Origin of the sequence: Citrobacter sp. CK195, assembly GCF_030333365.1 — a bacterium.
Classification (GTDB): domain Bacteria; phylum Pseudomonadota; class Gammaproteobacteria; order Enterobacterales; family Enterobacteriaceae; genus Citrobacter_B; species Citrobacter_B koseri.
Window position 1 is genome coordinate 56437 of sequence record NZ_JAOWGB010000017.1, and the last position, 57671, is coordinate 114107.

Here is a 57671-nt window from a genome sequence, read left to right on the forward strand (position 1 = left end):
TTTTGCTTTAGCGCCTCAATGGCGGCCAGCAGCTGCGCTTTGTCGCCATATTTTGTGGCGACAGATCCTTTCTGATCAAACTCACCCAGATCAAACAGGTCATACGAGTCATAACCTACGGAATACCCGCCGGACGCGCCTTTATAGGCGGGCGGTAACCAGACCATATTAATGCCGATATCATTGAGGCCGCCAGCGCGCTCAGCCAGTTCTGGCCAGAGCTTGCCGCCGTCAGGGTAATACCAGTGGAAGTACTGCAATAGCGTGGGGTTTTTCATCTTCCGTGCTCCAGAAGCCGTCAGGCTAACTTCTGGAGTATGGATGAGAATTGCAGATTGGGAAAAATTATTGATTCAGGTTACTGGGGAACAGAATATTTCCCGCCAGGTTCCCGTATGTCGTGGAGACGGACTGCTGTTTTCCAGTCTGGTCTATAAGCTGACGTAGTTCTTCCATACGGTGCTGCAACAGCGTTTTTAACTCAGCTTCGTTACGGAGTACGGCACTCAGGATCTCTTTTGCCTGGTTTATCAGAAACGTATCGTCGGGAGTGATGGGGTTACCAGCGATACTCTCCACCAGTTGCACATAATTCATCTCCTGCTCAATCAGTTCATCCCATTTTCCTGAATGAGCAAGATTCAGCATTGTGATACTAAGGGCATGCAAGGCATGCCAGTTGGTAAGCGACGAGATGCAGTTAGTCATCAAAGGGTATCCTGAACGGGTGAAACCGATGAACCGATCTGTTTCCAGGCATCAGCGATATTGGTTAGCAATCCCTCTACTTCAATGATAGCTTCAACGTCGTTATGTAAGTTGGCCAGTAACAAACGGCGTACCATGTAATCGTAAAGTGATGCCAGATTGCGGGAAAGCTCTCCTTCAACGTCCATGTTGAGTCCCGCCTTGAGGCCGTTATCAATAATATTGATCGCTTTTGACAGCGCCTCACCTTTTGATAACAGTTCTCCCTGCTCCAGGAATAGTCGTGCCCTGACGAGAGCACTCAGTGCCCCGTCAAAAAGCATAACAACCAGTTGGTGTGGGTCGGCACTCATCACCGCACTTTCCACCCCGACTTTCTGGTAGGAAAGAACACCACTTTTACTATACATATCAATTCCTTAACTGCTTGATGAGCTAAACTGCTGAGTCAGGTAGTTTGCAGTATTGTTCATCTGACTGATCAACTTATCCAGCGAGGTGAACTGTGCTTTGTAGCGCGCCATAGTTGCTTCTATGGAGGCTTCCATCGCGTCATAGCGCTGTTCTAATGTCTTGAGCGTTTTGTTAATGCCATCCTGCGCATTTTTAATTACCCCAGTGCTACCAGAAGTGGTATCCAGCATTTTGGTCAGGGTATTGTTCATCTGAGTGGCGAAACCGGTCGTTTTGCCATCACCGATAAAGTATTCCTGCACAGCTTGAGGATTATCTGTCAAGGCTTTGGTTAATTTAGTTGTATCAATCTTCAGGTTTCCGGTGGAGCCGTCAGAGCCGACAGTTGGATCCTGAGTAATACCTAACTGCGCCATAATGGCGTAAGTTCCACCTTGTACATCCGTAAGCAGGCTACGCAACTGGGACTGAATAGAGCGAACATTAGTATCGCCTAAAAGCGCGCCATTGTTGCTGGACTGACTAGAGGAACCTGTGTCTGTTTTGACGTATTTTGTCACGCTAGCGATAGTAGACTGTAATGCATTATAAGCCGTCACCCAGTCGCTGATAGCCTTATTGTTCTCCTCCGTAGCGCGGGTAATCTCTAGCGTCTCATCGGCTGTGCTTTTTGCTTTCAGTGTCAGTGTGAGCCCTGTCACTGCATCTGAAATGGTATTACTGGAGCGAACGATTTTTACGCCATTAACCGTTACTTCGGCATTTTGCGAAGCTGTCTGTACGTTCAAACCCGATGATGTCGCATCGTGTCCGATTTTTTGCTGTAGCGTGTCATCCCCGGTAACGGTAACAGTCATATCATAATCTGTACCCGTTGATTTCGAGGTAAGCATCAAACGGTAATCTCCGTCTTCTGCCTTAATCACTGTCGCGGTGACATTACCGTTTGCTTTATTGATCGCGCTGGCAATGCCATTCAAACTGGTATCAGAATCTGACAGTGTGATTTCCAGCGGATCTTCGGTTCCCGGCTGGGTAATCGTAATGGTGCGTGTTCCGTCAGTCGTTGTCCCTCCCAGCTTTTCAGTGCCGCTGGTAAAGCTATCGGACATTAATACCTGTGCTTTTGCTACCTGGCCGACATTAATACTATAACTGCCTACGGCTGCATCACTGGTAGTTGTGGCGCTGAACGATGTATTAGTGCTACCAACCGTCGTTGAGTTCCAGGTCGCTGTTTTGCCAAGTGCTGCTGTTGCAGTTTGTAGATTAGTTAACGCACTTTGTAGTTTTCCGTATGCGCTTAACTGGGCGTTGTAGGTGGTCTGCTGAGTTGTAATTGCTGTAAGCTTCGTTCTTTCAGCTGTCTCCAACTGGTTATACAACGTCGTTAAATCCAGATTAGAGCCAACCCCCAGGTTACTAATAGTAGCCATGTTTATTTTCCTTGAGTCTTGGGTATGTCTGGATTTGTTATCGGACAGAATGCAAAAAAGTTTACACATCAGGATTAAAAATAATCGCCAGAAAAGGGGGGGCTGTTACTTTCATATAGAGGGATTGTTTGAAAGAAAACTTATTGTTCAGAGGGTAAATATCAGAGGTTTAGCTATGGTTAACGAGATTATTTCCTTTAAAAATAATAAGTTGAAAGTTTTTATTGTTTATTTCTAAAGTCCTTTGAAGAAGCGCCGATACCCTTGTTGACGGTGAGAGACGCTGTGAGTGTTAGGCACCGGACCTAAAATCCAATTTTTGAAGGAAAGAAAATTATGGCAGTTATCAATACTAACCTGATGTCCCTGACTACTCAGAACAACCTGAACAAATCTCAGTCTGCACTGGGTACGGCTATTGAGCGTCTGTCCTCTGGTCTGCGTATCAACAGCGCGAAAGATGATGCGGCTGGTCAGGCAATTGCAAACCGTATGACCTCTCAGATCAAAGGTATGAACCAGGCCGCCCGTAACGCGAACGATGGCATCTCCATGGCGCAGACTGCTGAAGGTTCTCTGAACGAAATCAACAACAACTTGCAGCGTATCCGTGAACTGGCTGTTCAGGCAAGCAACGGTACTAACAGCGAGAGCGATCTGCAGTCCCTGCAGGATGAAGTTACTGCTCGCCTGGCTGAAATCGACCGTGTTGCAGGTAAAACCGACTTCAACGGCATCAAACTGCTGGATGGTAGTGCGGGTGCTGCTGGGGTTGTTAAAATTCAGGTTGGTGTGAACGACGGCGATACCATCGATCTGGATCTGAGTGGAGCTAAAGCGGATAGTGCTACTCTGAAAGTAGATGCGATTGATCTTAAAACTCTGCAAGCAACTGATCTGAAAACTATCGATGATGCTATTGCTACCGTTGATAGCGCACGTAGCGGCCTGGGTGCGGTGCAGAACCGTTTCGAGTCTGCTATTAATAACCTGAACAACACTTCTACCAACCTGTCTGCGGCACAGTCTCGTATTCAGGATGCTGACTACGCAACTGAAGTTTCCAACATGAGCCGTGCGCAGATCCTGCAGCAGGCTGGCACTTCTGTACTGTCTCAGGCGAACCAGGTTCCGCAGACTGTTCTGTCTCTGCTGCGTTAATCCTCTCGTTTATAACCCCGCTACGGCGGGGTTTTTTTATCTCTTACTTTTGAGAATCAGCTTATGAAACAGATCATTGTCACCCAACCGAAACTGGTCGCAGACTTTTCCTGCGTGGGCGGGGAATGTCGTGAGCATTGTTGTCAGGGCTGGACAATTGTATTTGATAAGTCTTCTGTTAATCGCTATGTGAACAGCAGAGATAGTTCTATCCGCCGTATTGCGAAAACAGGGATTAAAATTACAAAAAAACACTATCAACACTGGGGGGAAGTTATCTTTCAGACGGAAAGCAAAGGTTGTCCGTTTATGGATGCTGAAAGGCTTTGCTCTATTCATAGCACAATGGGGGCCCAGGCATTAAGTCCTACCTGCTCGACATTCCCTCGTACGAGCAGAATCTATAAAAATGAAGTTGAAAAATCACTCAACCTTTCATGTCCCGAAGTCACGAGGCTTCTTCTGAGCGATAAAGATTCGATGTCTATGATGGAATCAACAGGCGTTCAGCAGGATTATAATAACGCGCCATTACTTGACATGAAGATTAAGGTTATCAATCTCTTTTGCCAGAATATATTCAATGTGACAGATGTCAGTGTTGAAGAACAAATTTACACTATGGTGAAATTTCTCATGGTGGCTGAGAAAGTTGACAGCATTGAAGAAAGCATTAGCGACCTGGAGAATGTCTATCGTGCTCTGGTTAATGAACTGGTTAGCGGTAAGGTACTGACCGAGTTACAGAATTTCAATCAAAACTATAGTCTTAAGTTTGCACTGATCTCACTAATGCAAGGTTACTTCACGAAGAAAATGTCGAGTCGTGGTGGTCGGGTGTTGAACCATTATTTCACGCAATTATACGGGCACTTTGACGCGACGGGTGATACGGTTTCCGCTGAGTCAACAATGAGAAAAATTGAAGCTGAATGGTGTGATGTGGCGGAAAATTATCTTAAAGATAATGAGCACCTGTTTAAGAATTTCTTCAAATACAAGCTGTGGCAGCAGGGGTTTCCGCAAAATAATGGCCGTAGCATGCTGAATAATCTTTATTTAATCGTTGCTGAATTCTATTTCATCAAAACGTTACTTGCGGGCCATGTAATGGCGACGGGGAAAATTGAACAAGATAATATTGTTGATGTTATTTACAGTTTTCACTCTCTTAGCCAGCATAATCAGGATGTTCAACAGTTGTTTCATCAGCAAATAGAGAGTGTAAGATTGGGAGATGATCTCTCATTGTTACAATTGTTAATTTAGCGAAAAAACAGTCCTTGTAATAGGCAAGCCCAGAATAACCTCATTTTATTCCCCTTTTTCATCCAATTGAACGCCCTCCAGAATCGGATAATCATGCCGATAACTCAACTAACGCAGGGCTGTTTATCGTGAATTCACTGTATACCGCTGAAGGTGTAATGGATAAACACTCGCTGTGGCAGCGTTATGTACCGCTGGTGCGTCACGAAGCATTGCGCCTGCAGGTGCGTTTGCCGGCGAGCGTGGAACTGGACGATCTGCTACAAGCGGGCGGTATCGGGTTATTGAATGCAGTTGACCGATATGACGCTCTGCAAGGAACGGCATTTACCACTTACGCAGTGCAGCGTATTCGTGGAGCGATGCTGGATGAACTACGCAGCCGTGACTGGGTGCCGCGTAGCGTCCGGCGCAATGCTCGCGAAGTGGCGCAGGCGATGGGGCAACTGGAGCAGGAATTAGGGCGCAACGCGACGGAAACTGAGGTGGCGGAGCGGCTGGCTATTCCTGTGGAAGAGTATCGTCAGATGTTGCTTGATACCAATAACAGCCAACTCTTCTCTTATGACGAGTGGCGGGAAGAGCATGGCGATAGCATTGAGCTGGTGACGGAAGAACACCAGCAGGAAAACCCGTTACAACAGCTCCTTGAGAGCAATTTACGCCAGCGTGTGATGGATGCGATTGAATCGTTGCCAGAACGCGAACAGCTGGTGTTGACGCTGTATTACCAGGAAGAGCTCAATCTGAAGGAGATTGGCGCGGTGCTGGAAGTCGGCGAGTCACGGGTAAGCCAGTTGCACAGCCAGGCCATCAAACGTCTACGCACCAAGCTGGGTAAGTTATAAAGGGCGATCGTCGTCGCCCCTTAATAGTGCCGCACAACGTATTGACTACCAGGAGTTCTCATGACGGTGCAGCAATCTAAAAGACGGCCACTAAGCCGCTACCTCAAAGACTTTAAACACAGCCAGACGCATTGCGCTCATTGCCATAAATTGCTCGACAGGATCACGTTGGTTCGCCGGGGGCAGATTGTCAATAAAATCGCGATTTCCCGCCTGGATACGCTGATGGACGACGCACAATGGCAGGAGGAGCAGAAGGAGTGGTCGGCGCTGTGCCGTTTCTGCGGCGATCTGCACTGCAAAGAGCAGAGTGACTTCTTTGACATCATCGGTTTTAAACAATTTTTGTTTGAGCAAACCGAAATGAGCCACGGCACCGTGCGTGAATATGTCGTACGCCTGCGTCGCCTGGGCAACCATCTCACCGAACAGAACATCTCTCACGACCTGCTACAGGAAGGTTTTCTTGATGAAAACCTGGCCCCGTGGTTACCCGAAACCAGCACCAATAACTATCGGATCGCGCTGCGTAAGTACGAACAGTATAAAACGCATACGCATGCCGGACAGATGCAGAAATCATCCCGGATGGCTACTTCTGATATATATTAAAAATGAATAAGATGTAGCGGAGTCGTGTTTGTGATTAGCAGCAAACCCTCTACACTACGGTCATTAATGACAACATTCGGGGTAACTATGAAATTAGCACTTCTGGGACGTCAGGCTCTGATGGGTGTGATGGCAGTTGCACTTGTCGCCGGGATGAGCGTGAAGAGTTATGCAGATGAAGGTCTGTTAAACAAAGTAAAAGAGCGCGGCACGCTGCTGGTAGGCCTGGAAGGGACTTACCCGCCGTTCAGTTTTCAGGGTGATGACGGCAAACTGACCGGGTTTGAAGTGGAGTTCGCAGAAGAACTGGCGAAACACCTCGGCGTAAAAGCCTCGCTGAAACCGACCAAATGGGACGGTATGCTGGCGTCGCTGGATTCCAAACGTATTGATGTGGTTATCAACCAGGTCACCATCTCCGACGAACGTAAGAAAAAATACGACTTCTCAACACCTTATACTATTTCTGGTATTCAGGCGCTGGTGAAAAAAGGCAATGAAGGCAGCATCAACACGGCGGCTGACCTGAAAGGTAAGAAGGTCGGCGTTGGTCTGGGAACAAACTACGAAGAGTGGTTGCGCCAGAACGTACAGGGTGTAGACATTCGCACCTATGATGACGATCCGACGAAATACCAGGATCTGCGCGTAGGCCGTATTGACGCTATTCTGGTGGATCGCCTGGCCGCATTGGATCTGGTGAAGAAAACCAAAGACACGCTGGCCGTTACCGGCGAAGCGTTCTCCCGTCAGGAAGCCGGTGTGGCGCTGCGTAAAGGCAATGAAGATCTGCTGAAAGCGGTAGATGGCGCCATTGCCGATATGCAGAAAGACGGCACGCTGAAAGCGCTGTCTGAGAAATGGTTTGGCGCAGATGTGACTAAATAATCGTCATAATTGCAAAAAAAGGCGCTTTAATACGGCGCCTTTTTTATTTCATCCGTTTGAACGTGCATAATAAAAAGAACATCACAACAATGAATACCGGAGGCTTTATGCCACTGCATAATTTAACGCGGTTCCCACGCCTGGAATTTATTGGCGCGCCAACGCCACTCGAATACCTGCCGCGTTTATCTGATTATCTGGGTCGCGACATTTTCATTAAACGCGATGACGTAACGCCGATGGCAATGGGCGGGAATAAACTGCGTAAGCTTGAATTTCTGGCTGCCGATGCGCTGCGTGAAGGCGCGGATACGCTGATTACGGCGGGCGCCATCCAGTCGAACCACGTTCGCCAGACGGCGGCGGTAGCGGCAAAACTGGGATTACACTGCGTTGCGTTACTGGAAAATCCCATCGGTACGACGGCGGAAAACTACCTGACCAACGGCAATCGTCTGCTGCTGGACCTTTTTAATACGCAAATTGAGATGTGCGACGCGCTGACCGATCCTGACGCCCAGCTACAGGAACTGGCGACCCGTATTGAGGCGCAGGGTTTCAGGCCGTATGTGATTCCGGTCGGCGGCTCCAGCCCATTAGGCGCAATGGGATACGTGGAAAGCGCGCTGGAAATCGCCCAGCAGTGCGAGGGCGCGGTACAGCTGTCCTCCGTGGTGGTGGCGTCGGGAAGCGCCGGTACGCACGCCGGGCTGGCGGTAGGTCTGGAACAATTGATGCCAGATGTTGAGTTGATCGGCGTGACCGTGTCGCGCAAGGTTATCGATCAGAAGCCTAAAGTGGTTACGCTGCAACAAGCGATTGCTAAAGAGCTGGAACTGACCGCCGCGGCGGACATCCTGCTGTGGGACGACTATTTCGCGCCGGGATACGGAACGCCGAATGAAGAGGGGATGGAGGCCGTGAAGCTGCTGGCGCGCCTGGAAGGCATTCTGCTTGACCCTGTCTATACGGGGAAAGCGATGGCGGGCCTGATCGATGGCATCAGCCAGAAGCGCTTCAAAGATGAAGGCCCGATTCTCTTTATTCATACCGGTGGGGCGCCAGCGCTGTTTGCCTACCATCCTCACGTGTAACTTCCGGGTAGAAAAACACTCATGCAAGAAAGTATCCAACTGGTGATTGATTCGCTGCCGTATCTGCTTAAAGGTGCGGTGTTTACGCTACAACTGAGTATTGGCGGGATGTTTTTCGGCCTGCTGCTGGGCTTCATTCTCGCGCTGATGCGCATGTCGCCCCTGCTGCCTGTCCGCTGGCTGGCGCGTTTTTATATCTCCATTTTTCGCGGTACGCCGCTGATTGCCCAGCTTTTTATGATCTACTACGGCCTGCCGCAGTTTGGCATTGAGCTGGACCCGATCCCGGCGGCGATGATTGGCCTGTCGCTGAATACCGCAGCCTACACTTCGGAAACGCTGCGTGCGGCGATCTCTTCTATCGACAAAGGTCAGTGGGAAGCCGCGGCAAGTATCGGTATGACGCCGTGGCAAACGCTGCGTCGCGCGATTTTGCCGCAGGCCGCCCGCGTGGCGTTGCCGCCGCTGAGCAACAGTTTCATCAGCCTGGTGAAAGATACCTCCCTGGCCGCCACGATTCAGGTGCCGGAACTGTTCCGTCAGGCGCAGCTGATTACCTCGCGTACGCTGGAAGTCTTTACCATGTATCTGGCGGCATCGCTGATCTACTGGGTGATGGCGACGGTACTTTCCGCGCTGCAAAACTATTTTGAAGAGCAGCTTAACCGCCAGGAGAGAGAGCCAAAATGAGTGCGATTGAAGTTAAAAACCTGGTGAAAAAGTTCCACGGTCAGACGGTGTTGCACGGCATCGACCTGGAGGTGAAACCTGGTGAGGTGGTGGCGATTATCGGCCCCAGCGGTTCCGGTAAAACAACGCTGTTGCGCAGCATTAATTTGCTGGAGCAGCCTGAGGCGGGCACCATCAAAGTGGGCGACATTACCATTGATACCGCAAGCTCGTTAAACAAGCAAAAAGGGCTAATTCGCCAGTTGCGTCAGCATGTGGGGTTCGTATTCCAGAACTTTAATCTGTTTCCGCACCGTACCGTACTGGAGAACATCATTGAAGGGCCGGTGATTGTGAAAGGCGAGCCCAAAGCCGAAGCAACGGCATTAGCGCGGGAACTGCTGGCGAAGGTAGGACTGGCCGGGAAAGAGACCAGCTATCCGCGTCGTCTGTCCGGTGGGCAGCAGCAGCGTGTGGCGATTGCCCGCGCGCTGGCGATGCGCCCGGAGGTGATTTTGTTTGATGAACCGACTTCCGCGCTCGACCCTGAGCTGGTGGGGGAGGTGCTCAGTACGATACGCCAGCTGGCGCAGGAAAAGCGCACGATGGTCATCGTGACGCATGAAATGAGCTTTGCGCGCGACGTGGCTGACCGGGTGATATTTATGGATCAGGGGCGCATTGTGGAGCAGGGCGCGGCCAAACCGTTATTTGCCAATCCTCAGCAACCACGCACGCGTCAGTTTCTTGAGAAGTTCCTGATGCAATAAGTGTTTTCGCGCACTCGCCTGAAATAATCCCGTTTTGGGCGAGTGTATTTAAATAAATATCAATAATACCCGCCTGATTATAGCCGTAATCCCTTTGTGTTCTCCCGCCGGGTGAAACACACCTCAAGTAATTCGCCATCTGACCGATATTTTCTACATATAAACTTCATTTATGTGTTAGCTTGTTTTAAACATTATAATGATTATCAATCTCAGGGGTGTTACCGTTTAGTATGCAGGAAAATGATTTCTTCACCTGGCGACGGAGTATGCTGGTACGCTTTCAGGAAATGGCGACGGCAGAAGATGTCTACACTGAATTACAACATCAGACACAGCAGCTTGAATATGATTATTATGCGCTGTGTGTTCGCCATCCCGTCCCGTTTACGCGGCCAAAAATCTCCGTTCACACCACGTACCCGCAAGCGTGGGTGGCGCATTATCAGTCTGAAAACTATTTCTCTATTGATCCGGTATTAAAGCCGGAAAATTTCCGCCAGGGGCATCTGGCATGGAATGATGCCTTATTTAGCGAAGCGCAGTCGCTATGGGACGCGGCGCGCGCGCACGGTCTACGCCGGGGGGCGACGCAATGCCTGATGCTGCCGAATCGGGCGCTGGGCTTCCTCTCTGTCTCCCGGGCGAGCGCCCGCCATGCGCCGTTTGCACATGATGAAATTGAACTCCGGTTGCAACTGCTGGTGCGTGAGAGCCTGTCGGCGCTGACGCGGCTGGAGGATGAAATGGTGATGACGCCAGAAATGCGCTTCAGTAAGCGAGAGAAAGAGATCCTGAAGTGGACGGCGGAAGGAAAGACGTCATCAGAGATCGCGATGATTCTGTCCATCTCAGAGAACACCGTTAACTTTCATCAGAAAAACATGCAGAAAAAGTTTAACGCGCCGAATAAAACGCAGATTGCCTGCTATGCGGCCGCGACGGGCCTGATCTGAAAAAACGAATGTTCTGCGTGCCAGACGCAAAACCGGCTGAAAGTTTCACTCTCAGCCGGTTTCCTGTTACTGGCGGTAAGCTTGTTTAATTTGCTTAACAGTGCTGGAAAATACCGCGGCCTGCGTTTCATCTTCAATCTGCGCGATCTGTTTTTCCATCTTAAGAATCACGCGCCCTGCGTCGGCTTGCCCCATTGCCTGTAGCATCAGGGTCAACATGGCTTTCAGGCAGGTGACTTCATTGGCCAGTTCTTGATTATTCTCGGCAGTGGAAAAATCAGGCGTACTCATTTATTTTCCTCGTTATGTTTCAGTGAAAAAGTGCGATGGCAAATGTTAAGGCGGCGGAGTATACCATAAGCTGCGCCAAAAATAGCAGTGGTTGTTTTTTGATCGCAAATCAAACCAGCGCCATTAAAATAAACAACGCCTTGCGAGGCATATATTTTCCTCATTTTTTTGTTTACCTCGCGTATTTCGCGCGTTAATTATTGTTACAAACTTGCTTGCCTATTTAGCATTTCGACGGAAGTGAGTGAATTTTTTGTCACTATTCTGAAACTATTATGCAGAAATAGAGGGTAAAAAAAGGCCGTTAGCTGTGGGAGTTTCCACGAAGCGTACAATCTAATTTCCAAAAACGAGAGCAAAATCGAATGCCCCACGTTTTTTACGTTTCAAAGTTGAGATAAAACCCGCTAATATAGGGTCGATTAACTATCAGTAGCGTTATCCCTATTCTGGAGATATTCCTTTGATCAACGTTCTTCTTGTTGATGACCACGAACTGGTGCGCGCAGGGATACGACGCATTCTGGAAGATATAAAGGGCATAAAGGTTGTCGGTGAAGCCTGTTGTGGCGAGGACGCCGTAAAGTGGTGCCGCGCGAACGCCGTCGACGTTGTGCTGATGGACATGAACATGCCCGGAATCGGCGGTCTTGAGGCGACGCGCAAAATTGCCCGCTCAAGCGCTGATATTAAAGTGATCATGCTGACGATCCATACGGAAAACCCGCTACCGGCGAAAGTCATGCAGGCCGGAGCCGCAGGGTATCTGAGTAAAGGCGCTGCGCCTCAGGAAGTGGTCAGCGCGATTCGTTCGGTTTTTTCCGGGCAGCGTTATATTGCTTCAGATATCGCTCAACAGATGGCGCTGAGCCAGATTGAGCCTGAGAAAACAGAAACGCCTTTTGCCAGTTTGTCTGAACGCGAGTTGCAGATTATGCTGATGATCACCAGGGGCCAGAAGGTTAATGAGATCTCAGAACAACTGAATCTCAGTCCTAAAACGGTGAACAGCTATCGCTACAGAATGTTCAGTAAACTAAACATTCATGGTGATGTTGAGTTGACTCACCTGGCAATTCGCCACGGCCTGTGTAATGCGGAGACGTTAACAAGCTAGTGAGTGTTCTGTTTGATGCGAAAGCATTTTTAAAAACCGTGACCAGCCAACCCGGCGTTTATCGTATGTATGATGCCGGTGGTACGGTTATTTATGTCGGTAAAGCGAAAGACCTGAAAAAACGGCTTTCCAGCTATTTCCGCAGCAACCTTGCTTCGCGAAAAACCGAAGCATTGGTTGCGCAAATTCAGCAAATTGATGTCACGGTGACGCATACCGAGACCGAAGCGCTATTGCTCGAACACAACTACATCAAATTGTATCAACCGCGCTATAACGTGTTATTGCGCGATGATAAATCCTATCCTTTCATCTTTCTTAGCGGTGACACCCATCCACGCCTGGCAATGCATCGCGGGGCGAAACATGCCAAAGGTGAATACTTTGGCCCGTTCCCGAACGGGTATGCCGTGCGTGAAACCCTGGCCCTGCTGCAAAAAGTCTTTCCCATTCGTCAGTGCGAAAACAGCGTCTACCGCAACCGCTCGCGTCCTTGTCTGCAATATCAGATTGGCCGCTGCCTCGGGCCGTGCGTAGAAGGACTGGTGAGTGAAGATGAGTATGCGCAGCAGGTGGAGTACGTTCGGCTGTTTTTATCCGGGAAAGACGATCAGGTTCTGACCCAATTGATCGCCCGAATGGAAAAAGCCAGCCAGAATCTGGAATTTGAAGAGGCCGCGCGCATACGCGACCAAATTCAGGCTGTGCGCCGCGTTACTGAGAAACAGTTTGTCTCCAATACTGGCGACGATCTGGACGTTATCGGCGTGGCGTTCGATGCGGGTATGGCCTGTGTGCATGTGCTTTTTATCCGCCAGGGCAAGGTGCTGGGCAGCCGTAGCTATTTCCCGAAAGTGCCGAACGGGACGGAACTGGGCGAAGTGGTGGAAACGTTCGTCGGCCAGTTCTATCTGCAAGGCAGCCAGATGCGCACGCTGCCAGGAGAGATCCTGCTGGATTTCAACCTGAGCGATAAAACGCTGCTGGCGGATTCTTTGTCCGAACTGGCCGGGCGGCGCATTAATGTGCAGACCAAACCGCGCGGCGATCGCGCTCGTTACCTGAAGCTGGCGCGAACCAATGCCGCGACGGCGCTGATCAGCAAACTGTCGCAGCAATCGACGATCACACAGCGTCTGACCGCGCTGGCAAGCGTGCTGAAGCTGCCTGCGGTGAAGCGGATGGAGTGTTTTGACATCAGCCACACGATGGGAGAACAGACGGTGGCCTCCTGCGTGGTTTTTGACGCTAACGGGCCGCTGCGTGCGGAGTATCGTCGCTACAACATTACCGGAATTACGCCGGGCGATGATTATGCGGCGATGAATCAGGTTCTGCGCCGACGCTATGGCAAGGCGATTGAAGAAAGTAAGATTCCTGACGTTATTCTGATTGATGGCGGTAAAGGCCAGCTTGGTCAGGCGAAGACCGTTTTTGCTGAACTGGATGTGCCGTGGGATAAAAATCATCCTTTATTGCTGGGCGTTGCTAAAGGCGCCGATCGTAAAGCCGGTCTGGAGACGTTGTTCTTTGAACCCGAAGGGGAGGGCTTTAGCCTGCCGCCGGATTCGCCTGCGCTGCACGTTATTCAGCATATCCGCGATGAATCGCACGATCACGCCATCAGCGGGCACCGCAAAAAACGGGCGAAGGTGAAAAACACCAGCACGCTGGAAACTATCGAAGGCGTCGGGCCAAAACGTCGACAAATGCTGTTGAAATATATGGGCGGTTTGCAAGGACTACGTAACGCGAGTGTTGAGGAAATTGCAAAAGTGCCGGGTATTTCGCAAGGTCTGGCAGAAAAGATCTTCTACTCGTTGAAACATTGAGGTCTCTGTAGCAACATAGGGGTAATTTCTCTGACAACAGATAGTTACCCGTCACTATGCAATTTAATATCCCTACATTGCTCACGCTGTTTCGCGTCATTCTGATCCCATTCTTTGTATTGGTGTTTTATCTGCCATTTACATGGGCTCCCTTCGTTACTGCGCTAATCTTCTGTATCGCCGCCGTGACCGACTGGTTCGACGGTTTCCTGGCGCGTCGCTGGAACCAGAGTACGCGTTTTGGCGCGTTCCTTGACCCGGTGGCGGATAAGGTGCTGGTGGCGATCGCCATGGTGCTGGTGACGGAGCATTATCACAGCTGGTGGGTGACGCTGCCTGCCGCGACCATGATTGCGCGTGAAATTATTATTTCCGCGCTGCGTGAATGGATGGCCGAGCTGGGCAAACGCAGCAGCGTGGCGGTCTCCTGGATCGGCAAAGTGAAAACCACCTCGCAAATGGCGGCGCTGGCGTGGCTGCTGTGGCGTCCAAACATTTGGGTGGAATATGCCGGGATCGCGCTTTTCTTCGTTGCTGCCGTGCTGACGCTGTGGTCTATGTTCCAGTATTTGAGCGCTGCACGCGGGGATTTGCTTGATCAGTGATCGTTTCGCCGCAAATTTCAGCAAACGATCGTGGGTGGCGAAAAATATCGTTGACTCGTTGCGTCAGGTAAGTAGAATGCAACGCATCGAACGGCGGCGCAGGTTGCCAGACGATAACAAAATCAAGTGATTAACAAAGTTACTTGATGATGCGGGAATAGCTCAGTTGGTAGAGCACGACCTTGCCAAGGTCGGGGTCGCGAGTTCGAGTCTCGTTTCCCGCTCCAGTTTAAAGACATCGGCAATAGCGGGTGTCCGGCTGAAAAGCCTGAAGAATATGGCGCGTTAGCAAAGCGGTTATGTAGCGGATTGCAAATCCGTCTAGTCCGGTTCGACTCCGGAACGCGCCTCCACTTTCTTCCCGAGCCCGGATGGTGGAATCGGTAGACACAAGGGATTTAAAATCCCTCGGCGTTCGCGCTGTGTGGGTTCAAGTCCCACTCCGGGTACCATGGGAAAGACAAGAATAATCAAAGCAATAAGCAGTGTCGTAAAACCACCTCCGGGTGGTTTTTTTGTGTCTGTTATCTGTTCGCTGATGATCTTGTCTGCCATTCCTTCCCCAATAAGTATCCCTTACTTCGCCAGCCATGTAAGATAATTGCGGGCGAGAGTATTTCACTGAGGAAAAGCGTTATGAAAACAGGACCGTTAAACGAAAGCGAGCTGGAATGGCTGGACGATGTACTGACAAAGTACAATACCGATCACGCGATTCTGGATGTGTCAGAGTTGGATGGTTTACTGACGGCTGTACTCAGTTCGCCGTATGAGATTGAACCAGAGCAATGGCTGGTCGCGGTATGGGGTGGGGCGCAGTATGTTCCGCGCTGGTCCTCTGAAAAGGAGATGACGCGTTTTATGGAACTGGCGTTTCAGCATATGGCGGATACGGCAGACAGGCTTAATGAGTTCCCGGAACAGTTTGAACCGCTGTTCGGTCTGCGTGAAGTCGAAGGTCATGAGCTGACCATCGTGGAAGAGTGGTGCTTTGGCTATATGCGCGGGGTCGCGCTCTCTGACTGGTCCACCTTACCGGATACGCTACAACCCGCGCTGAAAGCCATTGCGCTGCACGGTACGGAAGAGAACTTCGCCGTGGTTGAAAAAATGTCACCAGAGGCGTTTGAGGAGAGCGTTAACGCGATTCGTCTGGCTGCCCTGGATTTACACGCGTACTGGATGGCGCACCCGCAGGAAGCGCCGGTGCAGGTGCCGGTAAGAGCGGAAGTAAAGGTAGGGCGCAACGATCCTTGCCCCTGCGGCAGCGGTAAAAAATATAAACAGTGCTGTCTGCACTAAACACAAAAAAGGGGCTTAGCGCCCCTTTTGTTTTATCCCACTTCAGGCAGTAGCCCGGCGGCGATACAGAACTGTACGCCGATCACCACTATCCCACAGGTAAAGACGAGGGCTAATGCCGGAACGCCGCCCGCTACGCGATACGTTGCCTGCGGATTATGCTTCCTGCTTTGCCACGCGAGCAGGGAAGGGATCAGCAACGCCAGTACCGCCAGCGCGACGCCAGCATATCCCAGCGCCATCACAAAGCCGCGCGGGTAAAAGAGTGCGAACGCCAGTGGCGGCAGGAAGGTAATCGCGCCGGTTTGCAGACGCCCGGCAACGGTGTTACGTCGCTGGAACAGGTCTGCCAGATAATCAAACAATCCCAGCGCCACACCCAAAAACGATGTCGCCAGCGCCAGGTCGGCAAACAGATGCACCGCCAGTTCAACGTGCGGCGAGGCAACCACCTCACGCAAGGCCTGCAACAGGCCATTTAACCCGGCATGATCGGCCAGCAAGCCCATAAAGGTAGAGGAGTTGATACTGCCGAGCGTGGCAAGCTGCCAGAAAATGTATGCCACCAGCGGGATTGCGCTACCGGTGATAAACACCCATCGCAGTTTGCGAATATTACCGTTCATATAGCTGACGATGCTGGGTACGCTGCCGTGAAAACCGAACGACGTAAAAATGACCGGAATTGCTGATAACGCCAGACCCTGTTGCAGCGGCAGCGTAAGCAGATTCACTTTATGAATATGCGGCATCAGCAGCGCCAGCATGGCGATCAGGAAGATAATTTTGGCGCTGAAGAGAAAGCGGTTGAACAGATCGACCAGCGAGGTTCCGACGCACACGACGCCGCCGGCAACCACGGTGAACAGCAAAACGCCCATCGCCGGAGACATATCGGCGCCCGTCCAGTCGCTGATGCTTGAGGCCAGCAGTTCGCCGGCCCCGCTGATATAGGCCGCTGTGAGCGCATACATCAGAAACATCATGCTAAAGCCGGTGATCCATTGCCCATAACGTCCGAGGTAGCGTTTTGCCAACGTTCCTAACCCGGTATCTGCCGGAACGTGCTGATATACTTCCAGGAGCAACAGCGCGGTGTAGCACATCAATGCCCATAACCCAATCAATAACGCCAGTGTGACGCTGAAACCAACGCCAGCGGCGGCCAACGGCATCGCCAGCATACCGGCGCCGATAGTGGTGCCCGCCACGATAAAAACACTACCCAGAGTTCTATTTTTCACGCTTTCCTCTGTCCCAGAGATAATCAACGGTTATATCTGCGGCGCAGGGTAAGGCATAACATTATTTTCGTCAAATTACCGTTACAACATGTGTATACTATTGTTTACGAAAATTGGCATGAAGGCGTGCGCCACCACGATTGCATCGGCTGTGCATGTAAACCTGCGTTAGCGCAAAGCGCTATTCACCGGCTCCCGGTAGGCTACAGGCTTTATTGAGGAGGATGTATGGATTCTATTCACGGCCACGAAGTGCTGAATATGATGATTGAGTCAGGCGAGCAGTATTCGAATGCCAGCCTGGAAGCGGCGATTACGGCGCGTTTTGGTGAACAGGCGCGTTTTCATACCTGTTCGGCTGCTGATATGACGGCGGCGGAGCTGGTGGCGTTTCTGGCGGCGAAGGGGAAGTTTATTGCGAAGGATGACGGCTTCTCTACGCACGAAAGCAAGATCTGCCGTCATTGAGCGTAAACGGTGAGGGAGCCTCACCGTTTAATTTTAGTTTTGGGTATCAAGCGTAGACAGTTCTTTATCGATGAAGTACAGACCTTCACCGCTTTTCCCTGCCAGCGTTAATTTATCAATAATAGATTTAAATAACTTCTCTTCTTCATGCTGTTCAGCGACATACCATTGCAGGAAGTTGAATGTCGGATAATCCTGGTTGGTCATCGCGGCATGCGCCAGTTCATTAATTTTCTGCGTAATTAATTGTTCGTGTTCGTAGGTGGCGCGGAACAGTTCATCCAGTGAAGCATATTCGGCAGCAGGCGAAGAGATCGTATTGATGCACGGTAAGCTACCGGTATCGGTCAGATAATCGAACAGGCGCTGCATATGCGTCATCTCTTCCTGCGCGTGACGACGCAGGAACGCTGCCGCCCCTTCAAAGCTATGGTAGCTGCACCATGCGCTCATCTGTTGGTAGAGCAGAGAAGAATATAATTCAAGGTTCATTTGCTCATTCAGTTTGTCGATCATTTCTGTTTTCAGCATGGTTCCGCTCCACAAAGAATCATTATACGTTGATGTGGCGTCACTATAATTTGTTATTTAATTATTTGCAAAAGGTAAAATAATAAATTTAATTATTAAAAATGCGAATGGGAATAAAACGCATTAACGCTATTAAATATAAAAATATGCAATGAGAATAATTAAAGCCAGCAGCGTCATGCTGGCTAAAGATATTAATACCCGCCAACGGATATTGGCTGGATGGCTACGCCCTGACACTGATAAGACAGCGTGATTCTGGTGTTCATGCACAGCGAACCGGCATAAACGCTACAGGTTGACACTGGCTGACCGAATGCGATGGCGTTGGCGTATCCCATCTGCTGACATTCGCGTGTCGCCGTACCGTGCGCAACATAGTCATCCGCGCGCGCCGTTTGCATCATCGCCTGGTTATAACTGAGGCGGACAATCCCGCTTGTCGGGTTGGTTTCACTGACCTGCGCTTGCTTGGTGAGGGTACATCCCGTCAGGGCTATGAGTGAGAGGCCAAGGATAAAGGTTTTCATAATATCGCTCTGAGAATCCGGTGACAGCACATCCTATCTTGAACAGTAGACATTCAATGGCCTGAATAGCTTAAGAATTGCCCATGATTAATCCCAACGACACCGGCTCTTTGTGCGATACGGGAAAAGTGTGAGCACATCTTAATTTTTTAAAACCATTTTTCACTAAATTTGAAAGTATGTTTGCGAGATAGTAATGTGACGTATACGTCAACGACTCACGGCGGGATTTCCCGCGACGCATTCAGGAGAAGACAGAATGAAAATTGCACTGATGATGGAAAACAGCCAGGCAGCTAAAAATGCCATCATTCATCGCGAGCTTAAAGCGGTAGCGGATGAAAAGGGATTCCCTGTTTTCAACGTCGGGATGAGCGATGAAAACGACCATCATCTGACTTATATCCACCTTGGTATTATGGCCAGCATTCTGCTTAACGCCAAAGCGGTGGATTTTGTTGTGACGGGTTGCGGCACCGGGCAGGGCGCGCTGATGTCGCTGAATATTCATCCGGGCGTGGTGTGCGGCTACTGCATCGACCCGGCGGATGCGTTCCTGTTTGCACAGATTAACAACGGTAATGCGCTTTCTCTGCCATTCGCAAAAGGCTTTGGCTGGGGTGCGGAGTTGAATGTGCGTTTCATCTTTGAAAAAGCATTCACCGGCCGTAACGGGGAAGGGTATCCACCAGAACGTAAAGAACCGCAGGTACGTAACGCGGGCATTCTGAACCAGGTGAAAGCGGCGGTGGTGAAAGAAAACTATCTGGATACGCTGCGCGCCATCGATCCTGAACTGGTGAAAACGGCGGTCTCCGGCCCACGTTTCCAGCAGTGTTTCTTTGACAATTGCCAGGATAAAGAGATCGAAGCGTTCGTTCGCGACATTCTCGGTTAATGTGTCATGCCAGCCGGATAACGCGGCGTTTATCCGGCTTACCGCGTTTGCTTTGCTACCGTTTCTTCTCCTGAATGGGTACTATGGCGGCCTTTCTATAAGGAGCTTACTATGTCCCAACCACTGAACGCCGATCAGGAACTGGTCTCTGACGTTGTTGCCTGCCAGTTAGTTATCAAACAGATTCTGGATGTTATTGACGTTATTGCCCCGGTTGAAGTTCGGGAGAAGATGTCCAGCCAGTTGAAAAACATCGATTTTACCAGCCACCCTGCCGCTGCGGACCCGGTTACTATGCGGGCCATTCAAAAGGCGATTGCGTTGATTGAGCTGAAATTCACGCCGCAGGACGAAGCGCACTAAAGTAAAGCGACTGCGTAACAGCCTCCCGGTACGGGAGGCGTAACGTCGTGGCAATATGGCGGTTAGTGGTGTTGATAGTTGACGACGTTGAGTAAGTGTTTGTCCGTTTGCACCATACACAATCCCGCGCGTTTTGCGCTGCGAACTTCATCGAGAATCGTCTGTAACAGAACGCCATCCTGCTGCTGATCTTTTTCCAGGTCGTGGAGAAAGTTGAGCGTTGGCGCGTCATTCATTGCTTTGGCTTCGTCGGTTAAGCGTGAGAGCGTACTGGCGCGTTGCTGATACTCATCCAGCGTTTTTTGAAATAACTCTTCAAGGCAGGTTAACTCTTCGCCGGGAACATCAATGGCTCTCACGATGGGGTTGGCGCCTGCGTTCTTCATAAAATTGAACATGCGCATCATCTGGGTCACGTTTCCCTGCGCCTGGGTACGAAGAAAGGTCGCCGTGCCGGTCAGACTGTGGTCAAAACACCAGTCGCTCAGGTGGAGGTAGAGGTTAGATGCGTAAAACTCAAGGTTCATTTGGGTGTTGAGCTTATGAACCATTCCAGCTGTCGCCATATCAATATCCTTATTTCCAGAAAGGGTGATGCGCGTTACTCATGTATGCGCAATGAATACTGTTAGCAGAATAAATCCGTTCTGCCGGTCCTTTATGTGATCAAAAAGCTGATTCCGTTGCCGATCGAAAATAAGCATAGCGCCAGTACGGCTATAAGAAAATCCTTAAATCCCAATGTTTATATTTTTTTACAGTTTGCTGAAGGTATATCGCTGACGGCGAATGTAGGAATATAACGGATATTGATATACATGATTGATTTTACGTGACTTTAAGTTGATATTTATTTTTGAAATGATGTTTCATATCACAAAAGAAAATACACTGGCGTGTTAGGATCGAATAATTAGCGGGCGAAACAGTTCTGGCCGAAATTATCGACAACGTTTTTTGCGCCAGATCATTTTTGCCCATTTTTTAAATATAACCGAATGAACAATTCGTCATTTCGGTGTGATTAACACGAGTAAAGCGAGGAGCCGTAAATGAAAAAGGTCGCTGTCCTGCTGGCGCCAGGATTCGAAGAAGCAGAAGCCGTGGTCACTATTGATATTCTGCGTCGCCTGAATATTGATGTTGAAACGCTGGCCTGCGCGGAATCTCGCGCGGTAGTGAGTTATCACGACATTCCAATGGTTGCGGACAACACCCTCGCCGGGCGTCTGGACACGTTGTATGACGCCATCGTTTTGCCCGGCGGCCCGCAGGGGAGCGCTAATCTGGCCGCCAGCGCGCAGGTGATCGACTTCGTTTCCCGCCATGACGCTGCGGGTAAATTGATCTGTCCGGTCTGCTCCGCCGCAGCGCGGGTGCTGGGGGGCAATGGTCTGCTGAAAGGGCGCCGTTACGTTTGCTCTGGCGACCTATGGGAAAATGTGACTGACGGTGAATATGTTGATGCGCCGGTCGTGGAAGATGGCAATCTCTTGAGCGGCAAAGGGTTAGGGCATATTTTTGATTTTGCGCTGATGCTGGCTGCTCGTCTGTCAGGGGATGACGCTTCTGTTCGCGATCATGCCGATCATATTTACTATGCCTGGTAAAGCATATTTCCCCGGATGCGCCTGCATTCGGGGACAAGGATTTGCTGGCTGATGTTATGGACTAATCTGCTACCCCTTTTTTATTTGTCTGACAAAACCTTCTTTTTTTATGTCATTTTCCGCTGAATTTATGTACGCAATTACTGTAATTCTGCGGTGTGATGCCGCTCTCCTATGGAGAATCAATTTCCCGCTACAACTAACACCAGCACGGGTATCAATCCTTGGCTTTTAAGGTAATACCTTGTTTTACGGCTAAATTACAAAAAATCGTTCGATTTTACCCTACATAAAAGAACGCTAAAGCTGGAGTTAACCATGCACAAATTTACTAAAGCGCTGGCAGCCATCGGTCTGGCTGCCGTTATGTCACAATCCGCTATCGCGGAAACCATGAAGCTCGGTTTTCTGGTGAAACAACCGGAGGAACCCTGGTTCCAGACAGAATGGAAATTTGCCGATAAAGCCGGGAAAGATCTGGGTTTTGAGGTCATTAAAATTGCGGTGCCGGACGGTGAGAAAACCCTGAACGCCATCGACAGCCTGGCGGCGAGTGGGGCAAAAGGCTTCGTTATTTGTACCCCGGACCCGAAACTGGGTTCAGCAATCGTTGCAAAAGCGCGTGGGTATGACATGAAGGTAATCGCCGTGGACGATCAGTTCGTCAACGCGAAAGGTAAGCCAATGGACACCGTACCGCTGGTGATGATGGCGGCCACGAAAATTGGCGAGCGCCAGGGGCAGGAGCTGTATAAGGAGATGCAAAACCGCGGCTGGGATGTGAAGGAAACGGCGGTGATGGCGATTACCGCTAATGAACTGGATACCGCGCGTCGCCGCACATCCGGCTCGATGGAAGCGCTGAAAGCTGCGGGCTTCCCGGAAAAACAGATCTATCAGGTTCCAACGAAATCCAATGATATTCCCGGCGCATTCGATGCCGCTAACTCTATGCTGGTTCAACACCCTGAAGTGAAACACTGGCTGATTGTCGGCATGAATGACAACACCGTGCTGGGCGGCGTGCGCGCCACCGAAGGTCAGGGCTTTAAGGCGGCGGACGTTATCGGCATCGGCATTAACGGTGTGGATGCGATCAGCGAACTGTCAAAAGCGCAGGCGACAGGATTCTACGGCTCGTTGCTGCCCAGCCCGGACGTACACGGCTATAAATCCAGTGAAATGCTCTACAACTGGGTAACCAAGGATGCGGAACCGCCAAAATTCACTGAAGTGACCGACGTGGTGCTGATCACCCGTGACAACTTCAAAGAAGAACTGGCGAAAAAAGGTTTAGGCGGCAAGTAACACAAATGCCGGATGGCGACGCGAAAACGGCTTATCCGGCCTGCGAATTGCGTATTCAGTAGGCCGGATAAGGCAACGCCGTCATCCGGCAAAATCCTGACTCACGGAGACGTTATGCAACAGCCCACCCCATATCTCTCATTTCGCGGCATCGGGAAAACGTTCCCTGGCGTTAAGGCGCTGACGGATATCAGTTTTGACTGTTATGCCGGTCAGGTGCATGCGCTGATGGGCGAAAATGGCGCCGGGAAGTCCACACTCTTAAAAATTCTCAGCGGCAACTATGCGCCAACCACGGGATCGCTGGCGATCCGTGGGCAAGAGATGACCTTTGCCGACACCACGGCTGCACTGAATGCCGGTGTCGCCATTATTTACCAGGAACTGCACCTCGTGCCGGAAATGACCGTTGCGGAGAATATCTATCTCGGCCAGCTCCCGCATAAGGGGGGGATTGTTAACCGGACGCTGCTCAACTACGAAGCCGGTCTTCAGTTACAACATCTGGGGATGGATATCTCCCCGGATACCCCGCTGAAATACCTCTCGATTGGCCAGTGGCAAATGGTGGAGATTGCGAAAGCGTTAGCGCGTAACGCCAAAATTATCGCTTTCGATGAACCGACCAGCTCGCTCTCCGCCAGGGAGATCGAGAACCTGTTCCGGGTAATTCGCGAACTGCGCAAAGAAGGGCGCGTCATTCTGTATGTGTCGCACCGTATGGAAGAGATCTTTGCACTGAGCGATGCCATTACCGTGTTTAAAGATGGCCGCTACGTTAAAACATTTACCGATATGCAGCAGGTTAACCATGACGCGCTGGTTCAGGCGATGGTTGGGCGCGATCTCGGCGATATCTACGGCTGGCAGCCTCGCGCCTGTGGCGCAGAGCGGCTGCGGCTGCAAGAGGTGAAAGCGCCGGGCGTTCGCGCGCCTGTCAGCTTATCCGTACGCAGCGGCGAAATTGTCGGCCTGTTTGGTCTGGTTGGCGCCGGGCGCAGTGAATTAATGAAAGGGCTGTTCGGCGGAACGCGTATCACCGGAGGGCAGGTGTTCATTGATGAGCAGCCCATTGATATCCGCAAACCGGCGCACGCGATTGCGGCAGGCATGATGCTGTGCCCGGAAGATCGCAAAGCGGAGGGGATCATTCCTGTGCATTCGGTTCGCGACAATATCAACATCAGCGCCCGACGTAAGCATGTGCTGGGCGGGTGCCTGATCAATAACGGTTGGGAAGAGAGCAATGCCGAACACCATATTCGCTCCCTCAATATAAAAACGCCAGGTGCTGAGCAACTCATTATGAATCTCTCCGGGGGGAATCAACAGAAGGCGATTCTGGGACGCTGGTTATCGGAAGAGATGAAGGTCATTTTGCTTGATGAGCCGACGCGCGGTATCGATGTCGGCGCAAAACACGAGATCTACAACGTTATTTACGCGCTGGCGGCGCGCGGTGTGGCCGTGCTGTTTGCCTCCAGCGATCTGCCGGAAGTTCTTGGTGTTGCCGACCGTATTGTGGTGATGCGTGAAGGTGAGATCGCCGGTGAATTACTTCACGAACAGGCGGATGAACGGCAGGCCCTGAGCCTTGCTATGCCTAAAGTCAGCCAGGCTGTCGCCTGAGTAAAGGAGAGTAAGATGTCTTCTGTAACTACATCCGGTTCTGGCGCACCTAAGTCGCCGTTTAGCTTCGGGCGTATCTGGGATCAATACGGCATGCTGGTGGTGTTCGCCGTCCTGTTCCTGGCGTGTGCGATCTTTGTGCCTAACTTTGCCACATTCATCAACATGAAGGGGCTCGGGCTGGCGATTTCGATGTCGGGTATGGTGGCGTGCGGGATGCTGTTTTGTCTGGCGTCCGGCGATTTTGACCTCTCCGTCGCCTCGGTAATTGCCTGTGCCGGCGTCACCACCGCCGTGGTCATCAATATGACCGAAAGCCTGTGGATTGGCGTGGCGGCCGGGCTGCTGCTGGGCATACTCTGTGGACTGGTGAACGGTTTTGTTATCGCGCGTTTAAAGATCAACGCCCTGATTACCACGCTCGCCACGATGCAGATTGTTCGTGGTCTGGCCTATATCATCTCTGACGGTAAAGCGGTAGGGATTGAAGATGAGCGCTTCTTCACCCTCGGGTACGCCAACTGGTTTGGGCTACCTGCGCCGATCTGGTTAACGGTAGGGTGCCTGGTTATCTTTGGTTTATTGCTGAATAAAACCACGTTTGGCCGCAATACGCTGGCGATTGGCGGGAATGAAGAAGCGGCGCGTCTGGCCGGGGTGCCGGTAGTACGCACGAAGATCATTATCTTCGTTCTCTCCGGGCTGGTGTCGGCGGCGGCGGGGATTATCCTGGCATCGCGCATGACCAGCGGCCAGCCAATGACCTCCATTGGTTATGAACTGATTGTGATTTCAGCCTGCGTATTAGGCGGTGTCTCCCTCAAGGGCGGCATCGGAAAAATCTCATATGTGGTCGCGGGGGTGTTGATCCTGGGGACGGTGGAAAACGCCATGAACCTGCTGAACATTTCCCCCTTTGCACAGTACGTCGTGCGCGGCTTAATCCTGCTGGCAGCGGTAATCTTCGACCGTTACAAACAAAAGGCGAAGCGCACCGTTTAATGAAATAAACCGTAACTATTCAGTTTAGCTCCTCCCGATAGCCAGCCGCTACCCCGGCTGGCTATTGTCTTTCTAAATGGCGAGCAGCGTCACACTGTCTATACTTACATGGCTAATGGGGCCGATCCGCGCGCCTCAAAAACGATGATTAAGGAGGAGAACAGGGTGGCAGAACCGTTAACCGTATCCCCCGAACTGTCCGCAAACTATGCTTATTTTTTCGATCTTGATGGGACGCTGGCGGAGATTAAACCACACCCGGATCAGGTGGTGGTGCCGCACAATATTCTCCAGCTGTTACACCGCCTCTCGACGCATAACGCAGGGGCGCTGGCATTGATTTCAGGGCGCTCAATGGCTGAACTTGATGCGCTCTCAGCCCCCTTTTGCTTTCCCCTCGCCGGGGTGCATGGGGCGGAACGCCGTGACATCAATGGTAATACCCATATCGTGCGCCTTCCGCAGGCGATAGCACGCGATGTCAGCGCGCAGCTGCACGCCGCGCTGGGAAATCTTCCAGGGGCGGAACTGGAAGCGAAGGGCATGGCCTTTGCGCTGCATTACCGGCAGGCGCCGCAGCATGAGGCGACGTTGCTGGCGCTGGCGCAGCACATTACGCAGAAATGGCCGCAGCTTGCGCTTCAGCCGGGTAAATGCGTGGTGGAGATTAAACCGAAAGGCGCGAACAAAGGGGAGGCCATTGCCGCGTTTATGCAAGAAGCGCCATTTGCAGGGCGTATCCCTGTCTTTGTGGGCGATGACTTGACGGATGAGGCGGGCTTTGACGTCGTCAATAATTTGGGAGGGATTTCAGTCAAAGTGGGTGCCGGGGCGACCCGGGCAACAGGACGTCTGGCAGGCGTTCCTGAGGTCTGGCGCTGGCTGGAAGAAATTAACAATCCACAACAAGAAAAAAAATTAATGAATGACAGGAGAGATGGCTATGGGTCGTTTAGTCGTAGTATCTAATCGAATTGCTCCCCCGGATAATAAAGGCGGCGCGGGTGGCCTGGCAGTTGGCGTACTGGGCGCATTGAAAGCGGCGGGCGGATTGTGGTTCGGCTGGAGTGGCGAGACGGGCAACGAGGATAAGCCGTTAAAAAAGGTCACACGAGGCAATATGACCTGGGCGTCTTTTAATCTGAGCGAGCAGGACTACGAGGAATATTATTGCCAGTTTTCGAATGCGGTCTTATGGCCTGCCTTCCATTATCGACTCGATCTAGTGCAGTTCCAGCGCCCCGCGTGGGAAGGGTATTCACGGGTGAATGCGCTGCTGGCGGATAAGCTGCTGCCCTTACTGAAAGATGACGATATTATCTGGGTTCATGACTATCATTTATTGCCGTTTGCCAGTGAATTGCGCAAGCGGGGCGTGAATAATCGCATCGGCTTTTTCTTGCATATCCCTTTCCCGACGCCGGAAATTTTCAATGCTTTGCCGCCGCATGATACGCTGCTGGAACAACTGTGTGATTTTGACTTACTGGGATTCCAGACGGAAAACGACCGCCTGGCGTTTCTGGACAGTCTGTCAAGTCAGACCAGAGTAACCACGCGCGGCAGTAAGAGCCATTCGGCATGGGGGAAATCCTTCCGCACTGAGGTCTATCCTATTGGCATTGAACCTGACGAGATCGCACAACAGGCTTCCGGGCCGTTACCGCCGAAACTGGCGCAGCTAAAAGCGGAGCTGAAAAATGTGCAAAACATTTTTTCCGTTGAGCGTCTGGATTACTCCAAAGGATTACCGGAGCGTTTCCAGGCGTATGAAGCGCTGCTGGAGAAATACCCCCAGCACCACGGGAAAATTCGCTACACGCAGATAGCGCCGACCTCGCGCGGTGAAGTGCAGGCTTATCAGGATATCCGCCACCAACTGGAGACGGAAGCAGGGCGTATCAACGGTAAATATGGACAGCTTGGCTGGACGCCGCTCTACTATCTTAACCAGCACTTTGATCGCAAGCTGCTGATGAAGGTGTTCCGCTACTCGGATGTCGGGTTAGTGACCCCGCTGCGGGATGGCATGAATCTGGTCGCGAAAGAGTTTGTCGCCGCGCAGGACCCGGCAAATCCCGGCGTTCTCGTTTTGTCGCAGTTTGCCGGTGCGGCGAATGAGTTGACGTCCGCGCTCATTGTTAACCCTTATGATCGGGATGATGTGGCCGTGGCGCTCCACCGCGCGTTGACCATGCCGCTTGCCGAACGCATTTCACGTCACGCGGAAATGCTTGAGACGATTATTAAAAATGATATTAATCACTGGCAGCAACGGTTTATTCGCGACCTAAAGGATGTCGCGCCACGTAGCGCTGAAACGCTGCATCGCAATAAGGTCGCCACCTTCCCAAAGCTTGCCTGACGCCCGCTAATCACCGACAAGCGGGACCAGCAATACATCAACTTCACTGGCGCTAACGACACTTTTCGCTGAGCAGGACGCTCGCGAAAAGAAGCTGTGATTATGATTGCCGCAAATGACCAAATCCACCTGCTGCTTACGACACACATCCAGAATATGCGCGCTTAACTCCCCGTAAGTAATGAACGTTTGTTCAATCGGGTAGTCTGCCTTCGCACTCAGTTTGTCGAGAAAATCCTGCGTCTCTTCATGCATCACCTCCCGCAAATCTTCCAGCATGGGGGCGGCGAATTGATTATACAGCTCGGGATCAGAGGCGAGGGTAATCAGGCTAATGCGGGCATTGACGGGACGAGCAATGGAGACAGCTTTCGCTAACAGCTGCTGACTTTCGGGGGTAACGGCGACGGCGACAAGAATATGCGTATAGCTCATAACTCGCTCCTTATTGCAAGAATATGAGGTTTCTTCTTCAGCTTTACTCTGTTTAGTCGAATTCTGCAATGTTTTCCTGTGACGATAGTGTGAAGGTTATCATAATAATTCATTAATTATTCTTATAAATGGAATAGTGGCATAACGCACATTGTAAACGTTATTACGCGCTTTAACTTAAATCGACCAATTATGAAAACAAAATGTTAATTACGATGTAACAAAAATTAACTTGTTATGCATCATAGATACCGTCTATTGGTTAACCCTGCTTAATATTTAAGTGGTTGTTTAGAAACGATTAAATTATTTTATGTCCCCGACAGGAATATTCAGAAAGGGGGATATTTTCAGATGTTATTTTAACGGTGCTAAACATACCGCATGAGTGATTATTTACGCACATATTCGTGTATCTGGAATAGAAAAACTGAACGAAAGGCTAAAAAATAATCAAAATAAAAGTTCAACTGATGGATTTATGTTAAGTATTTGGATGATTTATGTGATCTGGATCACATATTTCTCAAATTCGCAGCCCGGCTCCGTTGTATGTGTTCGTGCTGACGAGTAGAGTTGCGTCGAATTAGGAAAAATCTTAGGCATTTTGTAATAAATCATGTAAACGTGTAAAAACCTGACACCCCATTAAGGGGGGTTTTACTGTATGCATCGGTGCCTGGGCGTGGCTATGCATTTGACCTTTTTGCTTTTTTTACCGGGGATTCCCGGCGACATCACGGGGTGCGGTTTCACCGCATAAAAATAAAGTTGGTTATTCTGGATGGGAACAATGCATACATCCGAGTTGCTGAAACACATTTATGACATCAATCTGTCATATTTACTCCTTGCACAGCGTCTGATCGTTCAGGACAAAGCATCCGCGATGTTCCGCCTTGGTATCAGTGAAGAGATGGCGAACACGTTGGGTACTCTGACTCTTCCACAAATGGTTAAACTGGCCGAAACAAACCAGCTGGTATGTCATTTCCGTTTTGACAACCACCAGACAGTTACCCAGCTGACCCAGGATTCTCGCGTTGACGATCTTCAGCAAATTCATACCGGTATCATGCTTTCAACACGCCTGTTACACGATGTGAATCAGGCCGACGATGCGGCGCGTAAGAAAAGGGCTTGATGATGAGTGAAAAAAGCATTGTTCAGGAAGCTCGCGATATCCAGTTAGCGATGGAATTGATCTCTTTGGGCGCCCGTTTGCAAATGCTGGAAAGCGAAACGCAGTTAAGTCGTGGTCGCCTCATCAAATTATACAAAGAGTTACGCGGCAGTCCTCCGCCAAAAGGTATGCTTCCTTTTTCAACGGACTGGTTTATGACATGGGAGCAAAATATTCATGCCTCCATGTTTTGCAACGCCTGGCAGTTCTTACTCAAAACCGGTCTGTGCAGCGGCGTGGATGCGGTCATTAAAGCGTACCGTCTGTATCTGGAACAGTGCCCGCAGGCGGAAGACGGGCCATTGTTGGCGTTAACACGCGCATGGACGCTGGTGCGTTTCGTGGAAAGCGGGCTGCTTGAATTATCGACCTGTAATTGCTGTGGCGGGAATTTTATTACCCATGCGCATCAGCCTGCGGGGAGTTTTGCCTGTAGTTTGTGCCAGCCGCCGTCCCGCGCAGTAAAAAGACGTAAACTTTCCCAAAATGCTGCCGATATTATTCCACAACTGCTGGATGAACAGATCGAACAGGCTGTTTAACCGATACGGTGTGGACAAACACTCCAGCAGCGGTAAGTGATTACCGCTGCTTTTTTTTGCCTTGCCGACGTGTTATTCGCCCGACTGTACATCCTGTTTTAGTCAACAGCGGAAGGATGATGTCGTGCTTATCTTATTAGGTTACCTGGTAGTTCTCGGTACAGTTTTCGGTGGTTACATGATGACCGGCGGACACCTTGGAGCACTCTATCAACCGGCTGAATTCGTCATCATCGGTGGTGCGGGGATCGGGGCATTCATTGTCGGTAACAACGGCAAAGCGATCAAAGGGACGTTAAAGGCGCTCCCGTTACTGTTTCGTCGTTCGAAATACACAAAAGCGATGTACATGGATTTGCTGGCGTTGCTCTATCGCCTGATGGCCAAATCGCGCCAGCAGGGGATGTTCTCGCTGGAACGTGACATTGAAAACCCGAAAGAGAGTGAAATTTTTGCCAGCTATCCGCGTATTCTGGCCGACGCGGTCATGCTTGATTTTATCGTCGATTATCTGCGCCTGATCATCAGCGGCAACATGAATACCTTTGAAATTGAGGCGCTGATGGATGAGGAAATTGAAACCCACGAAAGCGAGGCGGAAGTTCCTGCCAACAGCCTGGCGCTGATGGGCGATTCATTACCGGCATTTGGTATCGTTGCGGCGGTCATGGGGGTTGTCCATGCGCTGGCTTCCGCCGATCGTCCGGCGGCTGAACTGGGGGCGCTGATCGCCCATGCGATGGTGGGGACATTCCTCGGGATTTTATTGGCCTATGGGTTTATCTCGCCACTCGCCAGCGTGCTGCGTCAAAAGAGCGCTGAAACCACCAAAATGATGCAGTGCGTAAAAATCACACTGCTTTCTAACCTGAACGGTTATGCGCCGCCGATCGCCGTCGAATTTGGTCGTAAAACATTGTATTCCAGCGAACGTCCTTCGTTCATTGAACTGGAAGAGCACGTACGCGCAGTGAGAAACCCGAACCAGCAGCAGACGACGACCGAGGAAGCATGAAGAATCAGCCCCATCCAATTATCGTCGTAAAACGGCGGAAACATAAGGGTCACGGCGGGGCGCATGGCTCCTGGAAAATTGCTTACGCCGACTTTATGACGGCGATGATGGCTTTTTTCCTCGTCATGTGGCTGATTTCTATCTCCAGTCCTAAAGAATTGATTCAAATTGCCGAATATTTCCGTACGCCGCTGGCAACAGCGATAACGGGCGGACATCGCATCGCGAACAGTGAAAGTCCGATCCCCGGCGGCGGCGAGGACTACACCCAGCAGCAGGGTGAAGTGAACAAGCAACCCAATATTGATGAACTGAAAAGGCGTATGGAGCAGAGCCGTCTGAGCAAATTGCGCGGCGACCTGGATCAGCTGATTGAGTCCGATCCCAAACTGCGCGCATTGCGGCCGCACCTGAAGATTGACCTGGTTCAGGAAGGGCTGCGCATTCAGATTATCGACAGCCAGAATCGCCCGATGTTTAAGACGGGCAGCGCGGAGGTTGAACCTTACATGCGTGACATTCTGCGTGGTATTGCGCCGGTGTTGAACGGTATTCCTAACCGCATCAGCCTTTCCGGTCATACGGATGATTTCCCGTACGCCAGCGGCGAACGGGGATACAGCAACTGGGAATTGTCGGCCGACCGCGCCAATGCTTCGCGTCGCGAACTGGTGGTTGGCGGTCTGGATGATGGAAAAGTATTACGGGTGGTAGGCATGGCCGCCACGATGCGTCTGAGCGATCGCGGTCCTGATGACGCCATCAACCGCCGTATAAGTCTGCTGGTGTTGAACAAGCAGGCAGAAGAGGCCATTTTGCATGAAAACGCTGAAAGCCAGAATGAGCCGGTAAGTGTCTTACAACAGCCAGCGGCACTCCCGCCGGTAAGCGTTCCCACATCGCCACCAGCCAATCCGAGGTGATAGCGTGAGCATGGATATTAGCGATTTTTATCAGACATTTTTTGATGAAGCTGACGAGCTGTTGGCTGACATGGAGCAGCACCTGCTTGATTTGGCGCCTGAAGCCCCGGACTCTGAGCAACTGAATGCCATTTTTCGTGCGGCGCACTCCATTAAAGGCGGCGCAGGTACTTTCGGCTTTACCGTTTTGCAGGAAACAACCCACTTGATGGAAAACCTGCTGGATGAAGCCCGGCGCGGTGAGATGCAGCTCAATACCGACATTATCAACCTGTTTTTGGAAACGAAAGATATTATGCAGGAACAGCTCGACGCCTATAAAAGCTCGGAAGAGCCGGATGCCGCAAGCTTCGAATATATCTGCAACGCGTTACGTCAGTTAGCGCTTGAGGCGAAAGGGGAAACCGCTCCGGCGGTGGTTAACGCTGCCAAATTGAGCGTCGTCGACGGTACGGCGATACAGGAAGAGGCGGTCGCACAGGAAAACAGCGCGGAAGAGAGCAAACTGCGCGTGGTTCTTTCGCGCCTGAAAGCCAATGAAGTCGATCTGCTTGAAGAAGAGTTGGGCAACCTGGCCACCTTAACGGATGTGGTGAAAGGCGCGGATTCGCTGTCCGCGACCCTCGACGGCACGATTGCGGAAGATGACATCATTGCGGTGCTCTGCTTTGTGATTGAAGCCGATCAGATAGCCTTTGAGACGGTCTCCTCAGCCCCGGTCGCGCAGGTCGAAGAGCCTGTTGCCGTGGCAACTACGCCGCAACCGACCGCAGTGGTTCCTGTTGCCAAAGCCGCCGCCAGCGAACCGCAGTCCGGGCGCGCCGAGCGTGAAAAGCCGGCCCGTGAGCGAGAGTCAACCAGTATTCGCGTGGCGGTTGAGAAAGTAGACCAGTTGATCAACCTGGTCGGCGAACTGGTGATTACTCAGTCAATGCTGGCCCAGCGTTCTAATGAACTGGACCCGGTTAATCATGGCGATCTCATCACCAGCATGGGTCAGTTACAACGTAACGCCCGCGATCTGCAAGAGTCGGTGATGTCGATTCGTATGATGCCGATGGAGTACGTCTTCAGCCGCTTCCCGCGTCTGGTGCGCGACCTGGCGGGTAAACTGGGCAAACAGGTTGAACTGACCCTCGTCGGCAGCTCGACGGAACTGGATAAAAGTCTGATTGAACGCATTATCGATCCATTAACCCACCTGGTGCGCAACAGCCTCGATCACGGTATCGAGATGCCGGAAACACGCCTTGAAGCCGGGAAGAATGCGATCGGTAATCTGATCCTCTCCGCTGAACACCAGGGCGGCAATATCTGCATTGAAGTGACCGATGACGGCGCGGGGCTGAATCGCGAGCGCATTCTGGCGAAAGCTGTCTCTCAGGGGATGGCGGTCAACGAAAATATGACCGATGAAGAAGTGGGCATGTTGATTTTTGCGCCGGGCTTCTCCACCGCCGAGCAGGTGACGGATGTTTCCGGTCGCGGCGTGGGCATGGACGTGGTGAAACGTAACATCCAGGAGATGGGCGGCCACGTTGAAATCCAGTCGAAGCAGGGGACGGGCACCACCATTCGCATTCTGCTGCCGCTGACGCTGGCTATTCTGGACGGGATGTCCGTCCGCGTGGCGGGCGAAGTGTTCATTCTGCCGCTGAATGCGGTAATGGAATCGCTGCAACCGCGTGAAGACGATCTGCACCCGCTGGCCGGAGGCGAGCGCGTACTGGAAGTGCGCGGCGAGTATCTGCCGCTGGTGGAACTGTGGAAAGTCTTTGATGTCGTTGGCGCCAAAACTGAAGCCACGCAGGGCATTGTGGTGATCCTGCAAAGCGGCGGTCGCCGTTACGCACTGCTGGTTGATCAGCTTATTGGACAGCACCAGGTGGTAGTGAAAAACCTGGAAAGCAACTATCGCAAGGTGCCAGGCATTTCTGCGGCGACGATTCTGGGCGACGGCAGCGTGGCGCTGATCGTTGATGTCTCCGCATTGCAGGGTTTAAACCGTGAACAACGTATGGCGATCACAGCCGCCTGATTGAGTGAGAAAGGTAATTATATGACCGGTATGAGTAATGTAACCAAACTGGCCGGCGAGCCGTCAGGTCAGGAATTCCTGGTATTTACACTGGGAGATGAAGAGTACGGTATCGACATCCTGAAAGTGCAGGAGATCCGTGGCTACGATCAGGTCACGCGCATCGCTAACACGCCTTCTTTTATTAAAGGGGTGACGAACCTGCGCGGCGTGATTGTGCCGATTGTCGATCTGCGCGTGAAGTTTTGCCAGGGCGACGTTGAGTATAACGATAACACGGTGGTCATCGTGTTGAATCTGGGACAACGCGTGGTAGGGATTGTGGTGGACGGCGTGTCTGACGTGCTGTCGCTGACGGCGGAGCAAATTCGTCCGGCGCCGGAGTTTGCCGTTACCCTGTCTACGGAATATCTGACCGGTCTGGGCGCGCTTGGCGAACGTATGTTGATCCTGGTGAACATTGAGAAACTGCTGAACAGCGATGAGATGGCGCTGCTTGATATCGCCGCTTCCCACGTTGCATAACCGTTGACTGCCTGTGCCGGATGGCGCTTCGCTTATCCGGCCTACACATGACACATCGCCGTATGTAGGCCGGATAAGGTGTTTACACCGCCATCCGGCAAATACATTACCCCACTAACTGCTGCGGAACGCGTTCTTCCGCGTCCTCTTCCAGCAAACCTTCATTCTGCGCCAGCATCGCGGTGGCAATGCCGTTTCCTAACACGTTAATGGCGGAGCGTCCCATGTCAAGAAAATGGTCAATCCCCATCAGCAACAAAATGCCCGCCACCGGAATATTGAAGCTCGGAATCGTGGCGGCCAGCACCACCAGCGCAGAACGCGGTACGCCTGCAATTCCTTTTGACGCCAGCATCAGCGTCAGCATCAGCACCGTAATTTCCGCAAAAGAGAGATGAATATTATAAGCCTGCGCGATAAACATCGACGCGAAAGAGCAATACACCATCGAGCCGACGAGGTTAAAGGAGTAACCAATAGGCAGCACAAACGACACGATGTTGCGTGAGCAGCCAAACTTCGTCAGTTGTTCCAGCGTTTTCGGATAAGCGGCTTCAGAGCTGCTGGTAGTAAAGGCGACCAGCACCGGATCTTTCAACATGCTGACTAACCGGAACACCTCTTTTTTCAGCACCATATAGCCCACGGTCAGCAGCACCAGGCAGGTCAGCAGAATCGCCACATAGTAGCCGCCGATAAACGACGCGTAGTTAAGCAGAATCCCCAGCCCCTGGGTGGCGATCACCGAGGAGATCGCGGCAAAAATGGCCAACGGCGCAACGTACATCACGTAGCCGGTCACCTTCAGCATAATATGTGAAACCACATCCAGGGCGGCGACCAGCGGCGCGTTGAATTTCTCGCCAAGCGACGCGCCGCCAATACCGAAGAACATGGAAAACACGACGATCTGCAAAATTTCATTATTGGCCATCGCTCCGGCAATGCTGGTCGGAATGGTGTGCGACAGGAATCCTTTTAAGCTCATGCCGCCCACCGCAAGCCCGGTGTCGACCGATTCTGCCGGAATTGCCAGATTCAGACCGCTGCCCGGATGCTCAATCGTCACGATAAACAGCCCCACCAGAATGGACAACACGGAAGAACTGATAAACCAGACCATCGCTTTACCGCCAACGCGGCCGATAGTGGCGGTTTCGCCCAGACGCATGATGCCCACGGTTAGCGTGCTGAAAACCAGCGGGGCAATCACCATTTTAATGAGCCGTAAGAAAATATCGGTGAGGAGCGTGATGTTATCGGACCAGGCGGCGATCGCCTCCTGTGACGCGTAAGAGTGAATCACCGCGCCTGACAGGATGCCTGCCAGCATGAAGATCACGATAAATAACGTGAGTTTGTTTGCACTTGCCACTGAAAAGCCCTCTGGCTGGATTTCACATGTTGTTGTCAGTAACGCTTTTGTTTTATTTATTGAGTCGCACTGAAATATTCATCATATAAATTGAATTAAAGCGCAGGGGGATACAACTATTTTTTATTATTTATTCATTTTGTTGTGTTCTGACGGCTGTGCTTATGTGATCAGAGTCACATAAGAATCGTTTTTGTCGGCAAAATGCAAACTGTCCAGGAAGGTGATGAATGTTAATATAATGATAATAATGATGTTTTTCTGTCAATGTCTGGTTACCGCCCCAAAACCGCCAGCCGCGATCCGCCGATCGGCGCTTCCTGCTTCTATTTCCTTTTCGCAAATGTAAAGTTCTCTTCTCTGGTGCCGATAACGTTGATAACTCGTTTTCAGGAAGGTGCCTTATGTTTAACCGTATCCGCGTTGTCACAATGCTGATGATGGTGCTGGGGGTTTTCGCACTGCTACAGCTTGTTTCCGGTGGTCTGTTGTTTTCGTCATTACAGCAGAACCAGCAAAGTTTTGTTATTTCAAATGATTTACGCCAGCAGCAGAGCGAACTGACCTCGACATGGGATCTCATGCTGCAAACGCGTATTAACCTGAGCCGTTCTTCGGCCCGCATGATGATGGATGCCTCTAATCAGCAGAGCAGCGCGAAAAACGACCTGCTGAAAAACGCCAAAAGCACGCTGGAGCAGGCGGCAACGCATTATGCCAACTTCAAAAATATTAATCCGCTGCCGGAGATGGCGGAAGCCAGCGGCAATGTGGATGAAAAATACCAGCAATACCATGCGGCGCTGGCGGAACTGGTTCAGTTCCTCGAAAACGGCAACATGGATGCCTACTTCGCGCAGCCAACCCAGGGGATGCAGAACGCACTTGGCGAAGCGCTGGGCAAATACGCTGGCGTGAGCGAAAAACTGTACAGCAAGGCGTTTGATGAGAGCGCGCGTGACTACCATTTTGCCCAGTGGCAATTGGGTATTCTGGCGGTTGTCCTGGTGCTGATTCTGGTTGTGGTGTGGTACGGCATTCGTCATACCTTGCTGAATCCGCTGGCGCGAGTGATTGCCCATATTCGTGACATCGCCAGCGGTAACTTGACCAATACGCTGACCGTCTCCGGGCGCAATGAGATCGGTGAACTGGCGGGAACCGTTGATCATATGCAGCGTTCGCTGATTGAGACGGTGACTCAGGTACGTGAAGGGTCTGACGCCATCTATTCCGGCACCAGCGAAATCGCTACGGGCAACACCGATCTTTCCTCCCGCACCGAGCAGCAGGCGTCGGCGCTGGAAGAAACGGCTGCCAGCATGGAACAGCTCACCGCGACGGTGAAACAGAACGCCGACAATGCCCGTCAGGCGTCGCACCTGGCGCAAAGCGCCTCCGACACCGCACAACACGGCGGGAAAGTGGTGGATGGCGTGGTCAACACCATGCATGAAATTGCCGACAGCTCGAAGAAGATCGCCGACATCATCAGCGTTATCGATGGCATTGCATTCCAGACCAATATTCTGGCGCTGAACGCTGCGGTTGAAGCCGCGCGCGCCGGGGAGCAAGGGCGCGGGTTTGCGGTGGTGGCAGGGGAAGTGCGTAACCTGGCGAGCCGCAGCGCGCAGGCGGCGAAAGAGATCAAAGCGCTCATTGAAGATTCCGTTTCGCGGGTGGATACCGGCTCCGTGCTGGTGGAAAGCGCCGGTGAAACGATGAGAGACATTGTCAACGCCGTGACCCGCGTGACGGACATCATGGGTGAAATCGCGTCGGCTTCCGATGAGCAAAGCCGCGGGATCGATCAGGTGGCGCTGGCCGTCTCTGAGATGGATCGCGTCACGCAGCAGAACGCCTCGCTGGTGCAGGAGTCGGCGGCCGCAGCGGCCGCGCTTGAAGAGCAGGCCAGCCGTTTAACGATGGCGGTATCCGCGTTTCGTCTGGCATCTCGTCCATTAACCGTAAAAACAGACCTGAATACAACCGCAGCGGCGCCGCGTACAGCGCAACCGCGCCAGCTTGCAACTGAACAAGATACTCACTGGGAAACATTTTGATCGTCTTTTAATCGTGGCCTTTGCCGCCTAATGGGAGCGTTGATGTTTAATCGTATTCGAATCTCGACCACGCTGTTTTTAATCTTGATCCTCTGCGGTGTTTTGCAGATTGGCAGTAATGGCTTGTCCTTTTGGGCATTTCGCGATGGTTTTCAGAGTCTGAACCAGGTCGAGCAGAGTAATCAGCAACGCGCAGCATTGGCGCAAACACGCGCCGTTTTATTACAGGCCAGTACCGCGCTGAATAAAGCCGGGACGTTAACCGCACTGAGCTATCCGCCCGAGGATATCAAACAGCTGATGACCACCGCCCGGGAAAGCCTGGCGCAGTCCGGCGTTGTGTTTAAAGGTTTTATGGCGACAGAGGCGAGTACGGAAGAGGGGAAAGCGTTACAGGCCGCCACGGAAAAGAGTTATACGCAGTGGTATAGCGATCTGGAACATCAGGCCACCTGGCTTGAAAGTAACCAGCTGTCGGATTTTCTGACCGCGCCGGTACAGGCATCGCAGGACGCCTTTGACGCCAACGTCACTACCTGGCAGCAGAATATCAACCATGTTCTGGAGACGGCCAGCGAACAGGGGAAAGACAATTATCACCGCTCGGCGATTATTTTTATCACGATGGTGGTCGTCGCAGCGTTATTAACCACCGGGGCGCTGTTCTGGTCACGCAAAATGATTGTTCAGCCGTTGGCGATTATCGGCAGCCATTTTGACAGCATTGCGGACGGAAACCTGGCGCGGCCGATTGCCGTATATGGGCGCAACGAGATTTCCGCTATTTTCGCCAGCCTGAAGGCCATGCAGCAGGCGCTGCGCGAAACGGTCAGCGACGTGCGGCAGGGCAGTTTAGCGATGCATACCGGCATTTCGGAAATCGCGATGGGCAATAACGATCTGTCGTCACGTACCGAACAGCAGGCGGCGTCGCTGGCGCAAACCGCAGCCAGTATGGAGCAGCTAACGGCAACGGTCGGGCAGAACGCCGATAACGCCCGTCAGGCCTCCGGTCTGGCGAAAAGCGCGGCGGATACCGCGAAAAAAGGCGGCGACCAGGCTTCGCGTATGGCCAGCACAATGCAGGATATTGCCGCCAGTTCGCAGAAAATTGGCGACATCATCGGGGTTATCGACAGCATTGCGTTTCAGACCAATATTCTGGCGCTGAATGCGGCGGTCGAAGCGGCGCGGGCCGGTGAGCAGGGGCGCGGTTTTGCCGTTGTCGCAGGCGAAGTGCGTAACCTGGCGAGCCGCAGCGCACAGGCGGCCAAAGAGATTAAAGGGTTGATTGAGGAGTCCGTAAACCGTGTGCATCAGGGATCACAACTGGTGGACACCGCCGCGAATACCATGACGGAGATCGTCAGCTCGGTAACCCAGGTGAACGACATCATGGGCGAAATCGCCTCAGCCTCCGATGAACAGCGCAGAGGAATTGAGCAGGTGGCGCAAGCCGTCAGCCAGATGGATCAGGTGACGCAACAAAACGCCGCGCTTGTCGAAGAAGCCGCCGCCGCCACCGACCAGTTAGCGAACCAGGCAGACCATCTCTCTGCCCGTGTCGCGGTATTTAAGCTTGAAGAGCAAGTCGTAACACAACAAGAGTCGGCGCCGCCGCAAGCGGTACCCGTTGTATCCTGAATGTGATTGAGAAGGCGCTATGACATCATCGCTGCCCACCGGGCAAACGTCATTATTGTTACAGATGACACAGCGCCTCGCGCTGTCTGACGCGCATTTTCGTCGGATATGTCAATTAATCTACCAGCGCGCGGGAATCGTGCTGGCGGACCACAAGCGGGATATGGTTTACAACCGCCTGGTCCGTCGCCTGAGAACGCTGGGGCTGGATGATTTCGGCCGTTATCTCAGCATGCTGGAAGCCAACCAGAACAGCGCTGAGTGGCAGGCTTTTATTAACTCATTGACCACTAACCTGACGGCCTTCTTCCGTGAAGCGCATCACTTCCCGGTACTGGCGGATCACGCGCGTCGCCGCAACGGGGAATACCGTGTGTGGAGCGCGGCGGCCTCTACCGGAGAGGAACCCTACAGCATCGCCATTACGCTGGCGGATGCCTTAGGGATGGCGCCGGGGCGCTGGAAAGTTTTCGCCAGCGATATCGACACCGAAGTGCTGGAAAAGGCGAGAAGCGGGATTTACCGTCAGGACGAGTTGAAAACGCTGTCGCCACAACAGTTGCAGCGTTATTTCATGCGCGGTACAGGCCCGCATGAAGGGCTGGTGCGCGTGCGACAGGAACTGGCTAATTACGTTGAGTTTTCCACCCTCAACCTGCTGGATAAACAGTACAACGTTCCCGGGCCATTCGACGCGATATTTTGCCGTAACGTCATGATCTATTTTGATAAAACAACGCAGCAGGACATTCTGCGTCGTTTTGTTCCACTCCTTAAGCCTGACGGACTGCTGTTTGCGGGTCACTCAGAAAACTTTAGCAACCTCGTGCGCGACTTTAGCCTGCGCGGACAGACGGTGTATGCGCTAAGTAAGGACAAAGCATGAGTAAAATCAGGGTGTTGTCGGTTGACGATTCAGCGCTGATGCGCCAAATCATGACCGAAATTATTAACAGCCATAGCGATATGGAAATGGTGGCGACGGCGCCCGATCCGCTGGTTGCCAGGGATTTAATCAAAAAATATAACCCCGATGTGCTGACGCTGGATGTGGAAATGCCGCGCATGGACGGTCTCGATTTTCTTGAGAAACTGATGCGACTGCGTCCGATGCCGGTGGTTATGGTCTCCTCTCTGACCGGGAAAGGTTCAGAGGTGACGCTGCGCGCGCTGGAACTGGGGGCGATTGATTTTGTCACCAAGCCTCAGTTGGGCATTCGCGAAGGGATGCTGGCGTACAGCGAGATGATCGCAGAGAAAGTCCGCACCGCGTCACGCGCTCGCCTGGCGGCGCATAAGCCGATGGCTGCGCCTGTGACGCTAAAAGCGGGGCCGCTGCTCAGTTCTGAAAAACTGATCGCGATTGGCGCCTCGACGGGGGGAACCGAGGCCATACGTCATGTGCTGCAACCGCTGCCGCTTTCCAGTCCGGCGGTGATCATCACCCAGCATATGCCGCCCGGTTTTACCCGTTCGTTTGCCGAGCGGTTAAATAAGCTCTGCCAGATTAGCGTGAAAGAGGCGGAAGACGGCGAACGCGTGCTGCCAGGCCATGCCTACATCGCCCCCGGCGACAAGCATATGGAGCTGACGCGCAGCGGGGCGAACTATCAAATCAAAATTCATGACGGGCCGCCGGTTAACCGCCATCGCCCGTCAGTGGATGTGCTGTTTCATTCGGTCGCAAAACATGCGGGGCGCAATGCGGTAGGGGTCATCCTTACCGGCATGGGCAACGATGGCGCGGCCGGAATGTTAGCGATGCACCAGGCTGGCGCCTGGACTATCGCGCAAAATGAAGCAAGTTGTGTGGTGTTCGGCATGCCGCGCGAGGCCATCAATATGGGTGGCGTGAGCGAAGTGGTCGATCTTAGCCAGGTAAGCCAGCAGATGCTGGCGAAAATCAGTGCCGGACAGGCAATACGTATTTAACGAGGAGTATTTTTTTATGGCGGACAAAGAGCTCAGATTTCTGGTTGTGGATGACTTTTCCACCATGCGTCGCATCGTGCGCAACCTGCTAAAAGAGCTGGGTTTCAATAACGTCGAAGAGGCCGAAGATGGCGTTGACGCACTGAACAAATTGCAGGCAAGCGGCTTTGACTTCGTAATTTCTGACTGGAACATGCCCAACATGGACGGTCTGGAACTGCTGAAAACGATTCGCGCTGATGGCGCAATGGCGTCATTGCCGGTGCTGATGGTGACCGCAGAAGCGAAGAAAGAGAACATTATCGCGGCTGCGCAGGCGGGTGCCAGCGGCTATGTGGTGAAACCGTTCACTGCGGCGACGCTGGAAGAGAAACTCAACAAAATCTTTGAGAAACTGGGCATGTGAGGGTCTGAGTATGATGCAACCACAAATTAAACCTGTTGATGAGCATTCAGCAGGGGACATCATTGCGCGCATCGGCAGTCTGACCCGAATGCTGCGTGACAGCCTGCGTGAACTGGGGCTGGATCAGGCGATAGCAGAAGCGGCGGAAGCGATTCCTGACGCGCGCGATCGTCTGGACTATGTTGTACAGATGACGGCGCAGGCGGCGGAACGTGCGCTGAACAGCGTTGAAGCCTCTCAGCCACACCAGGATGAAATGGAGAAGGGCGCCAAAGCTCTGACCAAACGCTGGGATGAGTGGTTCGAAAACCCGATTGAACTCGCCGACGCCCGCGAACTGGTTACGGATACGCGTAAATTCCTCGGTGATGTGCCGGGGCATACCAGCTTCACCAATGCGCAACTGCTGGACATCATGATGGCGCAGGATTTCCAGGATCTCACCGGTCAGGTTATCAAGCGCATGATGGATGTGATCCAGGAGATTGAGCGCCAGCTGCTGATGGTATTGCTGGAAAACATCCCTGAGCAAAATTCACGTCCGAAACGCGAGAATGAAAGCCTGCTCAATGGCCCACAGGTCGACACCACCAAAGCCGGCGTTGTCGCCAGCCAGGATCAGGTGGATGACCTGCTGGATAGCCTCGGGTTCTGATGCGGTAAGGTATCCTCAGGTTGTGCCGACAACCTGAGGAACGTTTAGCGCAGATCCATTTTTACCGTCACATTGCCCTCAAATTCGCCGGGTGCTGGCGTTGCGCTGGTCGTGCTCACTGGTGCGGCTTTGATGCGTACCGCGCCGTTACCTTGCTCATCCATCGTCACCGGAAATTCAAAGGTGCCGTCCAGCGCAACATTTTGGTTGTCCTCACTAAAAATTCTCACTCCCAGGTCGTCTCTGCCGAGCATTTTGGCTATCAGGGGATCGCTGCTGTCTACAACCCCCTGGTCGGCGCTGAGCGTTAGCTTGATTCTGTCGGTATTTCCTACGGCGTTGCCGTCGCAGTGGTAAGAGATATCAACGTTTTTCAGGGCGTAGCCTTCAGGAGGCTGACCCCTGGTGACAAACTGTTTACTCACAATTTTCCCCAGATCAACCTCAATGGTGCTTCCGGCATTAATCGTACAGCTCAGCGGGGCAGAGAGTGAGCCACTCAGCCAGATATTTGATACGTGCTGTGCGCTGCCAGCGTCGCAGCTTCCTGAGTCAAAATAGAGACAGGCGTAGTTTTGCACGAGTATCGTTGGGGGAATGACTTCGATACCGAGAATGGGCTTTTTGATATAAAACGTGGCGGCGATAACATTCCATCTGAACGTTCGCTTCGCGGGGGCGGGCGTGCCAGGATGGGTGCTGTCGCTACAGACGCTGGCGGAACCTTCGGTGGGTTTCATTGACTCGATCACTTTCCCCATCGACGACACCGGCGTCGGATACTGGTTAATGCTGATCTGAATCAGGCCGGTACCGTCCAGAGAATTAACGGCATCGCTATAACCTGCAACATCAATATCTATGTTTTCAGTCAGATAACCGTACCCGGCGATACCGGCATTAAGCGGGCTTCCGGCCAGCGTCAATTCCATTATTGCCGTTGATTCAAACACATTGCCAGGGCATGTGCAGTTTGCCTCCATTTCAACGCCGTTCCCGACAATATGCTCATCAAATTTAACAATATTGTTGGCCGTGTTGTCGTTTGCGTTGATTTCGTTGCTGAACGTGACGCTGTAATACTGTGGCGCGGTAAAGCAGTCACGCAGAATGGTCGCGGCCTGGGCTGTTGCGGACGCCATCAGGCAAAGACCTGCTGCGGACAATGAAAGACGTGCGTATTTTCCCATTTTACTTAACATTTTGCGGTTCCTGCTGACAAGTCGCGCTGAGGTAATGGATGCCGGTCGGGCTGACCGCGTGGTGTTCGCTATTCAGCGTGATGTGGGCTGTGCATTGTTGATCCTGTGAATTTCCCCATTTGACGCTTAACTGAACGTCGTCGGCGACCCCGGCCAGGTAGAGCGTGCCCGTATCATCCACGATGCCGCTGATGGCGAGGGCGTCGACCGTCGCCATCGCGCCAAAAGGCACCGTCATGCCATTCGGGCGGGTTAATTTTATGAGCGTGCGATAACCGACATGCGCATCAAAAGCGGCGGAAACGGCGGCATTGCGCGAAGGAATCACCGTCACGGCGGTTTCACTGGTATCAACGTCCTCCGGCAGGCTGCTGGTGTCGACGCGAATCCGGTTTTCCTGATAGGGGCTTAATGACGGGATGATGGCGTTGCCCTGCCAGTCAGTCTGAATGCCGCGCTGGTTTTGGAAGCGTACGCCCGATGCGCCGTTGGCGTTGACGATAGCAAACTGACTGCCTAAAGGCTGAGCCAGCGTGACACCGTGTGGATGGGCGACAATCGCACCGCTGACGCCGTAACTCAAGCGCTGCGTATCGTCAGAGGAGGTGTAGTAACCCGCATTGAGGTTGGCATATTGTGAGCGATAGCTACCGTATACGCTGCTGGTGTCTGCGCCGTCATGGTTGGAATGGCTCTGCTGGAAGGCGTAATTCAGGCGTTCATCGTCCAGCAGCGTACCGTTTAACCCGATATTTTGCTGGGTGTAGCCATGCTTGTTATTGCTGATGTTGTAGCTGCTCCAGGCCCCCGGTAGCCACTGACTTAACGGTACGCTGAAGCCGAAGGCGATCATCTGGTCGCTCTCTTCGCCGTTGCTTTTGCTGTAGGTATAAGCAAGGCGGATGCTGATATTTTTAATCGTGGTATTCAGGCCCGCCGAAATACTGCGCTCTTTGTAGGCGGTGCCCCAGTAATCCTGCTGATAACCGTTCAGGTAAAGGCTGGCGCCGGACACGTTCTGGCTTATGCTGGCCTGAATCCGGTTGCGTTTGTTAAAGCGAAACAGCAGATCATCTTCATGATCGTCGTACTTTTGATTCGCGTCGGCGAAACTGTAATAACCACGGGTAGAGTAGCGGTAGCTGGCCAGCGTAAAGTTTGTCTCCGTGGTGTCAATTTTCCCGGAGTAGAGCAGGCGATAAGACTGGCCGGTGTGCTGAGTGTCATCATCAAGCTGGGTTTTCGCCAGCGTCACATCGGCGGAAAGCGACCCGACGATGCCAAGGGAGAGGCCAGCTCCGCTGTTCATCGCCTGATAATCCTGCGCGGCGGTCACGCCGCCGAACAGCGTGACGCTATTGTTCAGGCCATAAATGAGGCTACCCTGCACGAAGTCCGGTTCATTTTGTTCGCTCCCGCTGTCTGCGCGATAGCGACCTGCGGTAACTTCATATTTCATATGCCCAGGACGCTGCATCACGGCGACGCTGGAATAAGGCTGGGTAAAGTGGCGCTCTGTGCCATCGGCCTCTTTTACCGTGACTTCCAGATCGCCGCTGTTGGTCGTGGAATAAAGGTCGTTAATTTCAAATGCGCCCGGCGCGACGTTTTGCTGATAGATGAGATAACCGTTCTGACGTACCGACACTTCGGCGTTGGAGCTGGCGATGCCGCGAATCACCGGCGCGTAACCGCGCTGGCTGTAAGGCAGCATCTCTTCATCAGAGGCGATATTGACGCCACGGTATTGCAGACTGTCAAAAACGTCGCCCCGGGTGTTGCTTTCTCCCCCGGTAAACTGCGCTTTCAGGGCGTCAATATCGTGCTGCAAATAGGTGTTGATGGTTTCCCAGTGATGGCTGCCGTCAGTGTCGCTCCAGGTGGCGTAATTGCGCAGCCGCCAGCCGCCAATATTGGTGCCGCTGCGCATATTCAGGTACTGGTTAGTGGTGTTGTTTTGCGTGTCGTCCTGGTTTTGTGAACCGGAAAAGGCGTAGTCGACAAAGGCGACGGGGACGCCGTCATCCCAGCGTGACGGATCAATATAGCCTTTACCCGTGCCGGCAATGGCGGCCTGCGGGATGCTAAGGCGCAGCGTCATAACGGAGAAATCAAGCGTTGCCAGCGCCTGTGGGATATACGCGCTCAACGGTTCAGGCAGTGGCTTCGCCGCATTGAGTGCGGCTAATTCAGGATATTTATCGACCGCCACGCCCCATTTTCTTAGCATATCCGGCGTGAGCTGCGGCGTCAGTTCGCCGCCAGGCGTGCCGAGGTAGGTGATATCCGCATCATCCAGGCGCACATCGTTAATCATGACCCGGGAAGCGTAGACGCCGGGCAATTGCGCACTGGATTTAGAAAATAAGGAAAGATCGATATCCTGCTGCGTCAGCATATTCCCCTCCAGCGCAGAAGGCGAAAAGCGATACTCGCGCGCGTTCGCGACACAGGAAGAGACCAGCAACATACCGCCAAGGCAACGTACCAGCGGGGGGAGTCGCTGACGTAAAAGAGGTGGGCCAAAAGCCATAAGGTGGTTTAATCCTGAGCCGGAGTGACGGTATATTTGTCGGAGGCGTTGCCGTAATCCGTAATGCAACGCCAGCTAACGGTGTTTCCCGAGGCGCTTTTCGGCACCGGGATTTGCACGCTGGACCTGGGAGTGACCATATCGGCTTTCTCAAGTCTGGTGTTGCCGAGCAGCAGACTGTCAAAGATGCTGTGAAACGCGCCTTCATTGACCACCGTTAACATTTCGCCGCGACGAACAAAATGCAGGTTCTTGCAGGTCTCGGTGGGCGTACCTTGCAAGCCCTTCGGACGCCAGAACAATTTCAGACGCGTTTTGTAAATCAGACGCAACACGTTTTTATCATCGTCTTCTTTGGCCGTACCGGGAATTGTGCGCACATTCATGTAGAACAGGGATTCCCGGTCTGTGGGAAGCGCGGTTCCATTCCAGGCAATACGCAGGCTTTGTTCTTTCTGCGGGTCAAGACGGAACAGTGGCGGCGTGACAATAAAAGGCCCACGCGTTTTACCGTCGCCGGTATCGGACCATGACTGGATCAGCCACGGCAGTTCCTTCTCTTTATTGACCAGCGGAAGGGCGACCTCTTTTTTCCCTGCGTCATAAATAATGCGCGTGCGGCCAACCTGAATTCCAGCGGCATGGCTAAATGATGTTAATATTACAGGGAGGCATAATAAAACCTGAGATACAGTACGCATAACCTTAACTTATATTAAGTGGACATATAAAAGCGGGGGAGATAATAGTCCGGGTCCATTTTCGGACTATTATCAGATTCGCCTTCCTGAAATAAATCTGTTAATGCCAGAAGATGCTATGGATTTTATCAATGAGTAAAGTCAGGTTATTAACGATAAAGTATATTTACGGTCATGTCCGCATCGGCCGGGCCCGCAGTGACGGTTTGCGCGAATGATTTATAACGGGCATTGAAATTCGCCTGAACAGAGTCGCCCGTCAGAGTGGGTAATTCGATAAACACCTGTCCTTCTCCTCCATCCATTGTAATGAGTTGCGTGTCTTTATTTTCCGGGCTAACGGCAATACCGACCCCTGTTGCCGCTGTATCTCCGGCGGTAGTGATTTTACTGACATCCAGTAATGTCGAAGAACCTGTCAGGGCGGTTGTCCCGTTAAACGTTAACTGAACGGCGGGCAGACCATCGCTTTTAAGTGGGCAATCCACTAATACAATGGAAAAGGGGGCAAGCGTTGATTCAGTTCCTGGAGTGGAAAAAAGCGAGGTGGGGTAAGTACCTAATGGCACGGTGCTGTTCGTTCCATCATCGCCCTGAATCTCACAACTGGGTTCAATAATTTGTCCTGTGAAGTGAATCGTACCGGCATTCAGTTCGGCGGCGAAGGTTCCCGTTGACGCCAGTGCCAGCAGTGCGCCTGATATAATATGTCCTCTTGCGTTCATAGCTGTAGTTCCTTAACGGTGATATCCATGATATGAAATTTTTCAGTTTCAGATGGGATGAATTTATTGCAAATAGAAAACGGGGTCAATATTAAATTATATCTATATGTGTGAATTTAAAATATATTCTGTGAATCAATGAGGGCTATTATACCGTCAGTGTCGCCTGCTTTCTGTGCATAAATATTGTAATAAAGTATTTTTTCTCTGGTGAAAAGATAAATTGAAGAAATGAAAACCAGGTAATATATTTTAAAGGCTTTTTAATCTTGATGTCAGAAGGCGAAATTAACCTCCGTAATACAGGTTTATATAAATGTTCATTGTATTTTATGTCAATGAAATGTGAACCCACTTCCCTTATTCCGAAAATAAGACGCCTGACCGGCAGAGAAAATCCGCTTGCTGACAAACAAGACAAAAAGAGGGCGTTATGGGGGCTATTCCGCCTATTGACTGCGGCGTGTTCTGGCATGATCGATGCAACGTAATGGCAGCAGGCGTATGCAGTGGCAGAAGAGAGCGACGACGACAAAACAGAAGCCCCCACACCCCACCGACTTGAAAAAGCGCGGGAGGAAGGGCAAGTCCCCCGATCGAAGGAGTTGACCTCACTGCTGATTTTGCTGGTGGGCGTTTGCATTATCTGGATCGGCGGTGAGTCGCTGGCGCGTCGCCTGGCGGGGATGTTGTCGGCTGGGCTGCGTTTCGATCACAGCATGGTGAACGACCCCAATTTGATCCTCGGGCAGATTATTTTGCTGATTAAAGAGGCGATGATTGCGTTGCTGCCGCTCATCACCGGCGTTGTGCTGGTCGCGCTGATCTCGCCAGTCATGCTCGGCGGCCTGATTTTCAGCGGTAAATCACTGCAACCCAAATTTTCAAAACTGAATCCGCTATCGGGGATTAAACGCATGTTCTCCGCCCAGACCGGCGCGGAACTGCTGAAAGCAATCCTGAAATCGACGCTGGTGGGAAGCGTGGCGGGATTTTATCTCTGGCATCACTGGCCGGAGATGATGCGCCTGATGGCGGAATCTCCGGTTACGGCGATGGGCAACGCGCTTGATTTAGTCGGGCTGTGCGCGCTTCTGGTTGTGCTGGGCGTGATTCCGATGGTGGCGTTTGACGTCGTCTTCCAGATCTTCAGCCACCTGAAGAAACTGCGGATGTCGCGTAAAGATATTCGCGATGAATTTAAAGAGAGTGAAGGCGATCCGCACATCAAAGGGAAAATTCGCCAGATGCAGCGTGCGGCTGCGCAGCGGCGCATGATGGAAGATGTGCCTAAAGCGGATGTCATCGTGACTAACCCGACGCATTACTCGGTTGCGTTGCAGTACGACGAAAACAAAATGAGTGCGCCAAAAGTGGTCGCCAAAGGCGCGGGACTGGTGGCGCTGCGCATTCGCGAAATCGGCGCGGAACATCGGGTGCCGACCTTAGAAGCGCCCCCGCTGGCGCGCGCCTTGTATCGGCATGCTGAAATTGGTCAGCAAATCCCCGGCCAGCTCTATGCCGCAGTGGCAGAAGTGCTGGCATGGGTATGGCAGCTCAAACGCTGGCGTCTTGCCGGTGGACAACGTCCTCCACAACCTGAAAATCTTCCTGTGCCTGAAGCACTGGATTTTATGAACGAGAAGAATACTGATGGCTAATCTGGTCGCGATGCTGCGCCTGCCCAGCAACCTGAAATCCACGCAATGGCAAATTCTTGCCGGGCCGATCCTCATCCTGCTGATTTTGTCGATGATGGTGCTGCCGCTGCCCGCCTTCATCCTCGACCTGCTGTTCACCTTTAATATCGCGCTGTCGATCATGGTGCTGTTGGTGGCGATGTTCACCCAGCGCACGCTGGAATTTGCCGCATTCCCGACAATATTGCTTTTCACCACGCTGTTGCGCCTGGCGCTGAACGTGGCGTCAACCCGTATCATCCTGATGGATGGGCATACCGGCGCAGCGGCGGCGGGGAAAGTGGTCGAGGCGTTTGGTCACTTCCTGGTCGGTGGCAACTTTGCGATCGGTATCGTGGTGTTCGTCATTCTCGTCATCATCAACTTTATGGTTATCACCAAGGGCGCCGGGCGTATCGCGGAAGTGGGCGCGCGTTTCGTGCTGGACGGGATGCCCGGTAAGCAGATGGCGATCGACGCCGACCTGAACGCTGGTCTGATTGGCGAAGATGAAGCGAAAAAACGTCGTGCTGAAGTGACGCAGGAAGCGGATTTCTACGGGTCAATGGACGGTGCGAGTAAGTTTGTGCGCGGGGATGCCATCGCCGGTATCTTAATCATGGTCATTAACATCGTGGGCGGCCTGCTGGTGGGGGTTCTGCAACACGGGATGGACATGGGGCACGCGGCGGAAAGTTACACCCTGTTGACGATCGGCGACGGCCTGGTGGCGCAAATTCCGGCGCTGGTGATCTCTACGGCGGCGGGCGTTATCGTCACCCGCGTGAGCACCGACCAGGATGTGGGCGAACAGATGGTGGGGCAACTGTTCAGCAACCCGAGCGTGATGCTGCTCAGCGCATCGGTTCTCGGCCTGCTTGGCCTGGTACCGGGGATGCCAAACCTGGTGTTCCTGATGTTTACGGCGGCGCTATTGGGCCTTGCCTGGTGGCTGCGCGGGCGTGAACAAAAACCACCGGCAGAGCCGCAGGCCGTCAAGATGCCGGAAAATAATTCGGTGGTTGAAGCCACCTGGAACGATGTACAGCTTGAAGATTCGCTGGGCATGGAGGTGGGCTACCGCCTGATCCCGATGGTGGATTTCCAGCAGGACGGCGAACTGCTCGGGCGAATCCGCAGTATTCGTAAAAAGTTTGCCCAGGATATGGGCTTCCTGCCGCCGGTGGTACACATTCGCGACAATATGGACTTACAGCCAGCGCGCTATCGCATTCTGATGAAAGGGGTAGAAATTGGCAGCGGCGACGCCTATCCGGGGCGCTGGCTGGCGATTAACCCTGGCACGGCGGCGGGAACGCTGCCGGGCGAACAGACTGTCGATCCCGCTTTTGGCCTGGACGCCATCTGGATCGAAAGCGCGCTGAAAGAGCAGGCGCAGATTCAGGGCTTCACCGTGGTGGAAGCCAGCACCGTCGTGGCGACGCATCTTAACCACTTGATTGGTCAGTTTGCCGCAGAGTTGTTTGGTCGCCAGGAAGCGCAGCAACTGCTGGATCGCGTATCACAAGAGATGCCAAAGCTGACGGAAGATTTGGTGCCTGGCGTTGTAACGCTCACGACCCTGCATAAAGTGTTGCAGAACCTGCTGGATGAAAAAGTGCCGATCCGTGATATGCGCACGATTCTGGAAACGCTGGCGGAACATGCGCCGTTGCAAAGCGATCCGCATGAATTAACCGCCGTGGTGCGTGTGGCGCTGGGCAGGGCGATTACGCAGCAGTGGTTCCCGGGCAATGACGAAGTGCAGGTGATTGGGCTGGATACTCCGCTGGAGCGCCTGCTGTTGCAGGCGTTACAGGGCGGTGGCGGCCTTGAACCGGGGCTGGCCGATCGCTTGCTGGCGCAAACTCAGGAGGCGCTGTCCCGTCAGGAAATGCTGGGCGCGCCGCCGGTTCTGCTGGTGAACCACGCGCTACGCCCGCTGCTGTCGCGCTTTTTACGCCGGAGTTTGCCGCAGCTGGTGGTGTTGTCGAACATGGAGCTTTCTGATAATCGCAACATCCGTATGACGGCGACAATTGGAGGGAAATAATGCGTAAGTTACTCGGTTTATTGTTATTTCCGCTGGCGGTACAGGCCGCCGGAGAAGGGGCATGGCAGGCCAGCAGTATCGGCATTACCCTGAACCATCGTGGGGTGTCGGCGTCGTCTGCTCCATTGTCGTCAGGCCAGCCGGTGTCCGGTTTAATGACGCTGGTCGCCTGGCGCTATGAACTGAATGGCCCGACGCCGGCGGGGCTTCGGGTGCGTTTGTGTTCACAGTCCCGTTGCGTGGAGCTGGACGGACAGAGCGGAACCACCCACGGGTTCGCGAATGTGCCTGCCGCTGAACCGTTGCGCTTCGTGTGGGAGGTGCCGGGCGGCGGGCGACTGATTCCCGCATTAAAAGTGCAGCGTAATCAGGTGATTGTGAACTATCGTTAACTCCCCGCTCCAACAGCAGCCAGCAGACAACGTGCTGGCTGCCTCACAATTTTGACCCCATCTTTTGATTCAATAGAAACGCTGTTTTATAAATCGGTGACGCGCGTTGCCAGACTCTTTGTATTTTTGCCATCTCGTCTGATGGTGTGGCAAAAATGAAAAGGTTTCACTTCCTGTTAGCTTTTACTGTGGCCGTGTAAAAACTCCCTTTGGCGAAGCCAATATGCCGGGGGTCTCCCAACAATTTGCAGGGTTAACGGCATGAAAACACGTAAAATTGGATTGGCGAATTATTTAGCCTATGGTTCGGGCGATTTTCTGGGCGCAGGAACCACTGCATTAACCGCCGCATGGTTACTCTATTTCTACACGACCTTCTGTGGCCTTACGCCGATTGAGGCGACATTCATTTTCGCTGCCGCGAGGGTTCTGGATGCGGTCGTCAGCCCGCTGATGGGCTTTCTGACCGATAACTTCGGTTCGACCTGGTTCGGCAGACGCTTTGGCCGTCGTAAGTTCTTTATTCTGCTTGGTATTCCATGCGTCTTTAGCTACTCGCTCATGTGGGTTGGCGATATGGGATTCTGGTACTACCTGCTGACTTATCTGCTGTTCGACATTGTCTACACCATGATTCTTGTCCCTTACGAGACGCTGGTGCCGGAAATGACCGATGACTTCAAACAGAAGACCCGGTTCTCCGGGGCGCGTATCTCAATGGCGCAGATGTCCGCGATTCTGGCCTCGTTCCTGCCGGGTATCCTGCTGACTGCCTTTGGTAAAGACAACCCCGTTTCTTTTTTCTATGCCAGCCTGGTGTTCTCGGTGCTGTGCGCGCTGATGCTGACTTTTGTGTGGTTCTTTACCTGGGAGCGCCCGCGCGAAGAGTGGACGGAGGCGGCGCTGCGCGCGGAGGAAGAGAAGAAAAGCCTGACGTTCAGCCAGAGTATGAGCCGTTTGTTTGTTGAGCTGAGCTCGACGCTGCGCATCAAGATTTTCCGCCAGCATCTGGGGATGTATCTTGGGGGATATATCGCACAGGACGTCTTTAACGCCGTCTTTACCTGGTATGTTGTTTTTGTCCTGATGCAGGAAGCCTCACTGGCGTCGAATCTGCTCGGTACGATGGCTATCTTCCAGTTCATTGCGGTGATTGCCATGATCCCGCTGTGCATTCGCTTCGGGCCTGCGCCGTCATACCGGATGGTCGTGGTGCTCTTTGGTCTGAGTTCTCTCTCTTATGCCGTTCTTTATTATGCGGGCTTAAGCGATGTTTATTCGCTGCTGCTGCTGATCTCAGCGCTGGCGGGGCTTGGTCGCGGCGGGATCAACTATGTGCCGTGGAATACCTACACCTATATTGCCGATGTTGATGAGGTGATTACCGGTCAACGGCGGGAAGGGATCTTCGCGGGCATCATGACGCTGACCCGTAAAGCCTCTCAGGCCGGGGCCGTCATGCTGGTCGGGATAGTGATGCAGATGTCTGGTTTTGTCTCAGGGCAGAGCATACAGCCTGAAGCGGTCAGTCATACCATTCTGCTGATTCTGAGCTGCGGTACGCTGTCCGTGCTGGCCTTTGGTTTCCTGGTTTCTTTGCGTTTCAAACTGAATTTGCAAACGCACGGCACCCTGCGTGAAGAGACCGCCAAAATGCGTGAGTCGGGCCGCGTGATGCCGGAAGCCATCACGCCGCAGGCGCGTGCGACCGTCGAGATGCTCTCCGGTATGCCGTATGAATCACTGTGGGGTAACAACAATATTGGTTATCTGAACCGTAATAAACCTGCGGCGCCTTCGCTTCAACAGGGCGCTGCGCTGAATTCGACATTGAACAGAGGTTAAGGATATGAAAGTTTGGCCCGTCAAACACAGCCCATTATTACGTCAGCCGGAGCGATTTATCTCCCGGGAAGCGCTGCAAGCCTTGATTCAGACGGTGACGAACAATCTGGTCAATATCAGGGATGAGAGCGGGCAATTTCTGCTGCGCCTGGACGATGGCCGGGTGATTGATACCAAAGGCTGGGCAGGATGGGAGTGGACGCATGGCGTCGGTCTGTACGGTATGCATCAGTATTATCAACAGACCGGTGATGAGAAAATGCGCGACATTATCGATAACTGGTTTGCCGAGCGTTTCGCCGAAGGCGCGACCACCAAAAACGTTAACACGATGGCGCCGTTTTTGACGCTGGCGTATCGCTATGAAGAGACGCGTAATCCGGCGTATCTGCCCTGGCTTGAGTCCTGGGCGGAGTGGGCGATGAATGAGATGCCGCGCACCGATCATGGTGGTATGCAGCACATGACGCTGGCGGAAGAAAACCATCAGCAGATGTGGGATGACACGCTGATGATGACGGTGATGCCGCTGGCGAAGATTGGCAAACTGTTCAACCGCCCGGAGTATGTGGAAGAGGCGATTTATCAGTTCCTGCTGCACGTACAGAATCTGATGGATAAAGAGACCGGTCTGTGGTTCCACGGCTGGAGCTATGATGGACATCATAACTTTGCCAGGGCTCGCTGGGCGCGGGGTAACAGTTGGCTTACCATCGTGATTCCAGATTTCCTGGAACTGGTCGATTTACCGGAGAAGAACGCGGTTCGCCGCTATCTGATTCAGGTTCTGAACGCGCAGATCGCCGCGCTGGCAAATTGTCAGGATGAGAGTGGGCTATGGCATACCCTGCTGGACGATCCTGATTCCTATCTGGAGGCCTCGGCAACGGCGGGGTTCGCCTACGGCATTCTGAAAGCGGTGCGTAAACGCTATGTTGGGGCGGAATATGCGCAGACGGCTGAAAGCGCGATTCGCGGTATCGTGAAACACATTTCGCCGGAAGGCGAGTTGCTGCAAACGTCCTTTGGCACGGGAATGGGGCACGATCTGGATTTCTATCGCGACATTCCGCTGATATCGATGCCGTACGGGCAGGCGATGGCGATACTGTGTCTGACGGAGTATTTGCGTAAGTATTTTTGAGGGGGACGCCCGATGGCGCTGCGCTTATCGGGCCTACGGTTCGACGCAGTTTGTAGGCCGGATAAGGCGTTTACGCCGCCATCCGGCATGTTGGCCGGTATATCCACCGTAGGCCGGATAAGGCGTTACGCCGCCATCCGGCATGTTGGTCGGGATATTCACCGTAGGCCGGATAAGGCGTTTACGCCGCCATCCGGCATGTGCTGTTATTGCGGCGCAAAAAGGTGATCCATGATTTGCCGCATCACCGGCGCGGCGGTCACGCCGTCGCTGCCGCCGTTTTCCAGAATCAACGCCACCGCGACTTTCGGGTTTTTATACGGCGCGAAAGCGGTGTAAAACACATGGTCGCGCAGACGGATGGGGATCATTTTCGCATTATAGGTCTGGTTTTCTTTCAGACTGAACACTTGCGAAGTGCCGCTTTTGGCTGCAATACCGTAGGGTGCGGTGTGGAAGAATTTATAACCGGTGCCGTTCGGCGCATTCGCCATACCAAACATCGCCTGTCGCACCAGCCCCCAATAAGGCGAGGCGGCATCGGCAATCTGCGTTTCCGTCTGAGGCTCCTGCCAGGGCATGACGGTCTTGCCGGACACTTCGCTCTGAAGCAGGTGAGGGGCGATCACTTTCCCGTTGTTGATCAGCGCTACCATCGCTTTCACCATCTGGATCGGCGTGGCAATCCAGTACCCCTGGCCGATACCGACTGAAATCGTATCCCCCTGATACCAGGCTTTTTTATGTACTCTCTCTTTCCACTCGCGGCTGGGCAGCAGGCCGTTATATTCTTCATCCAGATCGATACCGGTGGGCTTACCGTAACCAAATTGACCGAGCATGGTGTTAATGCGATCGATCCCCATCATCCAGGCGACCTGATAGAAAAAGGTGTCGGCGGATTCTTCAATCGCTTTGGTGACATCCAGCATACCGTGGCCGGTTTTTTTCCAGTCGCGGTAATGGCGTTGCGTGCCGGGGAGCGTCCAGGTCGGCGCGCCGAAGAAGGTGGTTTGCGGCGTGATAACGCCGTTTAACAGCGCAGACATCGCGATATAAGGTTTCACCGTGGAGGCGGGCGGGTACAGCCCTTGGGTGACGCGGTTAATCAACGGCAGATCTTTATCATGCAGTAACCTGCTGTAATCCTGATGGCTGATGCCCTTCACAAACGGGTTTGGATCATAGCTGGGCGTGGAGACCATCGCCAGCACTGAACCGTCGTGGGGATCTTCGACCAGCACTGCCGCGCGCTGACCGGCAAGCAGGCTTTCTATATATTCCTGTAGATGTAAATCCAGCGTCAGGTGGATGTCTTTACCGGCAACGGGCGGGACATTTTTTAACAGGCGCACGATGCGTCCGTGGTTATCCACTTCGACCTCCCGGTAGCCCGTTTTGCCGTGCAGATCATTTTCGTAATAGCGTTCAATGCCCTGCTTACCGATGTTGTGATCGGCGGCATAGTTTTCAGCCAGACCTTTTTCATCCAGCGCTTTCAGGTCGCTGTCGTTAATCTTCGACACGTAACCGAGCACATGCGCCAGCTCCGCGCCGTAGGGGTACTGACGGTCTTCATAACTGTTGATCGTCACGCCGTTGAAATGGAACTGGTTAACGGAAAAGCGGGCAATTTCGACGTCCGACAGCGCGTTTTTCAATACCACCGGGCGATAGCGGCTGCCTGATTTCAACGCATGGTGAAAGGCCGCAATATCATCAGGCGTGAGATCCACGAGAGGGGTAAGCTGACGTAACAGCGCGTCCATGTCGGCAATTTTGTATGGGGTGACGGAAATATCATACCAGGTGATATTACGCACCAGCGGAATACCGTTGCGATCGTAGATGATGCCGCGCGTCGGGGCGACGGGCAGCATTTTGATGTCATTTTCGTTTGAACGGGTCGTGTAATACTGATGCTGACGGATTTGTAAATCGTAGAGATTGACAATCAGGACGCCAAAGCAGACAACCACCAGGCCAAAGGCCACTATCACTCGTCTCAGAAAGAGTTTTTCTTCCGCAGCAAAATCTTTAAACGTCATTGTCCACACCCGATAAATTCGCCGCCTAATAATACGGAGGCGTCACCGGCATGACAGACAAAAGATGTTCCATCTCTCTACGGAAATGTGTCATTCCTTGTGAGTCGTTACAAATTACAGTTAACGTAGCCGTTTCTCGTAGGCTGGATAAGGCGTTTACGCCGCCATCCGGCAAGGTGCGCCTTACCGCCTGATGGCGCTTCGCTTATCAGGCCTACGAGGGCGGTCATTCGGGAAAATAAAAAACCCGCGACATAGCGCGGGTTTTCACATCACCCGATGTGATTACATCCGTTCTACGGTCTCAATACCCAGCGTATCCAGACCCAGTTTCAGCGTTTTCGCGGTCAGTTGCGCCAGTTTCAGACGGCTGTTACGAACCTCTTCGTTTTCCGCGCTGAGGATCGGGCAGTGCTCGTAGAAGCCAGAGAACAAACCGGCAACGTCATACAGGTAGGCGCACATCACATGCGGCGTACCTTCACGCGCGACCACGGTCAGCGTTTCTTCGAACTGCAACAGGCGCGCAGCCAGCTGGGCTTCGCGATCTTCACGGATAACGACCGGCGCGCTGGACAGGGCGCTCTCGTCAATCTCCGCTTTACGGAACACGGACAGCACGCGGGTATAGGCATACTGCATATATGGCGCGGTGTTGCCTTCGAACGCCAGCATGTTGTCCCAGTCGAAGAT

Annotated in this window: 57 protein-coding genes and 3 tRNA genes (2 of these 60 only partly in view); 42 read left to right on the forward strand and 18 right to left on the reverse strand. The window is 52.6% G+C overall.

The window, feature by feature from the left end; genetic code table 11:
• The 4 genes from amyA to fliD all read right to left on the reverse strand — a co-directional run.
• A protein-coding gene (gene amyA / locus OGX93_RS01085; RefSeq protein WP_286449268.1) for an alpha-amylase crosses the window boundary here: on the reverse strand, positions 1–278 show its beginning. It extends 1210 nt beyond the left edge of the window; 278 of the gene's 1488 nt are visible here — the first part of the coding sequence; it begins with the start codon at positions 276–278; its stop codon lies off the left edge, out of view.
• 67 nt (positions 279–345) lie between these two features.
• Positions 346–708, reverse strand: a complete 363-nt coding sequence (gene fliT, locus OGX93_RS01090; protein WP_115625632.1) for a flagella biosynthesis regulatory protein FliT — start codon at positions 706–708, stop codon at positions 346–348.
• Positions 708–1118, reverse strand: coding sequence for a flagellar export chaperone FliS (gene fliS, locus OGX93_RS01095; protein ID WP_275155643.1), 411 nt, complete (start codon positions 1116–1118; stop codon positions 708–710). The genes fliT and fliS overlap by 1 nt, the downstream gene beginning before the upstream one ends.
• Before the next feature lie 9 nt (positions 1119–1127).
• Positions 1128–2558 (reverse strand): flagellar filament capping protein FliD, encoded by a 1431-nt coding sequence (fliD, locus tag OGX93_RS01100; protein WP_286449267.1) that lies wholly within the window; start codon positions 2556–2558, stop codon positions 1128–1130.
• A gap of 336 nt (positions 2559–2894) precedes the next feature.
• Between fliD and OGX93_RS01105 the strand changes: the two genes are divergently transcribed.
• The 9 genes from OGX93_RS01105 to sdiA all read left to right on the forward strand — a co-directional run bounded on the left by OGX93_RS01105 (position 2895) and on the right by sdiA (position 10825).
• Complete coding sequence (locus tag OGX93_RS01105) at positions 2895–3719, forward strand: flagellin N-terminal helical domain-containing protein (RefSeq protein ID WP_286449266.1); 825 nt, start codon at positions 2895–2897, stop codon at positions 3717–3719.
• A 63-nt stretch (positions 3720–3782) separates the two neighbouring features.
• A complete protein-coding gene (gene fliB / locus OGX93_RS01110; RefSeq protein ID WP_286449265.1) occupies positions 3783–4988 on the forward strand; it encodes a flagellin lysine-N-methylase in 1206 nt (401 codons plus the stop codon).
• A 128-nt stretch (positions 4989–5116) separates the two neighbouring features.
• The gene (gene fliA / locus OGX93_RS01115) at positions 5117–5836 is read left to right on the forward strand and encodes an RNA polymerase sigma factor FliA (RefSeq protein WP_024130237.1); all 720 of its coding nucleotides are present in this window, start codon (positions 5117–5119) and stop codon (positions 5834–5836) included.
• A gap of 60 nt (positions 5837–5896) precedes the next feature.
• Entirely contained in the window at positions 5897–6448 is a 552-nt protein-coding gene (gene fliZ, locus OGX93_RS01120) for a flagella biosynthesis regulatory protein FliZ (protein WP_012131925.1), read from the forward strand.
• Between the two features lie 87 nt (positions 6449–6535).
• Positions 6536–7336, forward strand: a complete 801-nt coding sequence (tcyJ, locus tag OGX93_RS01125; RefSeq protein WP_024130238.1) for a cystine ABC transporter substrate-binding protein — start codon at positions 6536–6538, stop codon at positions 7334–7336.
• A 107-nt stretch (positions 7337–7443) separates the two neighbouring features.
• Positions 7444–8430 carry a D-cysteine desulfhydrase gene (dcyD, locus tag OGX93_RS01130; protein ID WP_047463099.1) on the forward strand — a complete coding sequence of 329 codons (987 nt, stop codon included), beginning with the start codon at positions 7444–7446 and terminating at the stop codon, positions 8428–8430.
• Positions 8431–8451: 21 nt separating this feature from the next.
• Positions 8452–9120: a cystine ABC transporter permease gene (gene tcyL, locus OGX93_RS01135; protein ID WP_198447565.1), complete on the forward strand. Its 669-nt coding sequence runs from the start codon at positions 8452–8454 to the stop codon at positions 9118–9120.
• Positions 9117–9869: an L-cystine ABC transporter ATP-binding protein TcyN gene (gene tcyN, locus OGX93_RS01140; RefSeq protein WP_012131929.1), complete on the forward strand. Its 753-nt coding sequence runs from the start codon at positions 9117–9119 to the stop codon at positions 9867–9869. Before tcyL ends, tcyN begins: the two co-directional genes overlap by 4 nt.
• A 233-nt stretch (positions 9870–10102) precedes the next feature.
• Complete coding sequence (gene sdiA / locus OGX93_RS01145) at positions 10103–10825, forward strand: quorum-sensing transcriptional regulator SdiA (protein WP_012131930.1); 723 nt, start codon at positions 10103–10105, stop codon at positions 10823–10825.
• A gap of 66 nt (positions 10826–10891) precedes the next feature.
• On the opposite strand, the gene OGX93_RS01150 is transcribed toward sdiA, so the two are convergent.
• Positions 10892–11116, reverse strand: a complete 225-nt coding sequence (locus OGX93_RS01150; RefSeq protein ID WP_012131931.1) for a DUF2594 family protein — start codon at positions 11114–11116, stop codon at positions 10892–10894.
• 19 nt (positions 11117–11135) lie between these two features.
• A complete protein-coding gene (locus OGX93_RS22320) occupies positions 11136–11183 on the reverse strand; it encodes a hypothetical protein (protein WP_418222342.1) in 48 nt (15 codons plus the stop codon).
• A 396-nt stretch (positions 11184–11579) separates the two neighbouring features.
• Here OGX93_RS22320 and uvrY point away from each other — a divergent pair, with 396 nt between their 5' ends.
• The 7 genes from uvrY (at position 11580) to OGX93_RS01190 (ending at position 15972) form a co-directional block, all read left to right on the forward strand.
• Positions 11580–12233: a UvrY/SirA/GacA family response regulator transcription factor gene (gene uvrY / locus OGX93_RS01160; RefSeq protein WP_012131932.1), complete on the forward strand. Its 654-nt coding sequence runs from the start codon at positions 11580–11582 to the stop codon at positions 12231–12233.
• Positions 12233–14065 (forward strand): excinuclease ABC subunit UvrC, encoded by a 1833-nt coding sequence (uvrC, locus tag OGX93_RS01165; protein WP_049011661.1) that lies wholly within the window; start codon positions 12233–12235, stop codon positions 14063–14065. Before uvrY ends, uvrC begins: the two co-directional genes overlap by 1 nt.
• Before the next feature lie 56 nt (positions 14066–14121).
• Positions 14122–14670, forward strand: coding sequence for a CDP-diacylglycerol--glycerol-3-phosphate 3-phosphatidyltransferase (gene pgsA, locus OGX93_RS01170; protein ID WP_012131934.1), 549 nt, complete (start codon positions 14122–14124; stop codon positions 14668–14670).
• Between the two features lie 151 nt (positions 14671–14821).
• Positions 14822–14897, forward strand: a tRNA-Gly gene (locus tag OGX93_RS01175).
• A 52-nt stretch (positions 14898–14949) separates the two neighbouring features.
• Positions 14950–15023, forward strand: a tRNA-Cys gene (locus tag OGX93_RS01180).
• Between the two features lie 12 nt (positions 15024–15035).
• A tRNA-Leu gene (locus OGX93_RS01185) sits at positions 15036–15122 on the forward strand.
• Positions 15123–15306: 184 nt separating this feature from the next.
• The gene (locus OGX93_RS01190; protein ID WP_047463105.1) at positions 15307–15972 is read left to right on the forward strand and encodes a YecA/YgfB family protein; all 666 of its coding nucleotides are present in this window, start codon (positions 15307–15309) and stop codon (positions 15970–15972) included.
• A gap of 32 nt (positions 15973–16004) precedes the next feature.
• On the opposite strand, the gene tyrP is transcribed toward OGX93_RS01190, so the two are convergent.
• Positions 16005–17216, reverse strand: a complete 1212-nt coding sequence (gene tyrP, locus OGX93_RS01195; protein ID WP_024130240.1) for a tyrosine transporter TyrP — start codon at positions 17214–17216, stop codon at positions 16005–16007.
• 228 nt (positions 17217–17444) lie between these two features.
• On the opposite strand from tyrP, the gene OGX93_RS01200 reads away from it, so the two are divergent.
• Positions 17445–17684, forward strand: a complete 240-nt coding sequence (locus OGX93_RS01200) for a YecH family metal-binding protein (RefSeq protein ID WP_012131938.1) — start codon at positions 17445–17447, stop codon at positions 17682–17684.
• Between the two features lie 33 nt (positions 17685–17717).
• Here the strand turns inward: OGX93_RS01200 and ftnA are convergent, their stop codons facing one another.
• Both ftnA and OGX93_RS01210 read right to left on the reverse strand, forming a co-directional pair.
• Positions 17718–18215: a non-heme ferritin gene (gene ftnA, locus OGX93_RS01205; protein WP_012131939.1), complete on the reverse strand. Its 498-nt coding sequence runs from the start codon at positions 18213–18215 to the stop codon at positions 17718–17720.
• A gap of 194 nt (positions 18216–18409) precedes the next feature.
• The gene (locus tag OGX93_RS01210; RefSeq protein WP_012131940.1) at positions 18410–18745 is read right to left on the reverse strand and encodes a YecR-like family lipoprotein; all 336 of its coding nucleotides are present in this window, start codon (positions 18743–18745) and stop codon (positions 18410–18412) included.
• Between the two features lie 259 nt (positions 18746–19004).
• Between OGX93_RS01210 and OGX93_RS01215 the strand changes: the two genes are divergently transcribed.
• On the forward strand, positions 19005–19643 hold the full coding sequence (locus tag OGX93_RS01215) for an RpiB/LacA/LacB family sugar-phosphate isomerase (RefSeq protein WP_214143263.1): 639 nt from the start codon (positions 19005–19007) through the stop codon (positions 19641–19643).
• 111 nt (positions 19644–19754) lie between these two features.
• Entirely contained in the window at positions 19755–20006 is a 252-nt protein-coding gene (gene yecJ / locus OGX93_RS01220) for a DUF2766 family protein YecJ (RefSeq protein WP_012131942.1), read from the forward strand.
• A gap of 62 nt (positions 20007–20068) precedes the next feature.
• On the opposite strand, the gene OGX93_RS01225 is transcribed toward yecJ, so the two are convergent.
• Entirely contained in the window at positions 20069–20572 is a 504-nt protein-coding gene (locus OGX93_RS01225) for a non-heme ferritin-like protein (RefSeq protein ID WP_012131943.1), read from the reverse strand.
• Positions 20573–21058: 486 nt separating this feature from the next.
• Here OGX93_RS01225 and OGX93_RS01230 point away from each other — a divergent pair, with 486 nt between their 5' ends.
• The 6 genes from OGX93_RS01230 (at position 21059) to otsA (ending at position 27920) form a co-directional block, all read left to right on the forward strand.
• Complete coding sequence (locus tag OGX93_RS01230; RefSeq protein ID WP_012131946.1) at positions 21059–21616, forward strand: DJ-1/PfpI family protein; 558 nt, start codon at positions 21059–21061, stop codon at positions 21614–21616.
• A 318-nt stretch (positions 21617–21934) separates the two neighbouring features.
• A complete protein-coding gene (gene araF, locus OGX93_RS01235) occupies positions 21935–22924 on the forward strand; it encodes an arabinose ABC transporter substrate-binding protein AraF (RefSeq protein ID WP_012131947.1) in 990 nt (329 codons plus the stop codon).
• Between the two features lie 114 nt (positions 22925–23038).
• On the forward strand, positions 23039–24553 hold the full coding sequence (gene araG, locus OGX93_RS01240; RefSeq protein WP_024130241.1) for an arabinose ABC transporter ATP-binding protein AraG: 1515 nt from the start codon (positions 23039–23041) through the stop codon (positions 24551–24553).
• Between the two features lie 15 nt (positions 24554–24568).
• Entirely contained in the window at positions 24569–25555 is a 987-nt protein-coding gene (araH, locus tag OGX93_RS01245; protein WP_024130242.1) for an arabinose ABC transporter permease AraH, read from the forward strand.
• Positions 25556–25720: 165 nt separating this feature from the next.
• The gene (otsB, locus tag OGX93_RS01250; RefSeq protein WP_024130243.1) at positions 25721–26524 is read left to right on the forward strand and encodes a trehalose-phosphatase; all 804 of its coding nucleotides are present in this window, start codon (positions 25721–25723) and stop codon (positions 26522–26524) included.
• The gene (gene otsA / locus OGX93_RS01255; protein ID WP_024130244.1) at positions 26499–27920 is read left to right on the forward strand and encodes an alpha,alpha-trehalose-phosphate synthase; all 1422 of its coding nucleotides are present in this window, start codon (positions 26499–26501) and stop codon (positions 27918–27920) included. The genes otsB and otsA overlap by 26 nt, the downstream gene beginning before the upstream one ends.
• 6 nt (positions 27921–27926) lie before the next feature.
• Here the strand turns inward: otsA and uspC are convergent, their stop codons facing one another.
• A complete protein-coding gene (gene uspC, locus OGX93_RS01260; RefSeq protein ID WP_286449264.1) occupies positions 27927–28355 on the reverse strand; it encodes a universal stress protein UspC in 429 nt (142 codons plus the stop codon).
• Between the two features lie 793 nt (positions 28356–29148).
• Here uspC and flhD point away from each other — a divergent pair.
• The 6 genes from flhD to cheW all read left to right on the forward strand — a co-directional run bounded on the left by flhD (position 29149) and on the right by cheW (position 34581).
• Positions 29149–29499 (forward strand): flagellar transcriptional regulator FlhD, encoded by a 351-nt coding sequence (gene flhD, locus OGX93_RS01265; RefSeq protein ID WP_024130245.1) that lies wholly within the window; start codon positions 29149–29151, stop codon positions 29497–29499.
• A 2-nt stretch (positions 29500–29501) separates the two neighbouring features.
• Positions 29502–30080 (forward strand): flagellar transcriptional regulator FlhC, encoded by a 579-nt coding sequence (flhC, locus tag OGX93_RS01270; RefSeq protein ID WP_024130246.1) that lies wholly within the window; start codon positions 29502–29504, stop codon positions 30078–30080.
• 124 nt (positions 30081–30204) lie between these two features.
• Positions 30205–31095: a flagellar motor stator protein MotA gene (motA, locus tag OGX93_RS01275; RefSeq protein WP_024130247.1), complete on the forward strand. Its 891-nt coding sequence runs from the start codon at positions 30205–30207 to the stop codon at positions 31093–31095.
• On the forward strand, positions 31092–32018 hold the full coding sequence (gene motB, locus OGX93_RS01280; protein ID WP_047463128.1) for a flagellar motor protein MotB: 927 nt from the start codon (positions 31092–31094) through the stop codon (positions 32016–32018). Before motA ends, motB begins: the two co-directional genes overlap by 4 nt.
• Positions 32019–32022: 4 nt before the next feature.
• Complete coding sequence (cheA, locus tag OGX93_RS01285) at positions 32023–34056, forward strand: chemotaxis protein CheA (protein WP_058669286.1); 2034 nt, start codon at positions 32023–32025, stop codon at positions 34054–34056.
• A gap of 21 nt (positions 34057–34077) precedes the next feature.
• On the forward strand, positions 34078–34581 hold the full coding sequence (cheW, locus tag OGX93_RS01290; protein ID WP_024130249.1) for a chemotaxis protein CheW: 504 nt from the start codon (positions 34078–34080) through the stop codon (positions 34579–34581).
• Between the two features lie 106 nt (positions 34582–34687).
• Here cheW and OGX93_RS01295 read toward each other — a convergent pair whose 3' ends face one another.
• Positions 34688–35956, reverse strand: coding sequence for a dicarboxylate/amino acid:cation symporter (locus OGX93_RS01295; RefSeq protein WP_286449263.1), 1269 nt, complete (start codon positions 35954–35956; stop codon positions 34688–34690).
• Between the two features lie 404 nt (positions 35957–36360).
• On the opposite strand from OGX93_RS01295, the gene tar reads away from it, so the two are divergent.
• The 6 genes from tar to cheZ are packed head-to-tail and all read left to right on the forward strand — an operon-like array spanning position 36361 to position 42656.
• A complete protein-coding gene (tar, locus tag OGX93_RS01300; RefSeq protein WP_012131963.1) occupies positions 36361–38019 on the forward strand; it encodes a methyl-accepting chemotaxis protein II in 1659 nt (552 codons plus the stop codon).
• Between the two features lie 42 nt (positions 38020–38061).
• Positions 38062–39663, forward strand: coding sequence for a methyl-accepting chemotaxis protein IV (tap, locus tag OGX93_RS01305; protein ID WP_200053895.1), 1602 nt, complete (start codon positions 38062–38064; stop codon positions 39661–39663).
• 19 nt (positions 39664–39682) lie between these two features.
• Positions 39683–40549, forward strand: a complete 867-nt coding sequence (gene cheR / locus OGX93_RS01310; protein WP_047463139.1) for a protein-glutamate O-methyltransferase CheR — start codon at positions 39683–39685, stop codon at positions 40547–40549.
• Positions 40546–41595 (forward strand): protein-glutamate methylesterase/protein glutamine deamidase, encoded by a 1050-nt coding sequence (gene cheB / locus OGX93_RS01315; RefSeq protein WP_012131966.1) that lies wholly within the window; start codon positions 40546–40548, stop codon positions 41593–41595. The genes cheR and cheB overlap by 4 nt, the downstream gene beginning before the upstream one ends.
• Before the next feature lie 16 nt (positions 41596–41611).
• Positions 41612–42001, forward strand: a complete 390-nt coding sequence (gene cheY / locus OGX93_RS01320) for a chemotaxis response regulator CheY (RefSeq protein WP_012131967.1) — start codon at positions 41612–41614, stop codon at positions 41999–42001.
• 10 nt (positions 42002–42011) lie between these two features.
• Positions 42012–42656, forward strand: a complete 645-nt coding sequence (gene cheZ / locus OGX93_RS01325; protein WP_012131968.1) for a protein phosphatase CheZ — start codon at positions 42012–42014, stop codon at positions 42654–42656.
• 44 nt (positions 42657–42700) lie between these two features.
• Here the strand turns inward: cheZ and OGX93_RS01330 are convergent, their stop codons facing one another.
• The 4 genes from OGX93_RS01330 to OGX93_RS01345 form a co-directional block, all read right to left on the reverse strand.
• Entirely contained in the window at positions 42701–43858 is a 1158-nt protein-coding gene (locus tag OGX93_RS01330) for a fimbrial protein (RefSeq protein ID WP_219993372.1), read from the reverse strand.
• On the reverse strand, positions 43848–46391 hold the full coding sequence (locus tag OGX93_RS01335; protein ID WP_286449262.1) for a fimbria/pilus outer membrane usher protein: 2544 nt from the start codon (positions 46389–46391) through the stop codon (positions 43848–43850). Before OGX93_RS01335 ends, OGX93_RS01330 begins: the two co-directional genes overlap by 11 nt.
• 8 nt (positions 46392–46399) lie before the next feature.
• Complete coding sequence (locus OGX93_RS01340) at positions 46400–47092, reverse strand: fimbrial biogenesis chaperone (protein ID WP_286449261.1); 693 nt, start codon at positions 47090–47092, stop codon at positions 46400–46402.
• Positions 47093–47241: 149 nt separating this feature from the next.
• Positions 47242–47817 (reverse strand): fimbrial protein, encoded by a 576-nt coding sequence (locus OGX93_RS01345; protein ID WP_012131973.1) that lies wholly within the window; start codon positions 47815–47817, stop codon positions 47242–47244.
• Positions 47818–48326: 509 nt separating this feature from the next.
• Here OGX93_RS01345 and flhB point away from each other — a divergent pair.
• The 5 genes from flhB (at position 48327) to bglB (ending at position 54930) form a co-directional block, all read left to right on the forward strand.
• Positions 48327–49478, forward strand: coding sequence for a flagellar biosynthesis protein FlhB (gene flhB, locus OGX93_RS01350; RefSeq protein ID WP_012131975.1), 1152 nt, complete (start codon positions 48327–48329; stop codon positions 49476–49478).
• Entirely contained in the window at positions 49471–51549 is a 2079-nt protein-coding gene (gene flhA / locus OGX93_RS01355; protein WP_071258732.1) for a flagellar biosynthesis protein FlhA, read from the forward strand. The genes flhB and flhA overlap by 8 nt, the downstream gene beginning before the upstream one ends.
• Entirely contained in the window at positions 51549–51941 is a 393-nt protein-coding gene (flhE, locus tag OGX93_RS01360) for a flagellar protein FlhE (protein WP_104868534.1), read from the forward strand. The genes flhA and flhE overlap by 1 nt, the downstream gene beginning before the upstream one ends.
• Before the next feature lie 261 nt (positions 51942–52202).
• The gene (locus OGX93_RS01365; RefSeq protein ID WP_012131978.1) at positions 52203–53786 is read left to right on the forward strand and encodes an MFS transporter; all 1584 of its coding nucleotides are present in this window, start codon (positions 52203–52205) and stop codon (positions 53784–53786) included.
• A gap of 4 nt (positions 53787–53790) precedes the next feature.
• Positions 53791–54930, forward strand: a complete 1140-nt coding sequence (gene bglB, locus OGX93_RS01370) for a beta-galactosidase BglB (RefSeq protein ID WP_286487712.1) — start codon at positions 53791–53793, stop codon at positions 54928–54930.
• 206 nt (positions 54931–55136) lie between these two features.
• Here bglB and mrdA2 read toward each other — a convergent pair whose 3' ends face one another.
• Together mrdA2 and argS are read right to left on the reverse strand one after the other, a co-directional pair.
• Entirely contained in the window at positions 55137–56978 is a 1842-nt protein-coding gene (gene mrdA2 / locus OGX93_RS01375) for a peptidoglycan DD-transpeptidase MrdA2 (protein WP_286449260.1), read from the reverse strand.
• A 285-nt stretch (positions 56979–57263) separates the two neighbouring features.
• Positions 57264–57671, reverse strand: the 3' portion of a protein-coding gene (gene argS / locus OGX93_RS01380) for an arginine--tRNA ligase (RefSeq protein ID WP_047463162.1). The gene runs 1326 nt beyond the window's last position; the window shows 408 of its 1734 coding nt (coding positions 1327–1734); its start codon lies off the right edge, out of view — the gene reads right to left on this strand; it ends in the stop codon at positions 57264–57266.

Bases quoted from the DNA above. Each gene is read 5' to 3' on its own strand.
- fliT (WP_115625632.1), bottom strand. From the start codon at position 708: ATGACTAACTGCATCTCGTCGCTTACCAACTGGCATGCCTTGCATGCC.
- fliS (WP_275155643.1), bottom strand. From the start codon at position 1,118: ATGTATAGTAAAAGTGGTGTTCTTTCCTACCAGAAAGTCGGGGTGGAA.
- fliD (WP_286449267.1), bottom strand. From the start codon at position 2,558: ATGGCTACTATTAGTAACCTGGGGGTTGGCTCTAATCTGGATTTAACG.
- OGX93_RS01105 (WP_286449266.1), top strand. From the start codon at position 2,895: ATGGCAGTTATCAATACTAACCTGATGTCCCTGACTACTCAGAACAAC.
- fliB (WP_286449265.1), top strand. From the start codon at position 3,783: ATGAAACAGATCATTGTCACCCAACCGAAACTGGTCGCAGACTTTTCC.
- fliZ (WP_012131925.1), top strand. From the start codon at position 5,897: ATGACGGTGCAGCAATCTAAAAGACGGCCACTAAGCCGCTACCTCAAA.
- tcyJ (WP_024130238.1), top strand. From the start codon at position 6,536: ATGAAATTAGCACTTCTGGGACGTCAGGCTCTGATGGGTGTGATGGCA.
- dcyD (WP_047463099.1), top strand. From the start codon at position 7,444: ATGCCACTGCATAATTTAACGCGGTTCCCACGCCTGGAATTTATTGGC.
- tcyL (WP_198447565.1), top strand. From the start codon at position 8,452: ATGCAAGAAAGTATCCAACTGGTGATTGATTCGCTGCCGTATCTGCTT.
- tcyN (WP_012131929.1), top strand. From the start codon at position 9,117: ATGAGTGCGATTGAAGTTAAAAACCTGGTGAAAAAGTTCCACGGTCAG.
- sdiA (WP_012131930.1), top strand. From the start codon at position 10,103: ATGCAGGAAAATGATTTCTTCACCTGGCGACGGAGTATGCTGGTACGC.
- OGX93_RS01150 (WP_012131931.1), bottom strand. From the start codon at position 11,116: ATGAGTACGCCTGATTTTTCCACTGCCGAGAATAATCAAGAACTGGCC.
- pgsA (WP_012131934.1), top strand. From the start codon at position 14,122: ATGCAATTTAATATCCCTACATTGCTCACGCTGTTTCGCGTCATTCTG.
- OGX93_RS01190 (WP_047463105.1), top strand. From the start codon at position 15,307: ATGAAAACAGGACCGTTAAACGAAAGCGAGCTGGAATGGCTGGACGAT.
- OGX93_RS01200 (WP_012131938.1), top strand. From the start codon at position 17,445: ATGGATTCTATTCACGGCCACGAAGTGCTGAATATGATGATTGAGTCA.
- ftnA (WP_012131939.1), bottom strand. From the start codon at position 18,215: ATGCTGAAAACAGAAATGATCGACAAACTGAATGAGCAAATGAACCTT.
- OGX93_RS01210 (WP_012131940.1), bottom strand. From the start codon at position 18,745: ATGAAAACCTTTATCCTTGGCCTCTCACTCATAGCCCTGACGGGATGT.
- OGX93_RS01215 (WP_214143263.1), top strand. From the start codon at position 19,005: ATGAAAATTGCACTGATGATGGAAAACAGCCAGGCAGCTAAAAATGCC.
- yecJ (WP_012131942.1), top strand. From the start codon at position 19,755: ATGTCCCAACCACTGAACGCCGATCAGGAACTGGTCTCTGACGTTGTT.
- OGX93_RS01225 (WP_012131943.1), bottom strand. From the start codon at position 20,572: ATGGCGACAGCTGGAATGGTTCATAAGCTCAACACCCAAATGAACCTT.
- OGX93_RS01230 (WP_012131946.1), top strand. From the start codon at position 21,059: ATGAAAAAGGTCGCTGTCCTGCTGGCGCCAGGATTCGAAGAAGCAGAA.
- araF (WP_012131947.1), top strand. From the start codon at position 21,935: ATGCACAAATTTACTAAAGCGCTGGCAGCCATCGGTCTGGCTGCCGTT.
- araG (WP_024130241.1), top strand. From the start codon at position 23,039: ATGCAACAGCCCACCCCATATCTCTCATTTCGCGGCATCGGGAAAACG.
- araH (WP_024130242.1), top strand. From the start codon at position 24,569: ATGTCTTCTGTAACTACATCCGGTTCTGGCGCACCTAAGTCGCCGTTT.
- otsA (WP_024130244.1), top strand. From the start codon at position 26,499: ATGGGTCGTTTAGTCGTAGTATCTAATCGAATTGCTCCCCCGGATAAT.
- uspC (WP_286449264.1), bottom strand. From the start codon at position 28,355: ATGAGCTATACGCATATTCTTGTCGCCGTCGCCGTTACCCCCGAAAGT.
- flhD (WP_024130245.1), top strand. From the start codon at position 29,149: ATGCATACATCCGAGTTGCTGAAACACATTTATGACATCAATCTGTCA.
- flhC (WP_024130246.1), top strand. From the start codon at position 29,502: ATGAGTGAAAAAAGCATTGTTCAGGAAGCTCGCGATATCCAGTTAGCG.
- motB (WP_047463128.1), top strand. From the start codon at position 31,092: ATGAAGAATCAGCCCCATCCAATTATCGTCGTAAAACGGCGGAAACAT.
- cheW (WP_024130249.1), top strand. From the start codon at position 34,078: ATGACCGGTATGAGTAATGTAACCAAACTGGCCGGCGAGCCGTCAGGT.
- tar (WP_012131963.1), top strand. From the start codon at position 36,361: ATGTTTAACCGTATCCGCGTTGTCACAATGCTGATGATGGTGCTGGGG.
- tap (WP_200053895.1), top strand. From the start codon at position 38,062: ATGTTTAATCGTATTCGAATCTCGACCACGCTGTTTTTAATCTTGATC.
- cheR (WP_047463139.1), top strand. From the start codon at position 39,683: ATGACATCATCGCTGCCCACCGGGCAAACGTCATTATTGTTACAGATG.
- cheB (WP_012131966.1), top strand. From the start codon at position 40,546: ATGAGTAAAATCAGGGTGTTGTCGGTTGACGATTCAGCGCTGATGCGC.
- cheY (WP_012131967.1), top strand. From the start codon at position 41,612: ATGGCGGACAAAGAGCTCAGATTTCTGGTTGTGGATGACTTTTCCACC.
- cheZ (WP_012131968.1), top strand. From the start codon at position 42,012: ATGATGCAACCACAAATTAAACCTGTTGATGAGCATTCAGCAGGGGAC.
- OGX93_RS01330 (WP_219993372.1), bottom strand. From the start codon at position 43,858: ATGTTAAGTAAAATGGGAAAATACGCACGTCTTTCATTGTCCGCAGCA.
- OGX93_RS01335 (WP_286449262.1), bottom strand. From the start codon at position 46,391: ATGGCTTTTGGCCCACCTCTTTTACGTCAGCGACTCCCCCCGCTGGTA.
- OGX93_RS01340 (WP_286449261.1), bottom strand. From the start codon at position 47,092: ATGCGTACTGTATCTCAGGTTTTATTATGCCTCCCTGTAATATTAACA.
- OGX93_RS01345 (WP_012131973.1), bottom strand. From the start codon at position 47,817: ATGAACGCAAGAGGACATATTATATCAGGCGCACTGCTGGCACTGGCG.
- flhA (WP_071258732.1), top strand. From the start codon at position 49,471: ATGGCTAATCTGGTCGCGATGCTGCGCCTGCCCAGCAACCTGAAATCC.
- flhE (WP_104868534.1), top strand. From the start codon at position 51,549: ATGCGTAAGTTACTCGGTTTATTGTTATTTCCGCTGGCGGTACAGGCC.
- OGX93_RS01365 (WP_012131978.1), top strand. From the start codon at position 52,203: ATGAAAACACGTAAAATTGGATTGGCGAATTATTTAGCCTATGGTTCG.
- bglB (WP_286487712.1), top strand. From the start codon at position 53,791: ATGAAAGTTTGGCCCGTCAAACACAGCCCATTATTACGTCAGCCGGAG.
- mrdA2 (WP_286449260.1), bottom strand. From the start codon at position 56,978: ATGACGTTTAAAGATTTTGCTGCGGAAGAAAAACTCTTTCTGAGACGA.